Below are 57,671 nucleotides of genomic sequence, written 5' to 3'. Positions count from 1 at the left end.
CCCTCGTTTTCCGACCTCGATGCGGGAGGGGTCCCCTTCACATTTCGAGGTTGGCATGCAATGCGCATCATCGTCGTCGGCGCGGGACTGCTCGGTCTGACGACCGCCTACTTTCTGCGCCTGCACGGCGCCGACGTGGAAGTCATCGAGCGCCAGTCCGGTCCGGCTCTCGAAACCAGCTTCGCCAACGGCGGCATGCTGCACGCGAGCCAGGCCAATCCCTGGAACGAACCCGGCGTGTTCTGGCAGGCACTACGCATGTTGGGACGCGAGGACGCCGCGCTGCTCATCCGTCCGCGCGCGCTGCCGCGCATGCTGGGCTGGTCGTTGAACTTCCTGCGCAACTCGTCGCTGCCGTGCTATCTCGTCAACGTCGAGAAGAACGCGCGTCTCGCCGACTATTCGTTGACGGTGCTGGCCGAGCATCTCGCGCCGCTGGCCCTGCCATTCGAGCGCGCCGACCACGGCACCTTGAAGATCTACCGCACCGCCGCCGAACTCGACACCGCGACGCGCTTCGCCGAACGCTGTCGCGCCTTCGATGTGCGCTACGAAGTGCTGAACGCGCAGGCGGTGGCGCGGCTCGAGCCCGCGCTCGCGCCGGTCGCCCACGAGCTGTCGGGCGGCATCCATTTTCCCGACGACGTGTCGGGCGACGCGCAGCGTTTCTGTCGCGCGCTGGCCGAACACTGTGCCGGCATCGGCGTCACTTTCGATTACGAGCGTCAGGCCAGCCAGGTGGTGGTGAACGGCGGCGCGGTCGGCGGTGTGATGGTCGATGGCGAAATGCGACGTGCCGACGGCGTGGTGCTCGCCGCCGCCAGCTACACGCCGGCGCTGGCCGCGAGCGCGGGCCTTAAAGTCCCGGTGCAACCGGTGAAGGGCTATTCCCTGACCCTGCCCATGGCCGATTGGCAATGCAAACCCCACGTGCCGGTGATCGACGAGCACTACCACGCGGCGGTGTGTCCGCTCGGCCAGCAGCTGCGCGTGGCGGGCACCGCCGAATTCGCCGGCTTCGATACCCGCCTCACCCCGAGCCGCATCCGCAATCTCTACGATTTGCTGGCCCGCATCTATCCCGATGAGAGCCGCCGCGTCGAGCGGCGCAACTGCGTGGAATGGACGGGCCTGCGGCCCATGAGCCCCGACGGCGTCGGCATCATGGGCCGCACCGCGGTGCGCGGCCTGTATCTCAACACCGGTCACGGTCATCTCGGTTGGACCATGGCGCCCGGCGCCGGTAAATTGGTGGCCGACCACATCATGCGCGAGCGCACCGAATTGCCCAGCGCCGATTACGCGCTGGCGCGTTTCGATGCCTGAGCCTCAATCCAAGCGCGGAGAAAAACTACCTTGGAATTTTCACAACTCGTTCAAGCGCGGCGCAGCGTTCGGCAATACCGGAGCGGCATCGAGATCGACGACGCCGAACTCGCGGCGATTTTTTCGGAAGTGGTGCTGAGCCCGAGCTCGTTCAACATGCAGCATTGGCAGTTCGTGGTGGTGCGCGAGGAGGCGCGCAAGCAGGCGCTGCGCAAACTGTCCTATGGCCAGGCGCAGGTCGAGCAGTGCGCGGCGGCTGTGCTGGTATGCGGACGCCTGGACGCACATCTCGATGCCGAGCGCATCTACGCCGATGGCGGCGCGGCGGCGCGCGACAAGTACGTGCCGATGATCAAGGGCGTGTACCAGGACCAGCCGACGCTGCAGCGCGAGGAAGCGATACGCAGCGGTGCGCTGGCGGCCATGAGTCTCATGTACGCCGCGCGCAATCGCGGCTGGGACAGCGGTCCCATGATCGGCTTCGACGCGGCCAAGGTCGCGACGCTGCTCGAGCTGCCGGCCAATGTCACGCCGGTGATGATGGTGGTGGTGGGCAAGGCGCTTGCCGACAGCCTGCCGCCGCGTGCCTACCGGCGACCGCTGGCGGAGGTCGTGCATCTCGAGACCATGACCGGCGCGAGCCTGGCGGGCTGAGCGGCGATGAGCCGCCCGTCCGCCTATTGCTGCTGGCGCTGCGGCGCAGCCCTGCCGGAAGACAGCCTGCCGCTGCGTCGCGCCGAGCTGTGCCCGGCCTGCAACGCCGACCTGCACGTGTGCAGGATGTGCGGCTTCTACAACCCGTCGGTGGCCGACGCTTGCGAGGAAACCGTCGCCACCGCGGTCGGCAACAAGGAACGCGCCAACTACTGCGATTACTTCAAACCCTCGACGCGCGCCTTCAAGGGCGCGGCCGATGACGCCGCGGCGCGCGCCCGCGCCGAACTCGACGCCCTGTTCGGCGGCGCGCCGAGCTCCGCGCCGAGCACCGACACCGCGCGCAATCAAAGCGAACTCGAACGCCTGTTCGGTCTCGACAAGGACTGACAGCCGCCACGGTGGCGCGCCCGGCGCGGACTTGCTAGCTTTCGTCTTCCACAGCGCGCGCAATCAATGGCAATCACAGACGGGGGAGTCATGGCGAAATACAAACTTGAAATGCTGGCCGACGGGTTCATTTTCCTGGAAGGGCCGCGCTGGCACGGCGGCCAGCTGTGGATGTCGGACATGCGCGGCGAAACCGTCTACACCCTGAGCGAGGCGGGCCGCCGCGCCAAGGTCGCGTCCTTCCCCAAGCACCCCTCGGGTATCAATTTCCTGCCCGACGGTCGCGTGGTGATCGTTTCCATGCAGGACAGGAAGCTCATGCAGGTGGCCAAGGACGGTACGCTGAGCCTGTACTGCGACCTGTCGGACATGGTGTCCCATGACATCAATGACTGCGTGTGCGATGCGAGCGGCAACATCTACGTCGGCAATTTCGGTTATGACCTGTTGGCCGGCGAAGCACCCAAGACCGCGGATCTCATCATGGTCTCGATGGCGGGGCAGCGCACGGTGGTGGCGAGCGGCCTGGAATTTCCCAACGGCGCGGTCATCACGCCCGACGGCGGCACGCTGATCATCGCCGAGACTTTCGGCCACAAGCTGACCGCGTTCGATCGCGCGGCCGACGGTCGCCTGTCCAACCGACGCGTGTGGGCAAGCCTCGGCGAACGCACGCCGGACGGCATCTGCCTCGACGCCGACGGCGCGGTGTGGGTGGCGTCGTTCATGACCGGCGAATTCGTGCGGGTGTGCGCCGATGGCAGCATCGGCGACGTCATCGCCACGCCCGGCAAGCGCGCGGTGGCCTGCAACCTTGGCGGCGCGGATGGTCGCACCTTGTTCGGTCTGACGTTCGCCGGCGAGCTGGCCGATCTCGGTTCAGGCAAGGCGCTGGCGGCGGTGGAAGTGTGCCGCGTGGACGTGGCGGCGGCAGGCTCGCCGTAAGCGCCGACGGGCGTTGAAATGGCGCCTAGGCCGCCTTGTACCAACGATAGCGCGCCACGGCGCGCCGGCCATCGGCGTCGAACTCCAGCGATTCGCACAGCTCGGCCACGGCGTCGAGGTCCGGATGCTTGTCACCGGGCGTCGGCGCCAAGGCGGGTGACTGGCCGCCGCTCATGCTGACCGTGATCTCCAGCACGCCGCCCGCGCTGTCGGGCGTGTGCGCGAAGCCGATTTCAATGCCGCCGCCGCTGAGTCGCGCGAGTTCTTCCTCGAGCTGGTGATAGTAGTTGGCGAAGCCGCTCTGATCGCATTTCAGATTGGCATCGAGACCCAGCAGGCCCTGTTCCAAGGCGCGCGCGAACAGGGTCGAGACCACCATGTGGATCTCGTCATTGCGCGGTCCGAAGCCTTGAATGGCGTCCATCAGCGCGCCCACCACCGGGATGGGGTCGGTGCCGCGCAAGGCGTCATGACCGAGCGCGACGCTGCATTGCCAGTGGGTGGCGGCACGCGACATGTCGAGCGGCGCGTGACTGTCGAGGCGGGCGCGCATCGCGTCCGGATCGAAGCGAACCTGCAGCATCGAGATATCGTCCTGTTGCGGGGTGTCGCCGGTATGCTGCCGCAAGGCCGTGCACAGCGTTTCGACCGCGCGCGGGCCGGCGGCGGTCAGGGCGAGCTTCACGCGCTCGATGCCGAACATCTGGCCGGCGCTATCCAGCGCTTCGATCACGCCATCGGAATAGCACAGCAGCGAGTCGCCTTGGCGCAGCTGGCGACGCGTGGCGGTGGCGTCGAATTCGTCGTTGGGCAGCACACCGAGAGGCAGCTTGGTGGAGCGGAAGCCTTTCTCGAGGCGCCCGTCCTTGTTGCACACCAACAGTTCCGGCATGCCACCATTCCACACCGAGATGGTGCCGCTGTCGGCGTAGATTTCGATCAGGGCGGCGGACAGGAAGCGATCGCGCGGCAGCAGTTGACGCACCTTGCGGTTGAGTTCGGCCGCGATGCGCTCGATGGCGTGGCCGCGCGCGACCATCGCGCAGAACACGCCGTGCACGACCTGCACGCCAATCGCCGCCGGCAGACCGTGGCCGGTGAAATCGCCGAACAGGAAGCACTGCGCGCCGCCCGGGCTGCGACCGCCGATGATGAGATCGCCATTGAGCGTGTCCATCGGCTGCAGGTGGTAGGACACGTTGGGCAGGGCCAAGGTCTTCTCGCTGCCGAGATTGTCGATGATGGTCTTGGCGATCTCCATGTCGCGCTGCATGTTGGTGCGGAAATCGGCGAGCTGATCGCGCTGGCGTTCCAGCTCCCGGTGCAGGTCGCCGGTGCGCAGCGCCGCCGCCACCTTGGCACGCAGTCGCGCCGGCATCACCGGCTTGATCACGACGTCGTCCGCGCCGACCTCGAAGCACTTCAAGACGTGCTGTTCGTCGCTGAGCGCGGTGATGAATATGAAAGGGATGTAGGCCTGCGGATAGCGCCCGCGGATGGCCGAACACAGCACATAGCCGTCGGCGCCCGGCAGGCGCACGTCGCAGCACACGAGGTCAGGTCTGGAACTGGCGGCGAGCTCCAGCGCGTCCTCCGTCGATGATGCCAACTCCACGGTGAAGCCGGCGTCGAGCAGCATGCGCTGCAGGAGGTATTGATCTATCTCGTTGTCTTCGACCACCAGCGCACGCAGCCCGTCCCCAAAGCGGCGCGCGGCGGGCAGTCGTGAATAGGCGGAATTGGCTGCCAGCGTGTTCGTGGGCATGGACTCATCGCGGCGCGAGACGCGCCGACGGCACTCAGTCGATGGTGAACAGCTGGTCGAAATTGGCCACCGCCAGGATGTCGCGAATCACCGGCTGGGCGTTGGTCAGGCGCACCGCCTGGCGCTTGCCACCGGCGTGCTCGCGCAGCTGCAGCAGCATGCCGAGCGCCGCGCTGTCCATGTAGGTGGTGCCACGCAGGTCGAGCACGTAATTGCCGTAGCGCTTGCCGGCCGCTTCATAGGCCTGGCGCAGGTCACGGTGCACGTTGAAATCGAAACGGTCCTGGACGCGGATGGTCAGGGTCTGGCCGTCGCCAGAGGTCTGGGTGCTGATGCTCATTTCATAACTCCAATCTGGGATTGCTTCCTGCATCGCGACGCGAGCCGCGCTCGGCGCCGACGCTCAGAACAATTCGATGTCGCCTTCACTCATGGTGGCCTGGTGGGCCGGCTTGCGCGGCTGCATCTCGCGCAGCGCGGCGGCGGCCAGGCGCAATTGCTCGACGCTCTCTTCGAGGGCGTGGCCGGACCAGTGCACGACGCCGGTCTCCAGCAACGCCTCCAGGCGGCCCAGCTCCTTCTCGCCGTGTTCGGCCACCTGGCGCACGATGTCTTCGAACTGCAGGGCGCGCACCGCGTTGCTCGAGCGCTCGGCGATCTGCGCGGTGAGGCCCGAGGTCTCGCCGATCAAATCGTTGAGCGACGACTCCAGGGACGACAGGTGTTTCATCATGCCGTCGATGCTGGATTTGTGGGTGAGCAGCATGCTCATGTCCATCGAGGCCGAATCGCCCACCAGCTTGCGGGTCGATTGCATGGTGGCCTGCGCGTTCTCGACCTGGGTGCGGATCTGTTCGTTGAAGTGCGCGGAGTTGAGCGACAGTTTGCGCACTTCGTCGGCCACCACCGCGAAGCCACGTCCGGCTTCGCCGGCGCGCGCCGCTTCGATGGCGGCATTCAAGGCCAGCAGGTTGGTCTGGTCGGCGATGCCCTTGACGTCGCCCAGCAGGTCGAAGATCTGGGTCATCTGGGTGTTCATGGTGTCGATCATGTTGACGATGTCCATGCCGCGCTTGCTGGCGGTGATGGCATTGTCGACGAAGCCCTGCAACACGCTGGAGGTGTCGCGCACGAATTTGCCGATGGTGACGCTGTCGTTGGGATCCTTGCCCGGCGCGGCGTCGCCGGAGCCGTTGGCGAGGGTGCGTACCGCCTCGTCCATCAAGGCCTTCTGCACCTGTGCGTCGGCGTGAAAGCCATCGAAGGACTGACCCAGTTCAGCGACGGCGCTGCGGATCAGTTCGCGAATCTGCACCATGTCGCCCTGCAGCTGGCGTATGGTCTGGGTCGAGGCGCCGTGCAGCAGCTCGACGCGCTCGGCATCGTAGGGCGTGACGCCGTTGTCCGCAGGTTCGGCGACCGCGTCGGTCGCGGCTTTCCTGGCGCGCATGCCGTCCCATTTCCATACCGCGGCCACCACCAGCAGGCACACCACGGCAACCGCTGGCTGCGCAATCAATAGCGTGACCAGCGCTGCCGCCAAGGTCACGATTCCTGGAATCACGGAGTAAGTGTCGTTCATGCGTCAAGCTCTCGCGGGCCGTAAACATCCATCGCGGAATACATCGGAATCAGCGACTTTTTTCTTTAGCGTTTCGCGCGCATTTCGCGCGAAATCGTCAATTGCGAATCAATCTCGAAGCGAGTTCGGCGACCTTTTCCAGCGGCACCACGTGGTCCGCGGCGCCCAGCTTGACCGCCTCGCCGGGCATGCCCCACACCACGCTGGTGGCTTCGTCCTGGCAGATGGTCTTGGCGCCGGCGTTCTTCATGTTCAGCATGCCCTTGGCGCCGTCCGCGCCCATGCCGGTCAGCAGCACGCCGAGCGCATTGGCGCCGAGGTTGGTGGCCACCGAGTCGAACAACACGTCGACCGAGGGACGGTGACGGTTGACCGGCGCGGTGTCATGCAAACGGCAGCGATAACGCGCGCCGCTGCGTTCCACGGTCAGGTGCCGGTGACCGGGCGCGATGTAGGCATGGCCTTGCACGATGGGTTGGCCGTCCTCGGCCTGGCACACGCGCATCGGGCTCGACTTGTCCATGCGCGCGGCGAAGGGTGCGCTGAACGCTTCGGGGATGTGCTGGGTGATGACGATGGCCGGGCTGTCGTGGGCCATGTTCTCGAGCACCACGCGTATCGCCTCGGTGCCGCCGGTCGATGCGCCGATGGCAATCAATTTGTGCGTGAGATCCAGGCGCGGCGCGCTGGCATTGACCGTGGTGTTCTTGGCGCCGCCGGCCGGCGGCGTGTAGGGCCGCACGCGGGCACGCGAGGCGGCTTTGACCTTGGCCACGATCTCGCTGGCGTAATCCTCGAGATGATGGGACAGGTCAATCTTGGGCTTGGTGACGAAGTCCACCGCACCTATCTCCAGCGCCTGCAGGGTGATGTCGGCGCCTTTCTCGGTCAGTGACGAGACCATCACCACCGGCATCGGCCGCAGGCGCATGAGATTGGTCAGGAAAGTCACGCCGTCCATGCGCGGCATCTCGACGTCCAGGGTCAGCACGTCGGGGTTGAGCTGCTTGATCATGTCACGCGCCATGAGCGGATCATTGGCGGTGCCGACCACCTCGATGCCCGGGTCGGAGCTCAGCATCTGGGTCATGACCTTGCGCACCAGCGCCGAGTCATCCACCACCAGAACGCGTATCGGTGTAGCACGCATATCCAAGATTCGAATCTCCTAGAACAATTCGACGTCGCCGCTGGCGGGCTTGCGTTCGATGTTGGTGCGGTAGTTGCCTTCCTCGGCGAGCACACCGCGGCTCTCGGTCGAAGCCAGCGGCCGGACCTGGGCGGCGCCGGTCAGGGGATGGAAGCGCACCTGGCGGCCAGAGCGCCCGCCGACGTCCTCGCCGATGATCTGGATCCCTTCGTTGGTCAGATACTCGCGCACGAATTGAATGTTGCGGTCGCCGATGTTGGTGGCGATCTGCAGCACGTGGCCGCCGCCCACGATCTTGGCCCTGAGCCGTTCGCGCCGGCCGCCGGCCTTGAGAATGGCGTTGATCAGGTGCTCCATGGCGAACGAGCCGTAACGCGCCGCGTCGCTGCCGCCGCCAGCCAGGTTGTTGGCCGCCACGCGACCGTCGCCGGCATCGGGCAGCATGAAGTGATTCATGCCACCGAACTTGATCAGCGGGTCCCACAGGCAGGCGGACACGCAGGAGCCGAGCGTGGTGGCGACGTACTCGTTGGCGCCGGTGGCGTAGTACTCGCCGGGCAGGATCTTGGCGACCACCGCGCCGAGCTTGGCGTCGTGCGCCTTGCGGATGTGCGCGAACTCGGCGTCGAGTTGCGCCTGTATGCGCCGCTGGATGGCTTGCGGACTGCTGCTCATGCCATGCCCGCCAGGCGGTAGGTGGTGCGGCCGATGAGATCGAAGCGCGTGCAGGTGCCGAACATGGTCTCGGAATGACCGATGAACAGGTAACCGTGGCGCGCCAGCACGTCGGCATAGCGACCGAACAAACGCCCCTGGGTGTCCTTGTCGAAATAGATGACGACGTTGCGGCAGAAGATCACGTCGAACGGCCCCTTGAACGGCCATTGCTCCATGAGATTGAGCGGCGCGAAACGGATCAGGCTGCGCACTTCATCTTTCAGCCGCAAATTGCCCGGTGCACCGCCGGCCGGCGTGAAAAAGCGCTTGAGACGCGCTTCGCTGAGGCCCTGCTGACGGTTGGCCGGGTAGACGCCGGCGGCGGCGGTCGCGACCACGTTGGAATCGATGTCGGTGGCCAGGATTTTCACATCCCAACCTTGCGCGCCGCCGAGCGCTTCCATGAGTGTCATGGCGATGCTGTAGGGTTCTTCGCCGGTCGAGCACCCGGCCGACCACACGCGGATGCGGCGGCTGGCGGCGTTGTTCTTCAGCAGCATCGGCACCACCTGCTGGGCGAGACATTCGAAATGATGGTTCTCGCGGAAGAACGACGTCAGGTTGGTGGTGATGGCGTTGATGAAATTTTCAATCTCATCGCTGTTCTCGTCGCGCACCAGCTCGCAGTACTCGTCGAAGCCCGACAGGTTCATGGCGCGGATGCGGCGCGCCAGGCGGCCGTAGACCAGCTGGCGCTTGGTGTCGTTGAGGCTGATGCCGGCATACTTGCCGACCAGCTTGCGCAGCAGTTCGAAATGGCCGTCGTTGAACGCGTATTCCTGGGGAGATTCCTGTGCGTGAGCGGTGGCGGGGGAGTTCATGCTGTACATCCTGATCTACGTTTGTTTCGCTTGCGGCAGCGACGGTGCGTCGTGGGCGGCGCGCTCGTGGCGAGACGACTTGCAAGCGTCTGTCCTGGTCTGCGACTGCACGGTCCCACCTGTGATCAATAGCGACCCGGACCGTGCAATCCGGAGCCCCACCGTGTCTTGCTTCACACCCCGGCGGGCAGGCGTGACGATGCGTCATCACACGGCGCCAGGGCCGTGCCTGGCACCGCGGCGACGGGACCACGGCTCAGCGCCGCGAGGCGGCACTGAGCTCGGATCTTCAGGCGGCCTCGAGGCCCAGCGGCCGGGCGTAGCCCGACACCTGCGCCGCGCTGATGAAAGCAGCGGAAGGCGTACCGATCTCGAAAGCGCGTTGGGCATCGGCGCAGTTTCGCGACAAGGCCACCAGGTACTGGAGCGCGGCGGCGTCGATGAACTCGACGGCGCTCGCGTCGCACACCAGTGACGACGGTGCGGACCCGGCGAACAGCGCATCGCACTCATTCTTGAAGTCGCCGACATCTCCGATGCGGAGCGTCGAACGCAGCGTTACGCGCTGCGCGTCGTCGGAAGTCGTTGGCATGTGCTCGGTGGTCATGGGCGTATCCCTGGGTTGCTGCGGCGAAGGATCGGGGCGCCGTGCCATGCGGCGGGCGCCCCGAGGGCGTGACGTCTAGAATTCCTCCCAGACGTTGTCGTCCCGCGAGCCGCCGCTGGCGACACGCGCGGCCGGCGCCGGTGCGGCCGACTTGACGGTCGGCTTGGCGCTGGCGTTGCCGGACCACGGCCGCTCCGCGCCGCGCCTTTCGGTGCGCGGTGCCGCGCCACTCATGACACTGCCGTCGCCGATGTTGAAGAACTGCATCAGTTCGATCAGGGCACGCGATTCCTCGTCCATCGATTCGCTGGCGGCCGCCGCTTCCTCGACCAGCGCCGCGTTCTGCTGCGTCATCTGGTCCATCTGCGTGACGGCGGTATTGACCTGCGAGATGCCGGACGACTGCTCTTCCGAGGCCACCGCGATTTCGGCGATGATGTCGCTGACCTTCTTGACCGAGGTGACGATTTCGCTCAGCGTCGAGCCGGATTCGTCCACCAGCTTCGAGCCTTCCGAGACCTTCTGCACCGAGTCACTGATCAGCGCCTTGATCTCCTTGGCGGCGGTGGCGCTGCGCTGTGCGAGGTTGCGCACTTCCGAGGCCACGACCGCGAAGCCGCGACCCTGTTCGCCGGCACGCGCCGCTTCGACGGCGGCGTTCAAGGCCAACAGGTTGGTCTGGAACGCGATTTCGTCGATCACGCCGATGATGTCGGCGATCTGACGGCTGGACTGGTTGATGGCGGACATCGCATCGACCGCGCGGCTCACCACCTGGCCACCCTGCATCGCCTGGTCGCGCGCGGACGCGGCGAGCTGGTTGGCCTGGCGGGAGTTGTCGGCGTTCTGCTGCACGGTCGAGGTCATCTCTTCCATGCTGGCGGCGGTTTCTTCCAGCGAGGACGCTTGTTCCTCGGTGCGGGCGCTCAGTTCGGTATTGCCCTTGGACACTTCGCTGGCCGCGGTATTGATGCTCAGCGCACCGCCGCGAATCTTGCTGACGATGTCGCGCAATTGCCCGATCGAACCGTTGACGGCGTCCTGCAGCACGGCGAATTCGCCGGTGTAGCTGCCGTCGAGGGTACGGGTCAGGTTGCCGTTCTGCACTTCACCCATCACTTCGGAGGTCTTGCGCAGCACCTCGGCCACTTCGAGCTCGTAGAGCTTCTGCGCGGTCACGTCGGTGGCGACCTTGACGATTTTGAACACGCGGCCCATCTCGTCCTTGACCGGCGCATAGGTGGCCTGGATGAAGATTTCCTTGCCGCTCTTGGCAATGCGCTTGAACAGGTCGGTCTGCGCCTTGCCGTCGTTGAGATCGGCCCAGAACTGGCGGTACTCGTCGGAGCGCGCAAGCTCCGGCTCGACGAACATGCGATGGTGCCGGCCGACGATGTCCTCGGAGCGGTAGCCCATCAAGTCGCAGAAATTGGCGTTCGCCAAGGTGACATTGCCACCGAGGTCGAACTCGATGTAACCGAAGGAGGCGTCGATGGCGCCGAGCACGCCGCGCGCATTCTGGCGTTCGATTTCCGCCTCGGTGATGTCGTAGCGCACGCCGAGATAGCCCTTCGGCTTGCCGTTGTCGCCGAGCAGCGGCGCGATCACCGCGTCGACGTAGTAGGGCGTGCCGTCCTTGGCGCGGTTCTTGACCACGCCGCGGAAGATATTGCCGTGACCGATGGTGTTCCACATCTCCTTGAACACCGCTTTCGGCATGTCCGGATGACGCGTGGTGTTGTGGCCATGGCCGATCAGTTCTTCACGCGGATACTTGGATATCTCGAGGAACTTTTCGTTGACGGAAAGAATGTCGCCCTTCTTGTCGGCGGTCGACACGATGCTGGTGACATTCATGATGTCGGAACGCACCTTGAGCTCGGCCGCGGTTTCCTTCAGCTCGTTGCGCAGCGCCGTCACGTCGGTCGCGATGGCGATGACATGCGGCGACGTGCCGCTGGCGCCGGAAACAACCGTGCTGTTGACCTGCAGCCAGCGCACGCTACCGTCCTTGGCGCGGAACTGGTACTCGCCGCTGCTGTCCTCGCCGCGGCGCAGGGCCGCCTGGTCGTCGGCGAAGGCGCTGCTGGCGGCGCTCGCGCTGTCCAGCAGCGAGACATAGGACTTGCCGTCGAGGTCGCCGGGCGCGTAGCCGAGCACGGTGACGAACTTCGTGCTTGCAGACAGGATCACCCCGTCCGCGCCGCATTCGACCATGGCTTGCGAGCGCTGGATGGCGCTGCGTTCATCCTTGAGCGCCTGCAATTCCTGTTGGGTCTGGGCGGCAAGCGTCGGCTGCGAATTGTCGTTGGACTTCTTTCTGCTAAACATGTGTTTTCTCCGCCTCGTGTTTGCGTTGACGAAAGAGGACTTCTTCGCCAGGTATTAAATAGCGTTCGGTTCTTGCGTTGGTTGGATTTGCCAGTGCCTTAGTGCACGGTTGCGGCGGCGTCCAGTTGCTCGGCGCTGACCAGGCGGTCGATGTCGAGCAGGATCACCATCTTCTCTTCGACCGTGGCCAGGGCACGGATGAAATCGGTGTGCACGTGGGCGCCGAAGTCGGGCGCGGCGCGGAACTGGTCGGCGGAGACGTTGTAGACGTCCGACACCGCGTCGACCACGAAACCGATGGTGCGCTCGACGCCATCGCTGTGTACTTTCAACACGATCACCACGGTGGTGGCGGTGTACTCGATGGCTGGCATGGCGAAACGCAGACGCATGTCGATGATGGGCACGATGGCGCCACGCAGGTTCATCACGCCGCGGATGTAGTCGGGCGTGTTCGGTATGCGCGTGGTCGGAATCCAACCCTTGATTTCCTGCACGCGCAGGATATCGACGCCGTATTCTTCGCCGTTCAACATGAAAGTCAGGTACTGATCGGCATCGGCGCCGGCGCTGCCCAGTCCCATTTCAGTGGTCTGTTTACTGGTGTTGGTTTCCATCCGGGTCTCCTAAGCGGCCTTGGATTGATCGATGTTGTGAGGGCCGGCCGGCTCTTTGCGGGCCAGGCCGATGACGCCGCCGGCGTCGATGATCATGGCGACCGTACCGTCGCCGAGTATGGTGGCGCCGGAAATGCCGTCGACCTTGCGGTAGTTGGTTTCCAGGCTCTTGATCACCACCTGCTGCTGGCCGAGCAGTTCGTCGACGAAGATGCTCGCGCGCCGACCTTCGCCTTCCACCACCACCAGCAGGCCTTGTTCGAGCACCGTCGACTGCGGTTCGACGCCGAACAGCTCGTAAAGACGGATGATGGGGATGTATTCACCGCGCAGGCGGTACAGCTCGGCGCTGCCGGCCACCGATTTCACGCGGTCGGGCGTGGCCTGCAGCGATTCGATGATCGAGACCAGCGGCACGATGTAGGTCTGGTTGCCGACCCGCACCAGCTGGCCATCGAGAATGGCGAGCGTCAGCGGCAGGCGGATACGGATGGTGGTGCCGACGCCGACCGCCGACTCCAGTTCGATGACGCCGCCGAGCTCCTTGATGTTGCGGCGGACCACGTCCATGCCGACACCGCGGCCGGACACGTCGCTCACTTCCTTGGCGGTCGAAAAACCAGGGTGGAAGATGAGGTCGCGAATCGCGTCCTCGGACAGCATCTCCTCGGCGCCGACGATGCCGCGCTCGCGCGCCTTGGCGAGCAGGAACTCGGTGTTGATGCCGGCGCCGTCGTCGACGATTTCAATGACGATGTTGCCGCCTTCATGACGCGCGGCAAGCGTCAGCGTGCCATGGGCCGGTTTGCCCATCGCGGTGCGGCGGTCCGGCGTTTCGATGCCATGGTCCAGCGAATTGCGCACCAGGTGCACCAGCGGGTCGCCGATCTTTTCCAGCACCGTCTTGTCGAGCTCGGTCTGCTCGCCGATGATCTTCAGCTCCACTTCCTTGCCGAGCTTGGACGACAAGTCACGCACCAGGCGCGGAAAGCGGTTGAAGGAAAAGCTGATGGGCAGCATGCGGATGCGCATCACGCTTTCCTGCAGCTCGCGCGTGTTGCGCTCCAGCTGGGCAAGGCCTTCGCGCAGCTTGGCGAAATTGGTCGGCGTCGAATCGTCGTCGAACTGGCCCAGCATGGACTGGGTGATGACCAGCTCACCGACCAGGTTGATCAGCGAATCGACCTTGGCGATATCGACGCGGATCGATGACGCGGGCGGCGCACTTGCCGCTTCGCCCTCGCGCCGATCGCCTTGACGGCGGTCGCCCTGGCGACGGTCGCTCTGACGGCGGTCCTGGGCTTCGGGCACCACCGCGAGTTCGGGCGCGGCGCTGCTGGCGTCGGCCGCGGCCGGTTCCGGCTGTTCGCGGGTCAGGGTGATCTTGGCGTCGTCCTCGACCCATTCGAACACTTCACGGATGGCCGCTTCCTCGACGCCGCCGTCGAGCGTGATGCGCCAGGTCGAATAGCAGGTTTCAGGATCGTAGATGCCGTACTCGGGCATGCGCGACAGGTCGACTTCGGCGCTGAAGGCGCCGAGCCGTTCGAGTTCGCGCAGGATGCGTACCGGGTCGTTGCCGGTCGCGAACAGGTGCAGTTCGGGCACGAACTCGATGCGCCACAGCCCCTGCGCGGCGCCGACGGCCTCGTCTTGTGCTGCTGTCGCGCTGGCGCTTGTCACTATCGGCGCGGCGCCGTGGTGCAACTGCTCTTCGAGCTTGTGGTGCACGTCGGCCACGGCCTGGGCGTCGAAATCGGTGCCGCTGCGCGCCGCGTCGAGCATCGAGCGCAGGCTGTCGACCGCCAGCAGCAGCACGTCGACCGCGTCGCGCGTCACTTCACGCTTGCCGGCGCGCATCTCGTCGAGCAGCGTTTCGAGCACATGGGTGAAATCGCTGATGGCGCTGAAGCCGAAGGTACCGCTGCCGCCCTTGATCGAATGCGCGGCGCGGAAAATGGCGTTGATGGCTTCGATGTCCGGGCTGCCGACTTCGAGGTCGACCAGACCCGACTCCATGACTTCGAGGCCCTCGAAGGATTCCTCGAAAAATACCTGGTGAAATTGTGCGACGTCGATGGCCATGCTGCCTCCCGCTAGGTGCCGTTACGCGAAACGCCCGGTGCCGGCCTCAGCCGAGCACCTTGGCGATGGTGGCCAGGAGCTGTTCGGGGTTGAAGGGCTTGACCAGCCAGCCGGTGGCGCCGGCGGCCTTGCCCTGCGCCTTCTTGTCGGCGCCGGACTCGGTGGTCAGCAGCAGCATCGGGGTGAACTTGTACTTGGGCAGCTGGCGCAATTGGCGCACCAGTTCGATGCCGTCCATGTTGGGCATGTTGACGTCGGTCAGCACCACGTCGGCGCCGCCCGATTTGGCTTTTTCGAGGGCGTCTTTGCCATCGACAGCCTCGATGACGTTATAGCCGGCGCCTTTGAGGGTGAACGCCACCATCTGGCGCATGGAAGCCGAATCGTCGACCGCAAGAATGCTTGCCATTCCGAAATCTCCTGAACTTGAGTCTGCAGCGGTTGCAGCGGTATTGAGTCTGCTGATTTAGCGGCACCGCGTTTGGGGATCTTTAAGCGTTCAGCGCTATTTTTTGGTGTCGCGCGGCGTATGCGAATCGCTCTCAGCGCGAACTCTCACGCGGCCCTGCGTGACAGCTCCAGCGCCAGCGCGTTGCATACCGCCTCGAACTCGAATTCGACGATGCCGAGAGGCGCCAGCGCGCGTGCCACGCCACCGTCGCGGCCGAGATTCTCGAGTTCATCGCACAGCGCGGCGAGGCGCGTCGCGCCGAGGTTGGCGCTGGCCGATTTGAGGCTGTGGGCGGCGTTGCGCAACAGGTCGTTGTTGCCGGTGCTGGCCGCTTCCTGGAGTTTCTCCAGCAGCTTGGGACAATTCTTGAGATACATGCCGACCACGCGCGCCAGCACGTCTTCCTGGCCGTCGCGATGGAGGCCGCGAATGACGCCCAGTACTTTCTGATCGAGCGCCGCGACGTGCAGCTCCGCGCCGTCGGCCGGCTGGCCGTCGCGCGCGGCATTGGCGGCTTCACGCTTGACCGCCTGTTTGACCGCCACATCGAGCGTCATCCAGCGTTTGACGAGTGCGGCGAGCTGTTCCTGGCTGAAGGGCTTGGCGAGGTAGTCGTCCATGCCGGACTTGAGACAGCGCTCGCGATCGCCGGACAGGGCGTTGGCGGTCAAGGCCACGATGGGCAGCGGCTGTTTGCGATTGTTATGCGCTTCCCAGCGACGGATCTGGCGGGTCGCTTCGAAGCCGTCCAGCACCGGCATCTGGCAATCCATGAGCACCAGGTCGTAGGGCCGTTGCATGCGGTCGAGCGGCGCGTCACCGATGGCGTCCAGCGCTTCCTGGCCGTTTTCCACCACCACCACCGTGCAGCCCAATTCTTCGAGCATGCTGCGCGCGAGTTCCTGGTTGACCGGGTTGTCCTCGGCCAGCAACACGTGGGCGCCGAGCTGGCTTGCGGCGACGCTGGCGATGCGCGCGCGGGCCGCGAGCAGATCTTCGCTGTCGCCGCCGACGGCCAGCGCGGTGCCGAGGGCATCGTGCAGTTCCGCCTGGCGCACCGGCTTGTTGATGTAGACCTCGATGCCGGCCTGCAGCCATTGGCCGGTCTGTTCGATCTGGTCGATGGAGCTCAGCATGATGAGACGCGTGGCCGCGATCGCCGGCTCGCTCTTGATGCGCTTGGCCAGTTCGATGCCCTCGATGTCGGGCAGGTGCCGGTCGAGGATCGCGGCGTCGAAGGCCTGGCCGTGGCTGGCAGCCTGGCGCAGAAGCTTCAAGCCCTGGCCGCCGTTCGGAGCGCCGTGGTAGCGCATGCCCCAGCTGGTGAGCTGGTGCTGCAAAATCTCGCGGTTGGTGGCGTGATCGTCCACCACCAGCACGCGGCGGCCGGCGAATTCGACGTTGGGCTTGATCTGCGCGGCGATGCTCGAGGCCGGCATGCGCGTCAGCTCGACGCTGAACCAGAAGGTGGAGCCACGTCCCGGCGCGCTGTCCAGCCCGATGCGGCCCTGCATGAGTTCGACCAGGCGCGCACAGATGGCAAGTCCGAGGCCGGTGCCGCCGAACTTGCGCGTGGTCGAGCCATCGGCCTGCTGAAAGGATTCGAAGATGTGCGCCTGGTGTTCGGGCTTGATGCCGATGCCGCTGTCCCTGACTTCGAAGCGCAGCGTGTCGCGCGCGCTGCCGCTGGCCTCGGTTTCGACCTTGAGCAGCACTTCACCGGCCTCGGTGAACTTGATGGCATTGCCCATGAGGTTCGTGAGGATCTGGCGCAGGCGATCCGGGTCGCCGCGATAGGCGGCATGACCCTGGGGCGGATAGACGGCCAGCAAGGACAGCCGCTTGCGCTGCGCCTGTTCGGCGAAGAACGCCACGGTGTCTTCGACCAGCTGGCGCAAATCGAACACCGTGTGCTGAATCTCGAGTTTGCCCGCTTCGATTTTCGAGAAGTCGAGAATGTCGTTGATGATGGCGAGCAGGGCCTCGCCGGAGCGCCGTATGGTCGACGCGAAACGATGTTGCTTGCTGCTCAACTCGGTGTTGAGGATGAGCTCGGTCATGCCCAGCACGCCGTTCATGGGCGTGCGGATCTCATGGCTCATGGTGGCGAGGAACTCGCTCTTGGCGCGTGCCGCCTGTTCGGCGCGGTCGCGCGCTTCGATGAGCTTGCTCTCGGTGTCGCGGCGTTGCTCGATCTCGTCTTTCAGCTTGCGATTCGCCTCCTCGCTGCGCTGCTTGGCGCTGGTCAAGGCGCTGATCAACTCGTCGTTCTCGAAGCGTAGCGACAGCGATGCCAGCACCGAGGCATTGACCACGCTGCTGACGCGCGTCATGGCGGCCGTGAAGGCCAGCAGCAGCGCGCCCATGGCGACGTGCGTGGTGTCCTGCGACAAGAGATACACCACTGCCAGCGGTACGACGGCGAAATACAGGAATGCGCGCGCCACGTGCTTGTCGGCCGCGTAGATGTTGACCGCCGCCGCGGTCAGGCCGGCGAGCACGAAGGACAGAAAGCTCTGCTGGAACGGTTCCACGCTGTGCAACAGCACCATGCCGGCAAAAGCGAAGCCGATGCCCAGGCCCAGGCCGCTGGCGGCGGTGCCGAGCAGGAAGCTGTGATTGAACGCGGCAACCTCGTCGATGCTCGCCTCGCCGCGCGCCCGGAAGCGGCGCGCCTGCACCATGCGCACCGCCATGATGCCAACCATGATCGCGAGCCAGCCGAGCAGGAACACGGCGCGGGTATGCGGCCACATGACCGCCACGCTGACCACCAGCAGCAACAGCATGACCGGCCAACTGCCGGTGGCGGCACGCAGCAACAGGTCCACGCGCGCCCGTAGCACGCGCGGGTCGCCGTCGGCGGCGGGTTTGAAAAAAGACAAGCGATGCTCCTCCGTGCCGCCGGGGAATCGGAGTCGGGCGCACGGTCATGGCTGGTATCGGCGCGCGGCGTCAAAGCTTGACGGCCGTCGCGACGGCCCGCTTTCGTGTCATGGGCGCGCGCCCGGTGCGGCGTGTACACTTAGGCGCGCGAGGCGCGGACCACCCGTCGGCGCGCAGGGAAATGATCACCAGGGGAGAAACCAAGCATGCAGCGCAGCGACAAACGCATCCTCACCACCCACGTCGGCAGCCTGCCGCGTCAGCGCGAACTGTCCGATCTGCTGATTGCCCAGGAGGCCGGGCAGAAGGTCGATGAAAAGCTGCTCGACCAGCTGGCCGAGGCCGGCGTCAAGCGCAGCGTGAAGTCGCAGGTCGACTCCCATGTCGACATCATCAACGACGGCGAGCAGCCGCGCGTCGGCTTCCAGACCTATGTCAGCCAGCGCCTCGAAGGTTTCGGCGGTGTCAGCGAGCGTCTGCCCTTCACCGATTTCGCGCAGTACCCGGACTTCGGCCAGGTGTGGGCCAACCGCGGCATGGTGATGTCCAAGGTGTTCGACGCGCCGGCCGCCAACGCCGAGGTGCGCTATACCGATCTCGCGCCGGCCAAGCGCGAGTTCGACATGTTCGACGGCGCGCTGGCCGAGGTCAAAGGCAAGTACACCGAGGCCTTCATGACCGCCGCCTGCCCCGGCATCGTGTGCACCACGCTTGGCAACAAGTTCTACGACAGCCACGAAGCCTATGTACGCGCGGTCGCGCGCGAGATGCAGAAGGAATACGAGCTCATCCACCAGCGCGGCTACGTGCTGCAGCTCGACTGCCCGGATCTCGCCATGGAGCGCCACGGCCAGTGGCAGCACGCGTCGCTGAAGGAATTCCAGGACGCCATCACCATCCACATCGACGCCATCAACCAGGCCTGCGTCAACATTCCCGCCGACCGCATCCGGCTGCACGTGTGCTGGGGCAATTACGACGGCCCCCACGATTGCGACGTGCCGCTGGCCGACATCTTCCCCATCATCAGCCAAGCCAAGGTCGGCGCCTTGTCGATCGAATTCGCCAATCCGCGCCACCAGCACGAATATGCCGCGCTCAAGAAGTGCGGCATGCCCAAGGACAAGATCCTGATCCCGGGCGTCATCGATTCCACCGTCAACTACATCGAGCACCCGCAGGTGATCTGCAACCGCATCCTCGAAGCGGTGGATGCGGTCGGTGACAAGGAACGCGTGATCGCCGGCGCCGACTGCGGCTTCGGCACGTTCGCCGGCTGGGAGATGGTCGCGCAATCGGTGGTGTGGGCGAAATTCGCCGCGCTGGCCGAGGGCGCGCGCCTGGCCAGCCAGAAACTCTGGTAGTCGCCGTTCGACGGCGCGGATGCACGCCGCGCCGTCGGTTCCCCCTTCAGCCTGTCCATCACCGGCACGCACGCGATGCGCACGGGCCGCGGAGACTCCATGGATCATCTCTACGCGCGGATTTTCGCCGACGCGGAATTCCAGGCCTTGCAACGCCGTCGTCAGCGCTTCGCGTGGCTGTTGTCGGCGCTGGTGTTCGCCGGCTTCCTGGTTTTCATCCTGCTCGTGGCGTTCGCGCCGCACTGGCTGGCCTTGCCGATGGCGGACGGCAGCGTGATTTCGCGTGGCGTGCCGCTGGGCTCGGCCACCATCGTGTTCGGCTTCATCCTGACCGGCCTGTTCGTGCGACGCGCCAACGGTGAATTCGACCGCGACATGGCGCGCATCATCGCGCGCTGCCACGAACAGGCGTGACGCGATGGCCATCCTGCGCGCCGTCACCGCTGTTCTTACCCTGACGCTGGCCGAGGGCGCGCTGGCGGTCGGTGGCGCGGGCGCCGCGGCCGAGCGCGGTCCGCTCAACGTGCCGGCCATCGCCATGTTCCTGGTGTTCGTGGCCGTGACCCTCGGCATCACCTGGTGGGCGGCGCGCCGCACGCGCACCGCCGCCGATTACTACGCGGCCGGCGCCAGCATCAGCGGCACCCAGAACGGCTTCGCCATCGCCGGCGATTTCATGTCGGCGGCGTCGTTTCTTGGCGTGTCGGGCCTCATCTACAGCGGCGGCTTCGACGGCCTCATCTGGGGCATCGGCGGTCTCGCGGGTTGGCCCTTGCTGTTGTTCCTCTTGTCGGAGCGGCTGCGCAATCTCGGCCGCTACACCTTCGCCGACGCGGTCAGCTTTCGCCTGCAGCCAGGACCCATGCGCACCCTGTCGGCGTGCTCGACGCTGGTCGTGATCAGCATGTACCTCATTGGCCAGATGGTCGGCGCCGGCACGCTCATCCAGGTGCTGTTCGGTCTGCCTTACACCGGCGCGGTGTTGACGGTCGGTGCGCTGATGATTTTCTACGTGACCTTCGGCGGCATGATCGCCACCACCTGGGTGCAGATCACCAAGGCGGTGCTGCTGTTGTTCGGCTCGACGGTGTTGTCATTGCTGGTGATGGCCGAATTCGATTTCTCCTTTGAAGCGCTGTTTCATGCCGCCGTCGATGTGCACCAGAACGGCAGCGCGATCATGGCGCCGGGCGGGCTGGTGTCCGACCCGGTGTCGGCGCTGTCGCTGGGCACGGCGCTGGTGTTCGGTACCGCCGGACTGCCGCATATCCTCATGCGTTTCTTCACCGTGCCTGATGCGCGCGCGGCGCGGCATTCGGTGTTTGTTGCCACCGGCCTCATCGGCTACTTCTATCTCCTGATCGTGATCCTCGGCTTCGGCGCCATCGCGCTGGTGGCGCGCGACCCGCAGTTCCTAAACCCGGCCGGCGGCCTGCGCGGCGGTGACAACATGGCGGCCATCCACCTGTCCCACGTGGTGGCGGGTGACCTGTTCCTGGGCTTCATTTCGGCGGTGGCCTTCGCCACCATCCTGGCGGTGGTGTCGGGTCTGACCTTGTCCGGCGCCTCGGCCATCGCCCACGATCTGTACGCCAGCGTGCTGCGCAGTGGCCGCGCCACCGAGAGCGAAGTGGTCGGTATCTCGCGCCTGTCGGCCATCGTGCTGGGCGTGGTGGCGGTGGTGCTGGGTATCGCCTTCGAAGGACAGAACGTCGCCTACATGGTGCTGCTGGCGTTCGCGGTCGCAGCCAGCGTCAATTTCCCGATCCTGTTCCTGTCGCTCTACTGGCGCGGACTCACCACGCGCGGCGCGGTGGTGGGCGGCGGTTTCGGCCTGGTGACGGCCTCGGCCTGCGTGGTGTTCGGGCCGACGGTGTGGGTCGACATCCTGCATCACGCGGCGCCGCTGTTCCCGTATAAATACCCGGCGCTGTTCGCGCTCGTCGCCTGTGTGACCATGACCGTGCTGGTGTCGCTGACCGATAGAAGCGCGCGCGCGGCGGCCGAGGCGCGGCGCTTCGATCATCAATACGTGCGCGCGGTGACCGGGCTCGGCGCGAGTGGCGCCAGCGAACATTGATGGCTCGTCGCGCCCGAGGTGTCAGACGGTGCCGGATTCATTCGGCACATTGCAGGCCCGGCGTTAGGCCGGTATGAATGCGCAAATGAATTCGCACCTACAGAACTTCATCAACCCAAGGAGAACATCATGGCCCTTGTGCTTACCAGTGAAAGTTTCAAAGAAGGCGATCTGCTCGGCCCCTTGCACGTGCTGTCGGAGGACTATGGTTTCGGTTGCGCCGGCAACAACCAGTCGCCGCAGCTGTCGTGGAGCGGCGCGCCGGCCGGCACCGAGAGTTTCGCGCTGACCTGCTTCGATCCTGATGCGCCGACCGGCAGCGGTTTCTGGCATTGGGTGGTGGCGAACATCCCGGCCAATGTCAGCAGCCTGGCGCTCGGCGCCGGCGACCCGTCCAAGGGCCTGATGCCGGCCGGCGCGCTGGAAGTGCGCACCGATTTCGGCAAGCCCGGATACGGCGGCCCGTGCGCGCCGCAGGGCGACAACTTCCATCGCTACATCTTCACCGTGCACGCGGTCGATCTGAAGGCCTTGCCGGTGACCGCCGACACCTCGGCGGCGATCGTCGGCTTCTATCTCAACTTCCACACGCTGGCCAAGAGCAGCCTGGTCGGTATCTTCCGCCGCTGATGGCTGCGCGCCGAGGGACGACCCGCCGTCGTCCCTCGCGCCAAGGCGCGGCGATGGCGGCATACTGACGCCATGAGCATTCGCAATCTCGACAGCCTGTTCAAACCGTCGTCCATCGCCATCATCGGCGCCAGCGAACGCGGCGGCGCCATCGGCCAGGTGGTGACGCGCAACATCCTCGATGCGGGTTTCGCCGGACCGGTGATGCTGGTCAACCCGGCACGCCGCGAATTGTTCGGACGGCCGGTGCATGCCGATGTCGCGAGCCTGCCGCAGACCCCGGAGCTCGCCGTCATCTGCACGCCGGCCGAGGCCGCCGTCAAGGTGCTGGCCGAACTCGCGGCGCGCGGCACGCGCGCGGCGGTGGTGATCGCGGCGGGCTTTTCCGGCGCGGCGGATGCGCCCGGCGGGCGCTTGCGCCAGGCCTTGCTGGCGGCGGCGCGGCCGGCCCTGCTGCGCGTGATCGGACCCAACTGCCTCGGCATCCTCGCGCCCGGCCACGGTTTGAACGCGAGCTTCGCGCAATTGCAGCCGCGCGCGGGCCGCCTCGCCTTCGTCGCGCAGTCGGGCGCGATACTGACCTCGGTGCTGGACTGGGCGGCGCCGCGCAACATCGGCTTCTCGCTGCTCGCGTCGCTCGGCGACATGGCCGATGTCGACTTCGGTGACATGCTCGACTATCTCGCCAACGACGCCGACACGCGCGCCATCCTCCTGTACATCGAAGGCGTGACGCATGCGCGCAAGTTCATGTCGGCCGCGCGCGCGGCGGCGCGCACCAAGCCCGTGATCGTGGTCAAGGCCGGCCGTCATGCCGCCGCCGCCCAGGCCGCGGCTTCGCACACCGGCGCGCTGGCCGGCGTCGACGCGGTCTACGACGCGGCCTTCCGGCGCGCCGGCATGCTGCGCGTGCTGACGCTGGAAGAACTGTTCGACGCGGTCGAGACCCTGGCGCTGGCGCGGGCGCCGCGCGGCGAACGTCTCGCCATCCTCACCAACGGCGGCGGCGTGGGCGTGATGGCGACCGATGCCTTGATGGATGCGGGCGGCACGCTCGCCAGCCTGTCGGCCGAGACCCTGGCCAGGCTCGACGCCGTGCTGCCGGCCACCTGGTCGCGCGCCAATCCCATCGACATCATCGGTGACGCCAGCGCCGAGCGTTACACCGCCGCGGTCAAGGCGGTGCTGGGCGCGCCCGAGATCGACGCGCTCCTGATCCTCAATTGCCCGACCGCCGTGACCTCGCCCGACGCCGCCGCGGCGGCGGTGCTCGCGGCGCTCGACACCCCGAACCGCCACGCACTATTCACCAGCTGGGTGGGCGGCATCGGCGCGGCGGTGGCACGTGAACGCTTTCGCGGCGCCGGCGTGCCAACCTACGACGCGCCCGAGGACGCGGTGCGCGGTTTCATGCAGATGGTCGACTACCGGCGCAACCAGGCGGCGCTGCTGGAAACGCCGCCGTCCATGCCCGCCGATTTCACGCCCGAGCTCGGCAGCGCGCGCGCCATCATTGCCACCGCGCTGGCCGAAGGGCGTGAATGGCTGTCGGAATTCGAAGCGAAAGCGATACTCGCCTGCTTCGGCATCGCCACGGTTGCAACCCGCGTGGCGGCCACGCCGCGCGAGGCCGCCGACTACGCGGCGACGCTGGTCGCCGCCGGCGGCGGCCGCGTGGCGGTAAAGATAGTCAGCCGTGACATCACCCATAAGTCCGACGTCGGCGGCGTGTTGCTCGACCTCGCGGCCGACGAGGTGCTGGCGGCCACCGAGGCCATGACCGCGCGCGTGCGCGGTGCGCGTCCGGACGCGCACATCGAGGGCTACGCGGTGCAGGCCATGATCAAGCGGCCGCTCGCGCGCGAACTGATCGCGGGCGTGCTCGACGATCGCGAATTCGGGCCGGTGATCCTGTTCGGCGCCGGCGGCGTGGCGGTGGAAGTGGTGAACGATCGCGCGCTCAGCCTGCCGCCGCTCAATCTGAAACTCGCGCACGATGTCATCGCACGCACACGCGTGGCGAAACTGCTGGCCGGTTATCGACAGGTGCCGGCCGCCGACCTCGAGGCGATCGCCGTGACCCTGGTGCGGTTGTCGCAACTCGTCATCGACCTGCCGCAGGTCGCGGAGCTCGACATCAATCCGCTGCTGGCCGACGCCGATGGCGTGCTGGCGCTCGACGCGCGCATTCGCCTGCGGCGCGACGTCAAGCCCGGCAGCAGCCGTCTCGCCATCCGGCCTTACCCCAAGGACCTCGAAGAGATCATCAGCAGCGATGATGGCCAGCTGTTGCTGTTGCGTCCCATCCTGCCCGAGGACGAAGTGGCGCTCACCGCGACCTTTGCGCGCTTGAGTCCCGAGGAAGTGCGTTTCCGTTTCTTCGTGCCGATGAAACTCATGGACCACGTCACCGCCGCGCGTTTCAGTCAAATTGACTATGACCGCCAGATGGCGCTGGTGCTGACGGTGCCGGGCATTGCCGGCGCCACCGAGATCTTCGGCGTGGTGCGCTCGATCGAAGATCCCGATCGCGAGCACGCTGAGTTTGCCATCATCGTCGAGCAGCGCATGGCGGGGCGTGGCCTCGGCAAGCACCTCATGCATCGCATCATCGATTACGCGCGCAAGCGCGGCGTGCGCGAACTATATGGCGAGGTGCTGGCGGACAATCACCGCATGCTGAACCTGTGCCGTGAATGCGGATTCAAGGAAGCGAAGGACGGCCACGAGCCGGGCGTGGTGCGGGTGACGATGACGCTCCGCGACACCGAGGCCTGAAGCTCGGCGCCGCGACGCGGGGCAGGATTATTTACGCAGGGTCGTCAGTGCGACGACGACTGCGGCGATCACCAGCGCGGAGATCGCAATCCACTTGCCCATGCCGCCGCTGGCCGCGGCCGGCGCGGGCGTGGGTGCGGTGACGGCGGGCTTGGCCGCGCTTTCCGGCGCGGGCGCCGCGGCGGCGCTGCCCACTTCCGGCAGCGACACGGCGCCGCTGCCGAGGTCGATGTCGAGCGCGCCATGCACGTCGTTGCCCGCCGTTTCCTCACCGCCGGTGAGATCGAAATCCAGCGTGCCGGCCGCGCTCGGCGCGTCGTCGGCGCCGCCGCTGAGATCGAAATCCAGCGGCGCGCGAGCCAATGCCGCGGCGTCCAGTGCCTGGGCCCGCGCCGCCGCGCTCATCACGGCGGTACGGTCGTCGTCCTCGTCGCCGGAGGCAACGTCGCGATTGACGGGAATGGTATTGGGCGAAACCACGCGGGTGCGGTCTTCTTCGTCGGTCACGGTCGGCCTCAATAATCTTGGTATTGAAAAAGCCCGGCCAACATACAGAGGCGGCCCGGGAAAAACCACTGCGGCCGATGCTTTTCATTCTTGAATCGAGACCTGTTCGAGGCCGGCCGCCGGCATTTCAGCCGCGGGCCGGCGCCGCTCCCTACCACCTAAGGGGGAGGACGCGCTTACCTTGCGGTGCCGCGTGGCGCTGCTTAGAGTACGTCGGCACTGGCACACTCCCTGCAACGGGTTTACCTACCATGTCAGCCGCTGACGCCCGCCGGACTTTCGAAACGCCATGCGCGAAGGCGCGCGCGCGCGCGGCGCGCCATCGCATCGTGAGAGTTCTGCTACCGCGCCTGTTGGCGGCCATCGTGCTCGCGTGGGCGGTGGCGTGCATGGCCGAAACCCCCGCCGCCGGTGCGGCGGCCGACGCACCGGCCGCGGCTACCCTCGCCACCCTCTACGATGAATATTTCGAAGCGCGCCAGCGGCGCTATCCCAGCACCGCGACCTTCAACGGCGATCATCGCTACGACGACCGACTGGAGAATCCCGCCACGCCCGCCTTTGCGGACAGTGCGCGCCGCGAGCAGCAGGATTTTCTCGCGCGCGCGCGGGCCGTCGATACGCGCGGGCTCACCGCCAGCCAGCGCTTGAGCTACGCGGTGTTCGTCAGCGATCGCGAGCTGGCCTTGCAACGCCTGTCGTTTCCCGATCGCCTGCTGCCCATCGACCAGATGGGCAGCCTGGCCAGCACCTTCGCCCAGCTCGGTTCGGGCACCAGCGCCCAGCCCTTCGACACCGTGGCCGACTACGAGGCTTTCCTGCGCCGCGCCGACGGCTTTGCCGCGTGGGTGGACGACGCCATCCTCGCCATGCGCGAGGGCATGGCACGCGGCATCGTCAATCCGCGCATCTTGATGGAGCGGGTGGTGCCACAACTGCGCGACATCGCGCGCCCGTCGGCCGAGCACAGCCTGTTCTGGCAGCCGGTCGCGAACATGCCGGCGAGTTTCTCCGCGGCCGAGCGCCACCGGCTCAGCGTCGCCTATCGCGATGCCATCACGCACGTGATCCGGCCGGCCTATCGCCGGCTCGCGAGTTTCATCGAGCGCGATTACCTGCCCATGACGCGCGACAGCGTTGGGCTGTGGGCTTTGCCCGATGGCGAGGCCTGGTATCGCCACCAGATCCGCAAGCACACCAGCACTGACATGACGGCCGATGAGATCCATGCGCTGGGGCGGGCCGAGATGGCGCGCATCCGCGGCGAAATCATCGGTGTGATGGACGAACTCGATTTCAAGGGCGACCTCGCCGACTTCCAGCGCCACGTTCAGCACGACCCGCGCTTCCAGGCGCGCCGCGGCGAAGATCTCATCGCCGGTTTCACCGCGCTCAAGGCGCGCATCAACGCCGCGCTGCCGCGGCTGTTCCACGCCATGCCGCGCGCCGACTATGAGATCCGCCCGGTGGAAGCGTTCCGCGCCGCCAGCGCGGCGGGCGCTTCCTACCAACCGCCGTCGGCGGATGGCACGCGGCCCGGCATCTTCTACGTCAATACCCATCACGCGCGCGGCCAGCCGCTGTATGGCATGGCGACCCTGGCCCTGCACGAGGCGGCGCCCGGCCATCACTACCAGTTCGCCCTGCAGCAGGAGCAGGACGCGCTGCCGCGCTTCCAGCGCTTCTCGAATTCCAAGGCCTTTGTCGAAGGCTGGGCCTTGTACGCCGAGTCGCTGGGCCACGAGCTCGGCCTGTACGGCGATCCCATGCAGCACTACGGGCATCTCAATGACGAGATGCTGCGCGCCATGCGCCTGGTGGTGGATACCGGCCTGCATGCGCGGCATTGGAGTCGCGAGGAGGCGATGAGCTTCATGCGCGGCAACTCGTCACTGTCCGACAGCGAGATTGAGGCCGAGGTCGAGCGCTACATCGCGTGGCCCGGCCAGGCGCTCAGTTACAAGATCGGACAGCTCCGCATTTCGGCGCTGCGCGCGCGCGCCGAACGCGCCCTGGGTGCCGCCTTCGATGTGCGCGACTTCCATGCCGAGGTGTTGCGCGACGGGCCGCTGCCCATGCCGATCCTGGAAAGCAAGCTTTCGCACTGGATCAATCAGCAGCGTCAGCTGGCGTCCGGCGAGTGAGTCGCGACAAGCGCGCCGCCTCGACCTTCGCGCAGCCGCTACGCGCCCGCGCGGCATTGCCGTATCCTGCCATCCCTTGACGACAAACCGGCGCCGTCCCGCGCGCCTGCTGGCCACGGATCCGATGAACGATGGGAAATAGTGCCTTGCTGCTGGCGCTGGCGCTCGTGCTGGTGCTGCTGAACGGCTTTTTTGTCGCCGCCGAATTCGGCCTGGTCAAGCTGCGCCAGACGCGCGTCAAGGCGATTGCCAAGACCTACGGCTGGCGCGGGCGCATGCTGGCGCGCGTGCATCGCAACCTCGATGCCTACCTGTCGGCCTGCCAGCTCGGCATCACCCTGGCGTCCCTGGGACTCGGCTGGATCGGCGAGCCGGCGGTGGCGCGCCTGCTCGAGCCGGCGCTGGCCTCCATCGGCATTCTCAGCCACAAGATGGTCAGTGCCATTTCTTTTTTCGTCGCGTTCTTCGTGATCTCCTACCTGCACATCGTGGTCGGCGAACTGGCGCCGAAGTCGATGGCCATCCGCCAGAGCGACGCGGTCGGCATCTGGACCGCGACACCGCTATACGGCTTCTACTGGCTCATGTATCCGATCATCTGGCTGTTGAACCACAGCTCGAACTGGATCCTCAAGGCCATGGGTCTCGACAGCGCCGACGGCCACGACAGTCATTACTCGGCCGAGGAGCTCAAGCTCATCCTGCGTTCCTCGCGCGCCGACGACAAGTCGACCAGCGACGAATGGCGGGTGCTGGCCCATGCGCTCGACTTTCGCGACCTGGAGGTGGCCGACCTGATGCGGCCGTTCCAGGATGCCGCCACTCTCTCGCGCAAGGAAACGGTGGCCGAGAACCTCGAGCGCGTGGCGAACTTCCGCTACACGCGCTATCCCTATCTCGATGCCGATGGCCGGGTGCTGGGCGTCATCCACCTCAAGGATGTCTTCATCGCCATGCGCAGCGGCGAGCCGCTGGCCAATCTCGATGCACTGGTGCGCCCGGTGCTGAACGTGACGCCGACGCTGTCGGCCACCGAGCTGTTTCGTCGCTTTCGCGAAGGCAACCCGCATTTCGCCGTGGTCGCCTACGAGGGGCAGCCGCCGCTGGGCTTCGTCACGCTCGACAACCTGCTGGGCGCGCTGGTCGGCGAGATCCGCGACGAGTTCCGCCGCACGCGCAATGAATGGAGCAAGCTCGACGATGGTTCGCTGATAGGCAAGGGCAGCCTGCCGATAGTGACCGTCGAACGTGCGCTGGGCATCGATATCGACGAGGACGAGTTCGATTCGATCGGCGGACTCATCCTGCAGACCCTCGGCGACCTGCCGAGCGAAGGGCAGCGCGTCGAGTTTCCGCACTTCGACGTGGTGGTGCGCAAGATGAGCGGCCCACGCATCGTGCTGGTTCACATCTTCCCGAAAGGGGAGGCCGAGATCGAACTGTAGGTGCGATTTCAATCGCACATTCGCGCCTACACGATATGCCGCGGGCCAATCATGGGCGCGCCGTCATGTCACGCAAGGCGCGACGATAATATTCGCGCAGCCGCGCACTGACCCGTGCACGCGCGGCCAGCGCTTCGGCTTCGCTCGCCGTCGCGGCGCTGTCGGTGTCATTGCCCAACTGTCGATACAGCAGCGCCAGTTCGTAGAGCGCGCTGACCTGCATGGCATCGTCGTAGGCCGGTGTGCGCCGCGCGCGCTCGAAATACTCGCGCGCCGCTTCGAGTTCACCTTCATCGCGACTCGCGCGCGCCAACAGCAGCCAGCCTTGAAAGCTGCGCGCGGCCGGCGCGATGCGACGCTCGGTGGCGACCGCTTCGCGATTCATCCCCGCCGCGTGCTGGGCCAGCGCCAGGTTTTCGAGCGCGAAGCGCGATTCGGGACGCATGGACACCACCCATGAGAACAGCGCCACGCCGTCCCGCCACAGGCGCACGATGCTGAGATTGGTGGCCGCCAACGCCACCAGCCACATGGCCAGCAGCGCATGCACGAGGCGCCGGCCGCGCAGCGGCGCGGGCCGCGCGGCGGGCAGGTGCAGCGCGCACAACGTGGCAGCGAACAGCGGAAAGTACAGGTAGCGGCATTGCACGAGGTCGAGCCGGAACGGCACCAGGTTGGCGGCCGGCAGCAGCGCCAGCGTCCACACCGTGAACGGCAGGCAGGCCGGCCAGCGCAGCCCGCCCAGCGCCAGCAACAGGACCCCGGCGCCGGCCGCGGCATAGCCGGAAAAGGCATTCGGCTCGTCGCCGAGCGCGTGCAGGGGGGCGAGATTCCATAGCGGCAGCACACTCATCTGCAGGTAGGTGCCGAAGGTGCGCAGCACCAACAGCGCGTGGGCGCCCGGCTGCGGCGTGCCCTGTACCTGGAACGCCGTGTCCCTGACCAGCGGCAGTTCGAGCACCGCGATGCGCAGCGCCAGGTAGATGGCCAGTGCCGTGGCCAGCGCCAGCCCATGCTCGAGCGCGGCCCGTCCCGCATCGCGCCACGCGCCGCCGAGTCTTGCGCGGCCGATGACGGCCACCAGCACGGGTCCGACCGCGGCATAGGCCAGGGCCGATTCCTTGCAGCACAGCGCGGCGAGGAAACTCAGTGCCACCGCCAGTCCGCGCCGCGTCGTCGAGCGTACCCGCAACGCGGCGAGAAGGCCGAGCAGCACGAAGCTCGTGAACATCAGGTCGAAGCGCCCCGACACCCACACCACCGGTTCCACCAGCACCGGGTGCACGGCCAGCACCGTGACCGCGAGCGGCTGGCGCAGCCCGCCGCGCGCCATGGCGGGGCTCGCGATGAGGATCAGCAGGCAGAGGTTGAGCGCATGCAGCGCAAGGTTGAACGCATGCAGGAACACCGGGCTGTGGCTCAGCGCGAGCTGCAGGTTCAGGCTCGCGGCGACCAGCGGCCGGTAGTAGGACACCAGCGTGTTGGCGGTGAAGTTGTCTTTCAGCAGGCTCGCCAGCGTGTGGCGATGAAAGTCGTTGATCCACGCGAGGTCGTCCCACACGAGCTCGAAGCCCAGCGCCGCGCCATGGAACAGCGCCACCAGCGTCACCGCCAGCAGCATGCAGAGGGCGACGTCGTGGCGCCCCGCGAAGACCGCGCGCATCGAGGTGGGCAATCTGGCGCGCGCTAGGCGACGCCTAGACCACGCGCACCGGCAGTGACTTCAGCCCCACCAATCGATTGTTGGGCATCCACTCCGGTTCACCGTCCAGCTCGAAATCGAGCGTCGAGGCCAGCAGCTCTTCGAACACCACGCGCAGTTCCAGGCGCGCCAGCGACGAGCCGAGACAGAAATGCACGCCGGCGCCGAAGCCGAGATGGCGGTTGGGATTGCGCGCGATGTCGAACTCGAAGGGGCGCTCGAACACGCGCTCGTCGCGATTGGCCGACATTTCCCAGAACGTCACCTTGTCGCCCTCGCGGATGCGCTTGCCGGCGAACATGAGGTCGCGCGTGGCGGTGCGGCGCTTGTAGCAGGACGGCGTGGTCCAGCGCACGATCTCCTCGACCGCGCTGCGCATCAGCGCCGGCTCGGCGCGCAGGCGCGCCCACTGCTCGCGGTGTTCGATGAAAGTCAGCAGCGCACCGCTGATGGCGCGCGTGGTGGTTTCGGCGCCGGCCGGAAACAACAGGCCGAAGAACGAACGCAGCTCGTGATCCGACAGCGTCGAGCCATCGGCCGCGAAGCGCGCATGCACGATGGTGGAGAAGATGTCCGGCTGCGGCGCGGCGCGTTTCGCCTCGATCAAACCCTGCGCATAGCGCCGCACCTTGCGCACGTACTCCTCGGCGATGACTTCATCGGACGGCGCGGCGATGCCGTGATCTATCCAGTCGGCGAGCGTCAGGCGATCCTCCTCCGGCACGCCGAGCACGATGCAGATCGCCTGGGTCGGGATCTCGCGCGACACGCGCAGCGCGAAATCGATGTGTTGGCCGCGCTCGAGGCCGGCCAGCAGTTCGCGCGTGCGGCGCCGCAGTTCGCCTTCCAGCGCCGACACCGCGCGCACGCTGAAGCCTTCGTTGACGATCGCGCGCAGGCGTTTGTGCAGCGGATCGTCGGTCTGGTTCATGACCTTGCCGGCCGACAGTTCGTCCTTGATGGTGGTGCCGCCGGCGGTGCGCGTGCCGCCCTTGTCGGACGAGAAGGCCTGCGGGTCCATGATCACGCTGTCGACGTCGGCATAGCGGCTCACCACCCAGAAGCCTTCGCCATCGGGCGTGACGGCGGTCGGCTCGTGCCAGTACAAGCGATCGTTATCCCGCAGCCAGGTGAAGAACGGGTGGGGAAAACCGTGTGCGAAAGTCTGACCATCGGAAAGATCGAGACGCGCAATATCCATGGGCATGACTCTCACTAGAGTTGCGATGACCGGCGCGCGCGGCTGCCGGGGCCTTCGAATTAGAGCATCGCCCACCGGCCAATTCCAGCCTGGCCACGGGCCGTTATACTCAGTGGCGCGCTCGCTTCACAGGGTGCGCGGTGGCGAGAAAATTTTGTTGATTGGGCGCAAGTGCGGGGGAGTACGACATGGCGGCGACGGGTTTCATAGGCACGGGCACCATCGGCGCGCCGATGGCGATGCGACTGGTGGAGGCCGGCCATGGCTTGACGGTGTTCGATCTCGATGCCGAGGCCACGCGGGCGCTGGAGACAAGGGCGCGCGCCGCGCGGCCTCGGTCGCGACCTTGGCCGCCGACTGTACGACCATCTTCCTGTCCCTGCCGGGGCCGCGGCATATCGAGCAGGTGATGCTCGGCGCCGACGGCGTACTCGCCCATGCACGGGCCGGCACCATCGTCGTCGACCTCTCGACCAATGCCATTGCGCTCAATCGCCGCATTGCCGAGGCGGCGCGCGCGCGCGACATGCAGTATCTCGATGCGCCGGTTTCCGGCGGGCGCGCCGGCGCCATGGCCGGCAAGCTGGCGGTGATGGTGGGCGGCGATCGCGCCGCCTTCGAGGCGGTGCGCGAATTCATCGCCTGCTTCGGCGAGAACATCTTCCATCTCGGCGAGGCCGGCGCCGGCACGCTCACCAAGCTCATCAACAACCAGATCTTCCTGGCCGCGAGCGTGCTGGTGCAGGAAGGCTTCGTGATGGGCGCCAAGGCCGGCATGGACCCGGCCACGCTGCTCGAGGTGTTGAAAGTGAGCTCCGCCGGCTCGGTGGTCGGCCGCGCCGGCCTGTTCCTGTCGCGCAAGTTCGATGCCGGCCTGTTCGCGCTGGCCATCGCCGGCAAGGACATCGACGTGGCGCTGGCCTCGGCCGAGGATCTCGGTGTCGAGATGCCGATGACCGCGGCGGCATCGGGTGTGTATCACGATGCCCTGACGCAAGGTTTCGGCGGCGAAGATTTCTACGCGACCTTGAAGGTGCTGGAAGGACGGGCGGGTGTCAGTGTGCCGGCGCTTGGAAAACCGCAGCCGGCGACCTGAAGCGCACAAGCCGTAGGTGCGAATTCATTCGCACACATGGCGCGCCGCGGCGGTTTATTCCTTGCCGTATACCTCGGCGACCTTGCGCAAGCCCGCCACGCCGGTCGGCCAGCCGCCGTAATGGGCGAGATGCAGCATCATCTCCTCGACCTTTTCGCGCGGTATGCCGATATTCCGCGCGCCGTGCAGATGGGTTTTCAATTCGTTCTCGCGACCGAGCACGGTCAGGGCGGCGATGGTGATCATCGAGCGTTCGGCGAGTTCGAGGCCAGGGCGGCTCCAGATATCACCGAACAGGTTGCCGACCGTGACCTGCATGAAATCGCTGGCGAGGGCCGCGTCGTCCGGCGCGCGGCCGAACAGGCGTTGCATGGCGGCCTTGCCTTTCTCGATACGGGCGGTGTCAGACATGGAAAGCTCCTTGTGATACGGGGGGCGGGTCAGGCCAGCGCCGACTCGGTGTCGGGATTGCCGCGGATGCGGGTATGCATCATCACGCGCGGCTCGCGGTAGTCGTAGGGACGCGCGCGATGCAGCAGGCAGCGGTTGTCCCACACCACGATGTCGCCGGCCTGCCAGCGATGGCGATAGACGCGCGGCGCGCGACAGGCGAAATCCATCAGGGCGTCGAGAAACGCCTCTGATTCGGCGGTTTCCATGCCGGGGATGTTGCACGCATGACGGCCGATGAACAGCGCGCGCCGGCCGGTCTCGGGATGGACTTTCACCAGCGGCCGGCGCGGCGCGTCACCGGCATTGAAACCGTAGTAGTCGCCGACCTTGGCCACCGCGCCGATGCGCGACTGTGAATAGAACAGCGAGTGGAAGGCCGACAGGCGCTCGAGTCGCGCCTGCATGTCGACATCCAGCGCATCGTAGGCGGCGCGCATGTCGGCCCATTCGGTTTCGCCGCCCGCCTCCGGCACCACGCGTGCCGACAGCACCGAGGCCTTGGCCGCCAGCGGCATGTAGGAGCTGTCGGTATGCCAGCCCTCGTTGCCGCGCAACAGCTGCATGAACACCGAATCATCGCGCAGCGGCTGACCCTGTTCGCCGCGGTTGGAGATCGCGATGGTGGTCTTGCCCTCGACCAGCACTTCGATTTCGCCGAAGCGCCGCGCGAAGGCGAGCTGCGCGTCGTCGTCGAGATGCTGGGCCGGAAAGACCAGCAGGGCGTGCTCGGCGAAAGCCTGGGCGATGACCGGCCACTCGGCATTGGTCAGCGTGCGCAGGTCGACCCCGGTGACGGACGCGCCCAGCGTGCAGGCGTGCCGGTCGGCCAAGGCCGTGATGGTGATCCCCATGGACATGCTCCCCGCATGGCGAGCACGCAGTATTCCACGGAACGCAAAGCGGACGACAGATCCGCCAATCGGGGAGGTGCGCACGCCGTCCCGCCCCCTGCCGCGCTTGCGTGACGGCAGTGACTGTTTCACCATCGCCGCTCCCATCCATTCCCACACAAGGGCTGAGCGATGAGCAAGAAAGTCGATTGGTATTACTTCCGCAAGGGCTGAACGAGCTGCGACAGAGCGGCCAAGTTTCTGGGCGCCCGCGGTTTGATTCCCAAGGAAAGCGTGCCGGCTTCGCGCAAGCTCGGCGCCGACGACGCGCGCGCGCTGGCCAATGGCGCCGTCACCGTGATGGTGGCCAAGGGCAAGAAGGTCGAGACCTTCAAACCGGCCGGCAAGGCCAGCGCCGAGATGATCCAGGCCATGCTCGGCCCCACCGGCAACCTGCGTGCACCGACCCTGGTGTGCGGCAAGACGGTGCTGGTCGGCTTCAACGAAGAGTGTTACGCCGCGCAGTTGGGTTGAGTGGAAATGAAGCCGCCGCAGACCTGCGGCGGCTGTTCGGATCGCCCTGCAGCGCAGAAAACTGAAGGATGCGCAAGCCGCCGAGCACCGCTACCAGCGCTGCCTGGCGTGGCCGCGCGAGGTTGATAAGTGAACTCGATCATTTCACATGGATTCAACCCGGCCCTGGTCGGCCCGTACCACGCGCGCACGGACGCTTGGCCGTGCACGGCACCCGCGCCGAGCTCAGCAGCAACTTCATACGTGCCGCATGCGTCGTGACTGCGACTGACGCCCGCGTCTCACCCGTGCTGCTGTGGTCGCTGACCATCGCGCTGACGCTGGCCGTCATCGAAGCGGCAAGCTACGGCATGGTTCATGTATTGGCGAGCAAGGCCGCTGTCTACAGCCCGCCGCAATTGCGTGATGTCGAGCGCTACCTGCGTGCGCGCGACCCCGTGCTGGGTTGGCCCTCGCCGCAAAGTCATGGCGGAAAACCCTTCGACCGCTCGGGCGCGCGCGTGCTGCCCGCGTTTCCCGAGCCCGCTAACGCCTGCGTGGCGGCCTACGGCGATTCCTTCGTGTTTGCCGATGAAGTCGACGACGCCGCGGCGTGGACCAATCAACTGGCGCTTTCGCTCGGCTGCCGGGTCGCGAATTTCGGCGTCAACGGCTACGGCACCGACCAGGCATACCTGCGCATGTCGGCAACAACGAGCGACGAATCGCGTCACATGGTGCTCGGCGTGTTCACCCATGACATCGTGCGCAACGTCAACCAGCTGCGCAACCTGCTCGCGCCCACGGACGAGATTGGTCTCAAGCCCCGCTATGTCATCGATGAGCATGGCGACATGCAGTTGCTGGCACTTCCGGATTTCGCGGGTACGCAGCTCGCCGACGTCATGCGCTTTCCCGAAAAGTACCTGCCCCATGACTACTTCGTGCCGGGCGGCCCGGCGGGCGTGGTGCGCGCGGAATTTCCCTTCACGCTTGCGGTGGCGCGTTCATTGACGTCGTACAAGCTCGCCGCATTATTGCGTGGCCGCTCGCCCTATGAAGCGTTCTACGAGCCACGGCATCCGTCCATGGCGCTCGATATCACCGCGCGGCTGTGTGGCAAGTTCGCGAGCGACGCGGCGGCGCGCGGCAAGACGGCGCTGGTGGTGATGTTCCCGTCGCGGCAGGATCTCGAACAATTCGCCGCGACGGGACGCTGGATCTATCAACCTCTCATGGATCGCCTGGGCGCCGATGGGCATCCCACACTCAACCTGGGGCCGGCGCTGCTGGCGGCACTCGGCGAACGGGAACCGGCGGCACTGTTCAAAATCCTGCATTACAACGAGGAAGGCAACCGCGTGGTGGCCGCCGCCGTCGAGCGCGCCCTCGGCGCGACATCCACGACCGCCAGCCACCCGCATACGAGCGCACGACCCTGAGCAACGGCTGCTTCGCGAAGGCTGGGCGGACCGCCGCGGCAGCGCCAGGGTACGCGACGCCGGCTTGCTGAGGTCCGTGCCGGCCCCTTAATCTGCATCCATCGGCAATCGGCGAGCGCTGGGTATGAGTCGTTACTTGGTGGGTGTGGATGTCGGCGGCACGTTCACGGATTTTGTCGCCTATGACCGGCAGACCCGCGAACTGGCGGTGTGGAAGAACCTCACCACGCCGGACGATCCGACCACCGGCATCCTGACCGGTCTCGCGCGTTTCAGCGACGGTGCGGCGGTCGCCAACCTGCGCCTCGGCACCACGGTCGCCACCAACGCCATCCTCGAACGCAAGGGTGCGCGCGTCGCCTATGTCGCCACGCGCGGTTTTCGCGACATTCCTTTCCTGCAGCGCGGCCATCGCAAGCACCATTACGACAGCGGCTGGGTGCGTTCGCGGGCGCTGGTCCTGCGCCGCGACTGTTTCGAAGTCGACGAGCGCCTCACCGCCAACGGTGAGGTGCTGCGCGCGCTCGATGATGACAGTGTGGCGGCCGTCGCCAGCGCCATCGAGGCCGCCGGCGGCATCGAGGCGGTGGCGGTGAACCTGCTGTTCTCCTACATCAATCCCGCCCACGAGCAGGCGGTGCGCGCCGGGCTCGCCGCACGCCTGCCGGGCGTGCCGATTTCGATTTCCTACGACGTGCTGCCGAAGTGGAAGGAGTACGAGCGTGCTTCCACCACGCTCGCCGATGCCTACATCAAGCCGGCGCTCGAGCGCTACCTGCGCACCCTGCGCACGCGGCTCGACGCGCGCGGCGTGCGGGCGCCGCTGGCTTTGATCAAATCCAACGGCGGCGAGATGAGCCTCGACGCCGCGCGCGAGCAGCCGGTGCAGTTGACGCTGTCGGGACCGACAGGCGGCGTGGTGGCGGCGCGCGCGGTGGCGGAGGACCTCGGTATCGCGCGCGCGGTGACGCTGGACATGGGCGGCACCTCCACCGATTGCTCGACGGTGGTCAATGGCCAGATCAGTTTCACCACCGATTTCGAAATTGAATTCGGCCTGCCCATCCAGATCCCCATGATCGACATCCGCACCATTGGCGCCGGCGGCGGCTCGGTGGCGTGGATAGACACGGGCGGCATGCTGCGCGTCGGGCCGGAAAGCGCCGGCGCGCGGCCGGGGCCGGCCTGCTACGGCTTCGGTGGCGAACGCGCGACGGTGACCGATGCCAACCTCGTGCTCGGGCGCATCAACGCCGCCAACTTTCTCGGCGGCGGCATGGCGCTGGCCGGCGAGCGCGCCACCCAGGCCTTGCAGGCGCTGGCCACGCCCTTGGCGATGTCCGTGCAGGAGGTGGCGCTCGCCATCCTGCGCATCGTCAACAACAACATGGTCGGTGCGCTGCGCACGGTGCTGGTGGAGCGCGGCCTCGACCCGCGCGAATTCGCGCTGTTCGCGTTCGGCGGCGCCGGACCCTTGCATGTCTCGGAACTGCTCGACGAAGCGGGCGTGGCCGAGGCGGTGGTGCCCTTGCATCCCGGCCAGTTCTCGGCGCTCGGTTTCGTGCTGACCGATGCGCGGGTCGATCTCGAGCGCACCATCCAGATGACGTCCACGCGTTTCGACGCCGAGCGCGCGGCCGCGCATCTCGGCGATCTCATCCGCACCGCGCGCGCCGATCTCGCGCGCCAGGGCTACCAGGGCGAGATGCGCATCGAACGCACCATCGACCTGCGCTACCTCGGCCAGAACTACGAACTGGAAGTGGCGTTCGATTTCGATGACTTCAGCGCCGCCAACGTCGCGCGCCTGTGGGCCGACTTCCACGCCCTGCACGAGCAGCGCTTCGGTTTCCAGATCCCCAAGGAAGCCATAGAAGCCATTACCCTGCGCTGCACCGTGCATTGCGCGACCGCCAAGCCGGACTTCATGCCCCTGCCGCCGCGTGGCGAACCGCTGGTGCCGCGCACGCGACGCGCGGTGACCTTCATGGATGGCATCGTCGAGACGCCGGTTTACGCGCGCGAGGACCTGCGCATCGGCGACCGACTGCCAGGTCCCGCGCTGGTCGAGGAAGCGGCATCGGTCACGGTGCTGGCGCCCGGACACGTGCTCCGCGTGTCGCCGCGCGGGCATTTGCGCATTGCGCGACTTTGAACCCTGGAGGACCTGGCCATGGAATCGAGCAACGCAGCAGCAAGTGGATCGCGCAGCATGGACTTCGTCACCATGAACATACTCGACAGCACCATGCTGTCGCTGTGTCGCGAGATGGGCATCACGCTCATGAAGACCAGCTACTCGACGATCTTCAACGAGGCGCTGGACTTCACCTGCGGCATCGCCTCGCCGCGGGGCGAGATGCTGGCGGCGGCGGAGTTCTGTCCGGCGCAGATCGGCGGCATGCCGCTGCTCATCCGCTCCTGTCTGAAGGAGATCCCGCTGTCGGACATCGAGCCCGGCGACATCCTGGTGCACAACGACCCCTACCGCGGCGGTCTGCACACGCCCGAGCACACGCTGTTCTGCCCGGTGTTCGTCGACGGCGAGCTGGTGGCCTTCACGGTCGCCATCGGCCATGTCGCCGAAGTGGGCGGCATGGTGCCGGGTGGCTTTCCGGCCGAAGCGACCGAGATCTTCCACGAGGGCATACGCGTGCCGCCGGTCAAGATCAAAAAGCGCGGCGAGGACGTGGTCGAGGTGTGGAAGCTGTGGCTCGCCAACGTGCGCACGCCGCGTTACAACTACGGCGACATGCGCGCCATGATCTCGGGCGTGGAACTCGGCGCCGAGCGCCTGGCCGGCATCGTGCGCAAGTATGGCCGTGACGTGTTCGCGCAGACCTGCGAAGACCTGATGGACTATGCCGAGAAGCGCATGCGCGCCGAAATCGCCGCCATCCCCGACGGCCGCTACAGCTTCGTCGACTACATGGACAATGACGGCGTGTCCGATGCCGAGATCCGCATCGAAGCCCATTGCCACGTGATGGGCGAGCAACTGGTGGTCGACTACAGCGGCTCCAGCAAGCAGGTGCGTGGGCCGATCAACGCCACGCTGGGCGTGGCCTGGTCGGCGGCCTACAACGCGGTGCTGCATCTCACCGACCCCAGCATTCCCAAGAACTCCGGCTGTTTCCGCCCCATCAAGATCATCGCGCCGCGCGGCACGGTGGTGAACGTCGATTACCCGGCGCCGGAAGTGGGCGGCAACACCGAGACCCATCCACGCATCGCCGGCGCCGTGATCGGCGCGTTGGCGCAGGCCGCGCCGGCACGCGCCATGGCCGGCGAGGGCGGCACGCATTTGAATTTCGTGTTCGGCGGTCATGATCCCAAGCACGATGAATACTTCGCGTGCTATGACCTGGAAGCCGTCGGCTGGGGCGCGCGCGCCCATGTCGACGGCAATGACGCCACCGATTCGATCAACGGCAACTGCCGCGTGATGCCGGTCGAGGTGTTCGAAACCCGCTACCCGTGGCTGACCGAGGAATACAGCCTGCGCACCGATTCCGGCGGTGCCGGTCGCCAACGCGGCGGCCTCGGCACGTGCAAGACCTACCGCTGTCTGGACACCGAGATCACCGCCTCGCAGTTGACCGATCGCCATCAGCACCAGGCCTATGGCCTGGACGGTGGCCTGGCCGGCGCCGCCGGCATGACCTGGTACCAGGCCGACGACGGCCAGCCGTGGCAGACCATGGTCGAGGCCTTTGCCAAGCGTTCCACCAGCAAGTGGGCCAACGTCACGTTCACGCCCGGTAGCCGCGTGCGCATCCTGACGCCGGGCGGCGGTGGCTATGGTCCGCCGGCGGCGCGCGACGCCGTCGCGCTCGCGGCCGACATCGCCGATGGCTACGTGTCGCGCGATGCCGCGCGTCGCGACTACGGCTGGCCGGGAGACGCGTCATGAGATTCAGTCCCAACGGCTACTACATCGACCGCTACGTGAAATGCGACTGCTGCGGTGTGCTGATCTACGACGAAGGGATCGCCGTCAGCCACCCACAGGCCGGCGAACTGCTGTTCTGCTCGCCGTGGTGCCGTGAATGGCAGCGGCAGAAGCTCGAAGGCATCGAATCGCCGCGCGTGGACCTGCCATTCCGATGAGCGCCGCGCGTGGCAAGCAGGTGATCATCGCCGTCATCATGGCGATGACCTTCATCTTCGGCGGCATCGACGTGTTGCTCGAGGACGCACCGCGCCAGTGGAACGAAGTGTTCCTGTGGACTTCGATCGTGGTGGTGTCGGCGCTGATCTTCGCCTGGGTGCATATCGATGCGCGGCAGCGTCAATACCGCAAAGCCAAGTGGCTGAACGTCGGTGTGCTGGCGCTGGCCATCGTGTTCGTGCCGGTCTACCTCACGCTGACGCGCCGCGCCGCCGCCAAGTGGCGCGCGCTGGCCGGCTTCGTGCTGGCGCTGGTCGCGTATTTCGGCGTCGGTTACGCCGGCTCGCTGCTCGCCTTCGAATGGCTGAGCTGATTGTTCTTCCTTCTGCCTGGCAAGGTGACCATGACTTCCTCAACTTCCGCTTTCGATGACGAACTCGCGCGCCGCACCGATGAAGTGCTGCATTACGTGTGGGACCCGGCCGGGGTGTCCAACAGCCCGGTGGCGCGCAATGATTACGACGCTTTCCTGCCCGCCGTCCTCACGCTGTTGCGCGACGGCAAATCGGCCGATGCCATTGCCGAGCATCTCGATGCGCTGGAGGAAAACGAGTTCGGCCTCGAAGCCGACATGGAGATGACCGGGCACGTCGCCGACATCCTGGTCGAATGGCGCGAGCTGTTGCGCGCGAAGCATGCCGTGTAGGTGCGAATTCATTTGCGTGTTTCCAACCGGCCTTGGCGCTTTGGCGCGGCCTCCCTTGTCAGACTGAAGTCCGACCCACAATGAAATCGTTGCCCGCCTTGTGGGTCAGACTTCAGTCTGACATTCAGGCGCCGGGTAAATGCAGAGGACCCCACCATGAGCAAATCGCTACTCACCATCGGCGCGCTGTGCGTATCGCTGTCGGCCGCCGCCGCCGACGCGCCGCCGCCGCCCGCCTACGGCGCGGCTATCACGCTCGCCGAGGCACGCCGCTGCGTGGCCGCCGCGCAGGCCTACGCGGTCAAGCATCAATGGCTGATGGTCATGACGGTGGTCGACAGCGGCGGCCACGTGGTGCTGACCGAACGCATGGACAATGCCCAGTTCGGCTCGCTGGGGCCGGCGTTCAAGAAGGCCCATACCGCGGTCGCGTTCCGGCGTCCGACCAAGGTGTTCGAAGACATCGTGGCGCAGGGTGGCGCCGGCCTGCGCATCATGCGCCTCGACGAGGCCATGCCCATCGACGGCGGCCTGCCCCTGCTCAGCAACGGGCAGATCGTCGGCGCGATAGGCGTATCGGGCGGTACCTCGGCGCAGGACGGTGAGGCCGCGGCGGCCTGCGTGACGGCGCTGACGCCCTGAGCGCCGCGCCTGCCGATGAGCGCGGCCGTGGGCCGCGTCGGCAAATGTAAACAAGCGTGGAGCAGGCGCGGCATTTACTCGTGCTGGCGCGGCGTTTATGGTGGCGCAAGTTCCCCGCTACGTGACCCGCCATGGCGCCACCGCGCGGTGGAGCGCATTTTTCCGTCCCGCGTCTATCGAAGAAGAGCATGGAAGGCAGCAGTCCCCAACGCCAACGCATCGCCCACGAAACCCTGGTCAATTCGGAGTTCGACATCGGCGTCTTCGCCGGTATCGCGCGCGTGGTCGCCGAGGGCCTCGGCTTTCGCGGCGCCGGCATCACACGCCTCAGCGACGACGCCTTGCAGTTCGAATCGCTGGGCGTGTGGGTGGACGGCGCGGTAGGGCCGGCGTTCAAGGTGGCGGTGGCCGGCACACCGTGCGAGGCCGCGCTGGCGCAACAGGGCTCCATCGCCCTGCTCGAAGGCGATCTCGGCGCGCGCTTTGCGCTGGCCGGGTTGTTCGCGCGCATGAACATCCAGACCTACTACGGCATCGCCCTGCGCGACGACGAAGGCCGCACGGTCGGCATGTTGTACGCGGTCGACGATCACCCGCGGCTCGCCGATGCCAGTGACGAGGCGCTGCTCAGGGTGGCGGCCGCGCGCGCCAGCGCCGAACTGCGCCGCGAAGCCGCGGCGGAGCAGACGCGCGAGAACGAGGAGCGCATGCGCTTCGCGCTGGCGGCCGGTGCGCTCGGCATGTGGGAATGGGACGTGGTCGCCGACAGTTTCGTCGTCAACGACCGCTGGGCCGAGATGCGCGGTTATACGCCGGATGAAGCCGCGCCCTATTTTTACGACGGTCTGCCGGAAGACGTCGAGCGCGTGCGCCCATTGGTCGACCGCCTGCTGGCGGGTGAAATCGACACCTATGAAATCGAATTTCGTACCCCGCACAAGGACGGCAGCTGGCGCTGGATCAACTCGCGCGCGCGCATCATGAAGCGCGGCGCCGACGGGCGTGCGGTACGCATCGTCGGCGTGCAGACCGATATCCACGAACGGCACCTGGCGCAAGAGCGGGAGCGCGCCAACCAGCAGTGGCTGTCCCTCACCCTCGATGCCACCGAGATCGGCATGTGGGACTGGGACGCCACCACCGACAAGCTGGTGTGGAGCGAACGCTGCGCGAGCATCCTCGGCTATCGCCTCGACGAAATGCCGGGCGATGCGGCGGGCTGGATGCGCATGCAGCACCCCGACGATCACGCCGCGGGCTGGAAGCAGTTCAAGGCGCATCTCAAGGGCGAAGTGGAGCGCTTGAGGCTCGAGATCCGCTGCCGCGCCAAGGACGGTCACTGGGTGTGGCTGCTGGTTCACGGCCGCGTCACCGAGCGCGACGCCACCGGCCGCGCGCTGCGCGCGGTCGGCACCCACCAGGACATCAGTCAGCTCAAGAATGCCGAATTCGCGCTGCGCGAAAGCGAAGCACGGCTGCGCACCGTGGTCGAGAATTCGCCCATCGGCATTTTCCTGGTGGCCGCCGACGGCGCCGTGGTGTATTGCAACCCCGTGATCCTGGCGCTGCGCGACATCGCCAATGTCAGCACCGCGCGCGACAATTTCGAATGGGAGCACCTCGTGCATCCCGATGATCACGATTTCGTGGTTGCGCGCTGGCGGGCGTTTCTCGCGCAACCCGACGGCGTTTACGATCTCGAGTGGCGTGCCTGCCTGCCGCTGGAACGCGTGATGCGCATCCGCGTACGCGCCGCGCCGATCCGCGAGGGTGAGCGCGTGCTGGGGTTCGCCGGCACCATGGAAGACGTGTCCGAGCAGCGCGCCGCCGAACAGCGCGAGCGCATGCTGGAGGCGCAACTGCAGCAGACGCAGAAGCTCGAAGCCATCGGCCGACTCACCGGCGGTGTCGCCCACGACTTCAACAACAGTCTCGCCACCATCCTCGGCTTTGCGAGCCTGGCGCTGACACGCCCGAGCCAGGATGCCAAGCTCGGCGGATATCTCGAAACCATCGTGCAGGCCGCCGAGCATTCGCGCGACCTGGTGCGCAAGCTGCTCGACTTCAGTCGCAGCACACCGGCGGGCGAGGTCGAAGCGCTCGACGCGGTGCCGCGCGTGGTCGACGCGGCGCGCATGCTGCAATCGGTGATCCCGGCCACGGTGCGCGTCGTCACCTGTTTCGATCCGGACCTGCCGCCGGTGCGCATCGACGGCACGGATCTCAACCAAATGCTGTTCAACCTGGTGTTGAACGCGCGCGACGCCATCGGCGAGCAGGGCGAGCACGGCCAGATCGGCATCTCGCTGGTCGCGCCACGCGCCATGACCGGCACCTGCGCCGCCTGTCACCACATGCTCGACGGTGAATATGTCGAACTGGCCGTCAGCGATACCGGCAGCGGCATCGCCGCCGACAGCCTGCCGCGCATCTTCGACCCGTTCTATTCCACCAAGGCGGTGGGCAAGGGCACCGGCATGGGCCTGTCGGTGTTGCACGGCATCGTGCACCGCGCCGGTGGCCACGTGCTGGTCGAGGCGCAACGCGGCGGCGGCACCGTCATGCGCGTGCTGTTGCGCGCCGGTACGCTGGGCGCCGATACCGCGGTCGCGCGGCCGGTGAGCAGCGGCACGGCGATCGACGCGACGCGCCAGACGCGCGTGCTGGTGGTGGATGACGAACCGTCGATCGTGCAGTTCCTGCGCGAATGGCTGCAAGTCGAAGGCTTCGAAGTGGAGGCCTTCACCGATCCGCTGGCGGCGCGCGCCTGGGCGCGGGGCGCGGATGCGCGCTTCGATGCCTTGATCACCGATCAGACCATGCCCGGCATGACCGGCCTCGAACTCGCGCGCGAGCTGCGCGAGCGACATGCGAGCCTGCCGGTCTTCGTTTGCACCGGTCTCGCCGATCGCGTCAGCGCCGCCGAGGCCACCGCGCTCGGCGTCACGCAGCTGTTCATGAAGCCGGTGCCCATGCCGGAACTGCTGGCGAGCCTGCGCCGCGCACTGCGCGCCGACATGAAAATGTCATCTTGACGCCGCGCTAACGTCACCGGCGCGTCAAGCCCTCGCAACACGCGCCCACCACACTCGCTCCACGCCAGCGGCCTCACGCGGCTGCCGTACACCGACGACTCGTGCCCGAGAGCACGGCGCGCTGTGCGGCGCCACGCTCCGCCGCTGAGTTGCACACACGTTTTGCAAATCCAGTGGAGGATAGTTTCGATGTTCAAACCCACGTCCATGGCGCTCGCCATCGCGGCCGCTCTGGCCTCGTCGCAGGCCTTCGCGGTCAACACGGAGTTCGATAATTTCACGCCGCTGACCGCCTCGGCCGGGCCGCTGCCGGTCGCCGGAGAGTCGACGCCCATCACCTTGTCCAGCGCCCAGTTCGCGCAGAAGACCGTCGCCGAGCGCAACGTGCGCCTGGGTCTCGGTCAGTTCGACAGCGGCGCCTGGGACATGATTACCACCAACGAGAGTGGTCCCGACGCCGGCCGCTACCTGTTCGCACCGTTCGAGAGCGGGCAGGCCGGCATCATGCGCGTCGACCTTCAGACCAACACCACCAGCACCATCTGGCGCAGCCCGGCGGTGGGTGGCCATGTCGCGTTCGACGCGTCCTACTGGACGCCGTGGGGCACCTATGTCACGGCCGAAGAGTCGTGGTCCGGCAATGCCGACACCGGCGTGACCGGCAACACCAGTGGCTACGGCCGCCTGTTCGAAGTGACCAATCCCTTGAAGCCGACCGGCACGGTCGACATCGTGCACCGCAACGCGGTGGCACGCGTCTCCCACGAGGGCCTGCAGTTCGACTCGCTGGGCCGCATGTACTACATCGACGAAACCAACGGTGGTGCGCTGTATCGCTTCGAATCGGCGGCCGGCGTTGGCGACGACTATTTCGCCGGTGGTGTGAACTCGGTCCTGCGCGTGGGTGACGGCTCGCTTGCCAATGCGACGGGCGCCGGCCAGTTCGTCGCCTTCACCGACAACACCGGTGCGGCGCTGGCGGGCGCGGCCACCTTGGTCGACATCAACGGTGTGGAATCCGTCGACGGTCGCGCGTCGGCCAACGTCGCGGCCTTCAAGGGCACGAGCTACCAGCGGCCGGAAGACCTGCAGATTGCCCATGCCGCCAACGGTGATGAACTGCTGTACATGACCACCACCACCACCAACGAGATCTACGCGTACAACATCACCACCAACAGCATGAGCCTGTTCGCCGATGTGAACACCATCGATCTCGGCACCGGCCAGGCGGTGGGCGCGGGCTTGCGCAGTCCCGACAACCTCGCCGTCGACGCCGAAGGCAACATCTACATCATCGAAGACCGCAACGGCGGCGTCGACGACGATATCTGGTTCGCCAAGGACATCAACCACGATGGCGATCTCGCCGACGCCGGTGAAGGCCTGGCGCGTTGGGCGTCGAACGGCGTGCAGGGTTCGGAGTTCACGGGCCTTTATTTCGACCCGCAGAACCCCAACCGCGCCTGGGTCAACATCCAGCACCCGTCCAGCGGCAATGACCGCCTGATGGAACTGACCGCTGCGCCGGTGCCGGTGCCGGCGGCGGTATGGATGTTCGGTTCGGCGCTGTGCGGGATGGTGGGGCTCAAGCGCCGCAAGGTGGCCTGAGCATAGCGTGTGGGTCAGACTCCAGTCTGACCTTCGTGGCCGGAGCACCAGTCAATTCAAAGCACGACTGAGTCTGACCCGCATGCGGCTGGTGCCCGGCTCTCTCGCTCTACGCCGCCTTGCGTTGCCCGCCCAATTTGCGCAACTGCGGCGCGACCTTGGCGCCGATCAGGCGCAGGCTGTCCTTGACCATGTCGAACGGCATGCCGGCATAGGACACCGCCATGGCGGGCCTGAGCTCGCCGGTCATTTCGACACGCTTGGCCCACTTCTCGACGATCTGCTCGGGCGTGCCCCAGGCCTGGCTCTGCACGAACGCTTCGCAGGCTGCGTCCAGGCCCACTTCCTTGATGGCGGCGGCGCCGGCCTGGTAGGCGCCATAGCCCTTGGTCTCGCCCCAGTGCGAGCCATCGAAGTCGTAATGGCGAATGACGCTCGCGTAGTACTTCGACAGGTACTGGCGCGCGACCTGTTCGGCGACCTTGGGATCTTCGTGGCAATAGGTGAAGTCGGAGAACGCCGGCGCGCCCAGCGGCTTGTTCGGATGCACGTCGCGAAAGCGCGCGCGCCAGGCTTCCACCGCGGCGTGATGCTGCGCCCACGGCAGCTGCACGAAGGACATCATGGTGGCGCCGAGGTTGGCCGCCGCCACGCCCGATTCCGGCGTCATCGCCACCGACAGGAATTCACGATCGCGATAGCCATGTTCGGGCTTGGGCGTGACGTGAGTGCGTGACTGCTTGAAGAACGGCGTGTCGTATTCGGCGACGCCGGTATCGAGGATGTCGAGAATGATTTCGGCGGCCTGGTCGAAGCGCTCGCGCGAGGTGCCCATGTCGATACCGAAGGCGCGGTACTCCTCCTTGGCGAGGCCGCGACCGAAACCGAGGATGAAGCGATCGCCGAGCAGGATCTGCAACAGCGTGATCTTCTCGGCGACACGCGTCGGGTTCTCGTGCCAGGGCAGGATGATGGCGCCGGTACCGATCTTCATGCGTTGAGTGCGGCCGGCGATGTAGGCCAGCCATTGCATGTTGTCAGGCATCATCGAGTAAGCCGGGTCGAAGTGATGCTCGGGCAGCAGCACGAAATCCATGCCCACTTCCTCGGCCAGCAGCGCGACCTCGGTTTCCTTGCGCATCATGTCGGCATCGGACAAGCCGGCGTGGGTGTTCTGAAAGATGAATTGCAAACCTACTTCCATCGTCGTTTCCTCGGCGCCTGGGCGGTTGTGAATGGAGATGAAGAGCAAAGATAAGAGCGGGCCCCGCGCGCCGCAAGCGGCGCAGCCCGGGCGTCCTGGCAGCAGGGCCCTGTAGGTGCGAATTCATTCGCACATCGAATCGCGCGGCCATGCGCTTGCCTGGCAACCGAATGTGCGAATGAATTCGCACCTACAGGGGGCGTGGCGGCTTGGGCCAGACGAAGGGCCGCGCTGATTCCGTTTCATCCTGACCCGCGTGCGCCGCCGCTTCGCGCAGCTTGTCCTTCTTGCTGCGCCGCTTGCCCTTGATGCCGCCGCTGCCCGGCGTTGCCGGCGGCGGGCTGTCGGTCGGTTCGAAGCCGGCGATGATTTCGCGCGGCAGCTGCAAGGCGTGGCGCTTTTCTATCAGGGCGAAATGCGCGGCGTTGTCGGCCGACACCAGGCTCACCGCCACGCCGCTGGCGCCGGCGCGGCCGGTGCGGCCGATGCGATGCAGGTAATCGTCGGTGGAGCGCGGCAGATCGTAATTGACCACCGCCGGCAGCTCGACGATGTCGATGCCGCGCGCCGCGAGATCGGTCGCGACCAGCACGTTCACGCGTCCGCGCTTGAAATCTTCCAGCGCCTGCGCGCGCGCGCCCTGGCCGAGTTCGCCATGCAGGGCGGCGGCGTTGAGACCGGCGCGTCGCAGCTTGTCGGCCACGTGCTCGGTACTGTAACGGGTGGCGGTGAACACCAGCGTGCGCTGCCAGCCTTCGCTGGCGATGAGATGGCGCAGCAGCGCGGTGCGCCGTGCGCGATCGACGGCGATGGCGCGCTGCGTGATGCGCGGCGTGGTGTCGCCGCTGTCCGGCACGTCGATGCGCAGCGGCGCATGCAGCAGCCGCGCGGCCAGCGCGTGCACCGCCTCGGGGAAGGTCGCCGAGAACAACAGGTTCTGGCGCCGCGCCGGCAGGTGTTCGAGCACGCGCGTCAATTCCTCGGCAAACCCGAGGTCGAACAGGCGATCGGCTTCGTCCAGCACCAGGGTGTGCACGTCATGCAGACGCACGGCATTGTGGTCGACGAGATCGAGCAGTCGTCCTGGGGTTGCCACCAGCAGGTCGGCGCCGCCGCGCAGCGCCATCATCTGCGGATTGATGGACACGCCGCCGAAGGCCGCGACCACTTTCAAGTCACGCGTCGCGTGGCGGGCGAAGTCCGCGCACACCGTCGCCACCTGCTGCGCGAGTTCGCGGGTGGGCACCAGCACCAGTGCCTGCAGGGCGGCGCCGGGGGGCAACTGCGCGCAGCGCTGCAGGATGGGCAGGGCGAAGGCCGCGGTCTTGCCCGAGCCGGTCTGGGCCTGGGCCCACACGTCGCGACCGGCCAGCACCGCCGGAATGGCCGCGCACTGCACCGCGGTCGGCCTCGCGTAGCCACGCGCGGCAAGCGCGCGCAGTGCGGCGGCGTGGAGACCGAGTTGCTCGAAGGCGGCGCTCACAAGGCGAGTTCACGCACGCGGAAATTGCGGCCCTTGATCTTGCCGGCGCGCAGTCCGCGCCGCGCGCGCTCCACCGCATCGCGCGCGATCGCCACGTAGCTGCGCGTGGCGAACACGTCTATCTTGCCGACCTCGTCGGCCGACAGGCCGGCGCCGCCGGTCAAGGCGCCGAGCACATCGCCGGGCCGCAGCTTGTCCTGGCGGCCGGCATCGACCACCAGCGTCACGAACGGCGCGGGCGACGCCTGGCCGCTGGCGCGCGGCAGTTCGGCCCAGTGCAGGGGCTCGTCGCCAGCCTCGGCGATGGCGCGCAGACGTCCCTGCTCGCGGCTCGCACACAGGTTGAGCGCGAGACCGCGGCGTCCGGCGCGGCCGGTACGACCGATGCGATGCAGGTGCGTGTCGGCATCGGCAGCCAGTTCGTAATTGACCACCAGCGCGAGTTCGGCGATGTCGAGTCCGCGCGCGGCGACGTCGGACGCCACCAGCACCGTGCAGCTGCGATTGGCGAAGCGCACCAGCATTTCTTCACGCTCACGTTGCTCGAGCTCACCGTGCAGGGCCAGCGCCGCAAAGCCGTGCTCGACGAGATGGCGTTCGACACTGCGCACTTCGTGGCGCGTATTGCAGAACACCACCGCCGATTCGGGCCTGAGCTCCAGCAACAGCGCGCGCAGTGCGGCCGGCTTGTGGTCGGCTTCGACCTTGAAGAAGCGCTGTTCGATTTCCGGACGCGCGGCGTCGTCTTCGATGCGCACATCCAGTGGCTCGCGCTGCAGGCGCCGGCTCACGGCGCGAATGTCATCGCCGATGGTGGCGGAGAACAACAAGGTCTGGCGCGCGCGCGGCACCGAGCCCACGACCCATTCCATGGCGTCGGCAAAGCCCATGTCGAGCATGCGATCGGCTTCATCGAGCACCAGCACCTTGACGCCGTCGAGCGGCAGCACCTGCTTTTCGATCAGCTCCTGGATGCGGCCCGGCGTGCCCACCACGATGTGCGGCAGATGCGTCAAGGACGCCAGCTGCGGGCGCAGCGGCACACCGCCGCACAGGGTCAGCACCTTGACATTGGGGATGGCGCGCGCGAGACGGCGGATCTCGCGGCTGACCTGGTCGGCGAGCTCGCGGGTCGGGCACAGCACCAGGCCCTGCACGGTGCTGATGGACGTTTCGAGCGCGGCCAGCAAGCCCAGCGCAAACGCCGCGGTCTTGCCACTGCCGGTATGGGCCTCGGCGATCACGTCGCCGGCGGCGAGGATGGTCGGCAGGCAGGCGGCCTGCACCGGCGTCATGTCGATGTAACCGACATCGCGCACACCCTGGGCCAGGGCAGCGGGCAGTTTCAACTCGGAAAACAGCATGCAGGGACGGGACCTCGCGCGGGAAACGAGCCATGCGCGCGGCGGGGCGCAGGCGCCGGGCGACAGTCAGGGCGGCGATCATCGCACGCCCGCGCGCCGAGTTCCCGCCGGCCGTGCGCTCCACGTTTTTTTGCGATCGCGGCCGGCCTGCCCCGCACCGTGTTGAGAATTGTTACCGAGGTCTCAGTGTGTGGAGCAAGTCTGGTTGCCCGCGCGCCGAACGGATAGATTCCGGGGCCTGGGAAGTACAGCAGGCTGAGGGCGAGCGTCATGGCAACGAAAAAAGGCACCACCAAGAACGACACGCTGGTCGGCAGCGCAAGCGCCGACACCCTGTTGGGCCTGGCCGGCAATGATCGCCTGAGCGGTGGCCTCGGCAACGACAGGCTCGACGGCGGTGTCGGCAACGACAAGCTCGATGGTGGCGCCGGCAACGACCTGCTGTTGGGCGCGCCGGCATCGATGTCCTGCTCGGCGGCCTCGACAACGACAAGCTCGACGGTGGCCTCGACAACGACAAGCTCGACGGTGGCGCCGGCAACGACGTGCTGTTGGGCGGCGCCGGCAATGACGTCCTGCTCGGCGGCCTCGGCAACGACAAGCTCGACGGCGGTGTCGGCAATGACAAGTTCGATGGTGGCGCCGGCAACGACGTGCTGCTGGGTGGCCTCGGCAATGACACGACCATGCTCGGCGGCCTCGGCAACGACAAGCTCGACGGCGGCGCTGGCGATGACCGGCTCGATGGCGGCGCTGGCGACGACGTGCTGCTGGGTGGCACCGGCACCGGTGCGGACAGGCTCATCGGTGGCCTCGGCAACGATCGCATCGACGGCGGTGGCGGCGACGATCGCGTGGAGGGCGGCGCCGGCAACGACACCGTGATCGGCGGCGCCGGCAACGACGTGCTGATCGGCGGGCTTGGCACCGACGTACTGATCGGCCTTACCGGCGACGACAGCTATTTCATCGATGTCTCGACCGAGATCGACACCGCGCGCAGCGATGCCGGCACCGATACCGTCAACAGCAGTGTCACCTACACGCTCGGCGCGCAGCAGGAACACCTGACCCTGAGCGGCAGCAGCGCCATCAACGGCACCGGCAACTCATCCGCGAACACGCTCACCGGCAACAGCGCCGCCAATCAACTCGACGGCGGCGCGGGCGCCGACAGCGTGCGTGGCGCGGGCGGCGACGATGTGCTCGTGCATGACGCGAGCGACGTGACCCAGGATGGCGGCACCGGCAACGACACCTTGCTGTTCAACGGCAGCGGCCTGCTGCTGAATACCAGCGACATCGCCAATGCCAGCAATATCGAGGTGCTGGATGCCCGCGGCAGCGGCGTCAGTTCGCTGTTCCTCGACGGCAACCGCGTGGCGACCCTGTCCGACAGCGGTACGCTGCGCATCCGCGGCGATGCCGCCGACACCGTGAGCGTGAGCGGCGCGTGGGTGGCGGGCGCTGATACCACCATCGACAGCGTGACCTATACGCAATACACCCTGGCCGGCGCCACCTTGCAGGTCGAAGCGGCGGCGACCCGTTTCATCGGCGGTGCGATAGCGCTCGAATCCTTGGATGGCAGCACGGGTTTTCGCCTGGACGGCGCGGTGGCCGGCGACCAGATGGGCTATGCCATCAGCGGCATCGGCGACATCAATGGTGACGGGCTCGCCGACGTGCTGGTGGCTTCGACCGTGGCGGACGTGGGCGGTGTCGCGAAAGGCGCGGCCTACGTGGTGTTCGGCGCCGATAGCGGCTTCGCCGCCAGCATCGCGCTCGACACCCTGGACGGCACCGACGGTTTTCGTATCGCCGGCATTGCGGGCAGCGACCAGTTCGCGGTGTCGGCCAGCGGCGCCGGCGATTTCAACGGCGACGGTCTCGCCGATCTCGTGATCGGGGCGTCGGGCTTTACCGGCGGTGGTGCCGCGTCGGGCGCCAGCTACGTGGTGTACGGCAAGAACACCTTCGCGGCGGATGTCGATGTCAGCACCCTGGCCGCTGCCAGCAGCGGCCTGCGCCTCGATGGCGTCGCGGCCGGTGACAACGCCGGCATCAGCGTCAGCGCTGCCGGCGATGTCAATGGCGATGGTTTCGGCGATCTGATCATCGGCGCCAACAGTGCCGACAACGATGGCGCGGACAGCGGCTCGAGCTACGTGGTGTTCGGTGCCGCTTCTGGCTTCACCGATATCGTGAGCCTCGCCGATCTGACGGGCCCCAACGGTTTCCGCATCGATGGCATCGCCGCCTCCCACGGCAGCGGCGCGGTGGTGAGCGGCGCCGGCGATCTGAACGGCGACGGTTTTGACGACGTGGTGGTGCGCGCGCGCTTCGCCGACGCGCTCGGCGACGTCGCGGGCGCGGCCTACGTGGTGTTCGGCAAAGCCTCCGGCTTCACCGACCATCTCGGGCTCGGCAGCCTGACGGGCAGCAATGGCTTCCGTCTCGACGGCGTGGCATCCGGCGATTACGCGGGCATCGCCTTGAGCGCGGCCGGCGACGTCAATGGCGACGGCATCGGCGACCTCATCGTCGGCGCCAACGGCGCCGATCCGAACGGCAATATATCGGGCTCGAGCTACGTGGTGTTCGGCACGACCGAAGGCTTCGGTGCGACGCTCTCGCTCGGCGCGCTGAACGGCACCAACGGGTTTCGTCTCGACGGCGCCGCGGCAGCCGATGCCAGTGGCAGCGCGGTCAGCGCCGCCGGCGACGTCAACGGCGACGGCTTCGACGACCTCTTGGTCAGCTCGCGCGGCGCCGATCCCCACGGCGAGAGCTCGGGTACCACCTATCTCCTGTTCGGCAGCAACGCCGGTTTCGCCAGCACGGTCTCGCTGGCCACGCTCACCGGCCTCAGCGGCTGGCGATTCGAAGGCGCGGCCGAGGCCGACTACAGCGGCACCCGCGTCAGCGCGGCCGGCGACGTCAACGGCGATGGCTACGACGATCTCATGATCAGTGCACCGCGCACCGACTTCCACAGTTCCGCGTCCGGTTCGAGCTACGTGGTGTTCGGTCGCGACTACACCAACCTCACCGATCAGAACGGCGGTGACGGTGACGATACCTTGAGCGGCAGCAGCGCCGCCGAGCGCATCATCGGCGGTACCGGCAACGACACCCTCGACGGCGCCGGTGGCGCCGACGTGGTGCGCGGCGGGGCCGGCAACGACATCATCAGCTGGCGTGACGGCGTGCAGCGCATCGATGGCGGCGGCGGCAGCGACACCTTGCTGTTCGGCAGCAATGGCGGCGCCTTCGTCACCGGCCAGTCGGTACTGCGCAACGTCGACGTCTTCGACCTGCGCGCGGCGGTTGCCAACGGCCTGCTGCTCGATGCGCAAGGCCTGCGCGCGGCGAGCGATGCGCCGCATCACGTGCAGGTGCTGGGCGACAGCGCCGACCTCGTCAACCTCGCCGGCAGCTGGACCAACGATGGCGAAGTGGTGACCGGCTTCACGCGCTACTCAGCGGGCGGTCTGAGTGTCGACATCGACAGTGACGTGCAGGTGTGGACGGCGGGCGGCGTGAACCTGGCGGCGCTCGACGGCGCCGATGGCTTTCGCATCGATGGCGTTGCGAACGTGGACCAGAGTGGCATCGCGGTCAGCTCGGCCGGTGACGTCAACGGTGACGGGTTCGACGACCTGGTGGTGGGCGCCTTCGGTGCCGATCCCCACGGTCTCAGCTCCGGCGCCGCCTACGTGGTGTTCGGTGCCGCCGGTGGCTTCAGTTCAACGCTGGCCTTGAGCTCGCTCAACGGCGACAACGGATTCCGCCTCGACGGCGTCAATGCCGCTGACGCCACCGGCGGCGCGGTCAGTGGCATTGGCGATATCAACCGCGACGGTTTCGATGACGTGCTGGTGGGCAGCCGCGCGGGCGACAGCAGCTACGTGGTATTCGGCAAGGCCAGCGGTTTTGCCGCCAATCTCGACGCCAGCAGTCTCGATGGCAGCAACGGCTTTGCCCTGAGCGGTCCGGCGGACAGCTACGCCGGCTTCGACGTCCGCGCCGCCGGTGACATCAACGGCGACGGCTTCGCGGATCTCGTCATCGGTGCCTATGGCGACGACGCCAACGGCACGGATTCCGGCTCGGCCTTCGTGGTATTCGGCAAGGCCGGCGGTTTCGCGGCTGACTTGAACCTCGCCGGGCTCAATGGCAGCACCGGCTTCAGGATCAACGGCGCGGCTGGCGACGACGCCGGCCTGTCGGTCAGCGGCGCCGGCGACATCAATGGCGATGGTTTCGACGATCTCATGGTCGGCGCCTTGTTCGCCGACCCCAATGGCAACCATTCCGGCTCGACCTTCGTGGTATTCGGCAAGGCCAGCGGCTTTAGCGCCAGCATCGACTCCAGCAGCCTGACCGGCCTCAGCGGTTTCGTCATCGATGGCGCCGCCGTCGACGATCGCGCCGGCCGCTCGGTGAGCAATGCCGGCGACGTGAACGGCGACGGCTTCGACGACATGCTGATTGGCGCGGTCGGCGCTGATCCGAATGGCAGCGATTCCGGCGCCACCCACGTGGTGTTCGGCACCAGCGCCTCGTTCGGCGCGGGCATCGACCTGAGCACCCTGGACCAGGACGTCAGCAAGGGCTTCACGATCGAGGGCGGCGCCGCTTCGGATTTCTCCAGCATCGCCGTGAGCGCCGCCGGCGACGTCAACGGTGACGGCTACGATGACATCCTGGTCGGCGCGCGTGGCGCCGACGTCAACGGCAACGAATCGGGCAGCACCTATCTCCTGTTCGGCAAGGCCAGCGGTTTCGATGCGCACATCAATCTCGACACCCTGACCGGTGCCACCGGCCTGCGTTTGAACGGCGTGGCGGCCTATGACTTCAGCGGTATCGCGGTCGCCGGGGCGGGCGACATCGATGGTGACGGTTATGACGACCTCATCATCGGTGCATCGCAGGCCGACCCGGTCGGCGCCGCGCAGGGCGGTTCCAGTTACGTGCTGTTCGGGCGTGATTTCACCGGCAGCACCGATGTGCAGGGCAGCAGCGCGGTCGACAGTCTGACCGGCACCGGTGCCGACGAAGTCATGGTCGGCGGCCAGGGTGACGACACCTTGGACGGCGCCGGCGGCGAAGACGTGCTGAAGGGCGGCGCGGGCGACGACACCTTGGTGTGGGACGCCGAGTTGCACCAGGTCGACGGTGGCAGCGGGGTCGACACGCTGCGCATCGACGGCAGCGGCATCACGCTCGATCTCACCACCGTTGCCGATTTCCGCGTGGGCGGCATCGAACGCATCGACATGACGGGCAGCGGCAACAACGTCGTCACGCTCAATGTCCACGACGTGCTGGCACTGCCGGACCACGGCGGCGCGTTCGTGGCTGGCCAGACCCTGCAGCTGTTGCTCGACGGCAACGCTGGCGACACCGTGCATGCCAGCGGTCAGGGTTGGGTGCAGGGCAGCAACGTGTTGGTCGATGGGTCGTCCTACGCGTCCTACACGGTGACCGGCAGCGCTGCGCAGCTGCTGGTCGATCTCGAGGTCACGCGCGACATCAGTTGAGCCGTGCGGCAGGCGGTGCGCCGTCCGTGCCGTGACGGCGCCCGGCCGCCTGCGTCCCTCGCCTGGGTCGCGGCGGTCGGCGACAATGCGCCCGTCACAATCGCGGGTTGGCATCCAGCATGAACGCGCCTTCGCTTCTACCCCTCGCCGGTGTGCGCGTGCTCGACATCGCGACCATGCTGGCGGCGCCGTTCTGCGCGGCGCTGCTCGGTGATTTCGGCGCCGACGTGCTGAAAGTCGAGATGCCCGATGGCGGCGATCCGTTTCGTCGTTTCGGCACCATGACCGAGAGCGGCGCCAGCCTCAATTGGCTGAATGACGGGCGCAACAAGCAATCGGTCACGCTCGATCTGCGCAAGGCGCGGGGCGTCGAATTGTTCAAACGCCTGGTCGCCGACTGCGACATCCTGGTCGAGAACTTCCGGCCCGGCACCCTGGAACGCTGGGGGCTCGGGCCCGAGGTGCTCACCGCCATCAAGCCCGATCTGATCCTGGTGCGCATTTCCGCCTATGGCCAGGACGGGCCCTATCGCGATCGGCCGGGCTATGCGCGCATCGCCCATGCCTACTCGGGCCTGGCCTATCTCGCCGGCGAAGCCGACGGCCCGCCGGTGACGCCGGGATCAACTTCGCTGGCCGATTACATTTCCGGCCTGTATGCCGCGTTCGGCGCCCTGCTGGCCTACATCGCGCGCCAACGCCACGGCATCGGCCAGAGCGTCGACGTGGCGCTCTACGAAGGCGTGTTGCGCATGCTCGATGAACTGGCGCCGGCCTACGCGCGTTCGGGCTTCGTGCGCGAACGCATGGGCGCCGACACCGTCAACGCCGTGCCGCACAGCCATTACCAGACCCGCGACGGCCAGTGGGTGGCGTTGGCCTGTTCCAGCGACAAGATGTTCGCGCGCCTCGCCGCCGTCATGCAGCGGCCCGACCTCGTCGCCCCTGATCGCTTCATGTACACCGCGCAGCGCGTGGCGGCACGCGCCGAGGTCAACGGCATCGTCGCCGACTGGATGGCAGGACTCGATCGCGATGAAGTGATGGCGCGCTGCCTGGCCGGCGAGGTGCCGGCCGGTCCGGTCAACAGCATCGCCGACATCTTCGCCGATCCGCACATCGCCGCGCGCGGCAGCCTCTTGCACGTCAGCGACGAGCGCGTCGGCGAGGTGGTGGTGCCGAACGTGGGGCCGCGCCTGTCGGCGACGCCGGGGCGCCTCAAGAGCCTCGGCCCCGATCTCGGTCAGCACAACGACGAGGTCTACCGCCAACGCCTGGGCCTCGATGCCGAGACCCTGGCGCGGCTGCGCGACGAAGGCGTGATCTGAGCCGCGCGGCGCGCCCTCAGCGACGCGCCGGCAACAGGCAGGCGCCCATGCCCTTGACCGCCGCTTCGGTGCTGTCGTCGACATCGGTGCGGAAGGTGGCATGCACGCGGTTGACCATCGCCGACA

At 66.9% G+C, this 57,671-nt stretch carries 44 protein-coding genes and 9 pseudogenes (1 of these 53 cut by a window edge); 32 read left to right on the top strand and 21 right to left on the bottom strand.

Annotated elements, in window-relative coordinates; genetic code table 11:
* Positions 1 to 60: 60 nt before the first annotated feature.
* The 4 genes from IPM80_10525 (at position 61) to IPM80_10510 (ending at position 3,315) form a co-directional block, all read left to right on the top strand.
* On the top strand, positions 61 to 1,326 hold the full coding sequence (locus IPM80_10525; GenBank protein ID MBK8958846.1) for a D-amino acid dehydrogenase: 1,266 nt from the start codon (positions 61 to 63) through the stop codon (positions 1,324 to 1,326).
* Between the two features lie 30 nt (positions 1,327 to 1,356).
* Positions 1,357 to 1,980 carry a nitroreductase family protein gene (locus IPM80_10520; protein MBK8958845.1) on the top strand — a complete coding sequence of 208 codons (624 nt, stop codon included), beginning with the start codon at positions 1,357 to 1,359 and terminating at the stop codon, positions 1,978 to 1,980.
* Positions 1,981 to 1,986: 6 nt separating this feature from the next.
* The gene (locus IPM80_10515; GenBank protein ID MBK8958844.1) at positions 1,987 to 2,370 is read left to right on the top strand and encodes a hypothetical protein; all 384 of its coding nucleotides are present in this window, start codon (positions 1,987 to 1,989) and stop codon (positions 2,368 to 2,370) included.
* 90 nt (positions 2,371 to 2,460) lie between these two features.
* Positions 2,461 to 3,315, top strand: coding sequence for an SMP-30/gluconolactonase/LRE family protein (locus IPM80_10510; protein ID MBK8958843.1), 855 nt, complete (start codon positions 2,461 to 2,463; stop codon positions 3,313 to 3,315).
* A gap of 25 nt (positions 3,316 to 3,340) precedes the next feature.
* Here IPM80_10510 and IPM80_10505 read toward each other — a convergent pair whose 3' ends face one another.
* From IPM80_10505 to IPM80_10450, 12 genes and pseudogenes are all read right to left on the bottom strand, one after another.
* On the bottom strand, positions 3,341 to 5,080 hold the full coding sequence (locus tag IPM80_10505) for a fused response regulator/phosphatase (protein MBK8958842.1): 1,740 nt from the start codon (positions 5,078 to 5,080) through the stop codon (positions 3,341 to 3,343).
* 34 nt (positions 5,081 to 5,114) lie between these two features.
* Positions 5,115 to 5,420 carry an STAS domain-containing protein gene (locus tag IPM80_10500; protein MBK8958841.1) on the bottom strand — a complete coding sequence of 102 codons (306 nt, stop codon included), beginning with the start codon at positions 5,418 to 5,420 and terminating at the stop codon, positions 5,115 to 5,117.
* A 540-nt stretch (positions 5,421 to 5,960) separates the two neighbouring features.
* Positions 5,961 to 6,089 (bottom strand): annotated as a pseudogene (locus tag IPM80_10495) (chemotaxis protein).
* A 670-nt stretch (positions 6,090 to 6,759) separates the two neighbouring features.
* On the bottom strand, positions 6,760 to 7,812 hold the full coding sequence (locus tag IPM80_10490) for a chemotaxis response regulator protein-glutamate methylesterase (GenBank protein ID MBK8958840.1): 1,053 nt from the start codon (positions 7,810 to 7,812) through the stop codon (positions 6,760 to 6,762).
* 18 nt (positions 7,813 to 7,830) lie between these two features.
* A complete protein-coding gene (locus IPM80_10485) occupies positions 7,831 to 8,487 on the bottom strand; it encodes a chemoreceptor glutamine deamidase CheD (GenBank protein ID MBK8958839.1) in 657 nt (218 codons plus the stop codon).
* A complete protein-coding gene (locus IPM80_10480; GenBank protein ID MBK8958838.1) occupies positions 8,484 to 9,350 on the bottom strand; it encodes a protein-glutamate O-methyltransferase CheR in 867 nt (288 codons plus the stop codon). The genes IPM80_10485 and IPM80_10480 overlap by 4 nt, the downstream gene beginning before the upstream one ends.
* 289 nt (positions 9,351 to 9,639) lie before the next feature.
* Positions 9,640 to 9,957, bottom strand: a complete 318-nt coding sequence (locus IPM80_10475; GenBank protein MBK8958837.1) for an STAS domain-containing protein — start codon at positions 9,955 to 9,957, stop codon at positions 9,640 to 9,642.
* A 75-nt stretch (positions 9,958 to 10,032) separates the two neighbouring features.
* Entirely contained in the window at positions 10,033 to 12,288 is a 2,256-nt protein-coding gene (locus tag IPM80_10470; protein ID MBK8958836.1) for a PAS domain S-box protein, read from the bottom strand.
* A 98-nt stretch (positions 12,289 to 12,386) separates the two neighbouring features.
* Complete coding sequence (locus tag IPM80_10465; protein ID MBK8958835.1) at positions 12,387 to 12,872, bottom strand: purine-binding chemotaxis protein CheW; 486 nt, start codon at positions 12,870 to 12,872, stop codon at positions 12,387 to 12,389.
* Positions 12,873 to 12,914: 42 nt separating this feature from the next.
* Positions 12,915 to 14,990, bottom strand: coding sequence for a chemotaxis protein CheA (locus IPM80_10460; GenBank protein ID MBK8958834.1), 2,076 nt, complete (start codon positions 14,988 to 14,990; stop codon positions 12,915 to 12,917).
* A 46-nt stretch (positions 14,991 to 15,036) separates the two neighbouring features.
* Positions 15,037 to 15,399 (bottom strand): response regulator, encoded by a 363-nt coding sequence (locus tag IPM80_10455; GenBank protein MBK8958833.1) that lies wholly within the window; start codon positions 15,397 to 15,399, stop codon positions 15,037 to 15,039.
* Positions 15,400 to 15,545: 146 nt separating this feature from the next.
* A complete protein-coding gene (locus tag IPM80_10450) occupies positions 15,546 to 18,326 on the bottom strand; it encodes a response regulator (protein MBK8958832.1) in 2,781 nt (926 codons plus the stop codon).
* Positions 18,327 to 18,533: 207 nt separating this feature from the next.
* Here IPM80_10450 and IPM80_10445 point away from each other — a divergent pair, with 207 nt between their 5' ends.
* The 5 genes from IPM80_10445 to IPM80_10425 all read left to right on the top strand — a co-directional run bounded on the left by IPM80_10445 (position 18,534) and on the right by IPM80_10425 (position 25,179).
* The gene (locus IPM80_10445) at positions 18,534 to 19,691 is read left to right on the top strand and encodes a cobalamin-independent methionine synthase II family protein (protein ID MBK8958831.1); all 1,158 of its coding nucleotides are present in this window, start codon (positions 18,534 to 18,536) and stop codon (positions 19,689 to 19,691) included.
* Between the two features lie 99 nt (positions 19,692 to 19,790).
* A complete protein-coding gene (locus IPM80_10440) occupies positions 19,791 to 20,105 on the top strand; it encodes a DUF485 domain-containing protein (protein MBK8958830.1) in 315 nt (104 codons plus the stop codon).
* A 4-nt stretch (positions 20,106 to 20,109) separates the two neighbouring features.
* Positions 20,110 to 21,771 (top strand): cation/acetate symporter ActP, encoded by a 1,662-nt coding sequence (actP, locus tag IPM80_10435; GenBank protein ID MBK8958829.1) that lies wholly within the window; start codon positions 20,110 to 20,112, stop codon positions 21,769 to 21,771.
* 129 nt (positions 21,772 to 21,900) lie between these two features.
* Positions 21,901 to 22,401, top strand: coding sequence for a YbhB/YbcL family Raf kinase inhibitor-like protein (locus IPM80_10430; GenBank protein MBK8958828.1), 501 nt, complete (start codon positions 21,901 to 21,903; stop codon positions 22,399 to 22,401).
* Between the two features lie 72 nt (positions 22,402 to 22,473).
* Positions 22,474 to 25,179, top strand: coding sequence for a bifunctional acetate--CoA ligase family protein/GNAT family N-acetyltransferase (locus tag IPM80_10425; GenBank protein ID MBK8958827.1), 2,706 nt, complete (start codon positions 22,474 to 22,476; stop codon positions 25,177 to 25,179).
* Between the two features lie 27 nt (positions 25,180 to 25,206).
* Here IPM80_10425 and IPM80_10420 read toward each other — a convergent pair whose 3' ends face one another.
* On the bottom strand, positions 25,207 to 25,686 hold the full coding sequence (locus IPM80_10420) for a hypothetical protein (protein MBK8958826.1): 480 nt from the start codon (positions 25,684 to 25,686) through the stop codon (positions 25,207 to 25,209).
* Positions 25,687 to 26,015: 329 nt separating this feature from the next.
* On the opposite strand from IPM80_10420, the gene IPM80_10415 reads away from it, so the two are divergent.
* Entirely contained in the window at positions 26,016 to 27,830 is a 1,815-nt protein-coding gene (locus tag IPM80_10415) for a DUF885 domain-containing protein (GenBank protein MBK8958825.1), read from the top strand.
* A gap of 131 nt (positions 27,831 to 27,961) precedes the next feature.
* Positions 27,962 to 29,275: an HlyC/CorC family transporter gene (locus tag IPM80_10410; GenBank protein MBK8958824.1), complete on the top strand. Its 1,314-nt coding sequence runs from the start codon at positions 27,962 to 27,964 to the stop codon at positions 29,273 to 29,275.
* Positions 29,276 to 29,324: 49 nt separating this feature from the next.
* Here the strand turns inward: IPM80_10410 and IPM80_10405 are convergent, their stop codons facing one another.
* Together IPM80_10405 and IPM80_10400 are read right to left on the bottom strand one after the other, a co-directional pair.
* Complete coding sequence (locus IPM80_10405; GenBank protein ID MBK8958823.1) at positions 29,325 to 30,938, bottom strand: hypothetical protein; 1,614 nt, start codon at positions 30,936 to 30,938, stop codon at positions 29,325 to 29,327.
* 34 nt (positions 30,939 to 30,972) lie between these two features.
* Positions 30,973 to 32,178 carry a cytochrome P450 gene (locus IPM80_10400; GenBank protein ID MBK8958822.1) on the bottom strand — a complete coding sequence of 402 codons (1,206 nt, stop codon included), beginning with the start codon at positions 32,176 to 32,178 and terminating at the stop codon, positions 30,973 to 30,975.
* A 346-nt stretch (positions 32,179 to 32,524) separates the two neighbouring features.
* On the opposite strand from IPM80_10400, the gene IPM80_10395 reads away from it, so the two are divergent.
* The gene (locus IPM80_10395; GenBank protein ID MBK8958821.1) at positions 32,525 to 33,274 is read left to right on the top strand and encodes an NAD(P)-dependent oxidoreductase; all 750 of its coding nucleotides are present in this window, start codon (positions 32,525 to 32,527) and stop codon (positions 33,272 to 33,274) included.
* A 54-nt stretch (positions 33,275 to 33,328) separates the two neighbouring features.
* On the opposite strand, the gene IPM80_10390 is transcribed toward IPM80_10395, so the two are convergent.
* Together IPM80_10390 and IPM80_10385 are read right to left on the bottom strand one after the other, a co-directional pair.
* Complete coding sequence (locus tag IPM80_10390; GenBank protein MBK8958820.1) at positions 33,329 to 33,685, bottom strand: carboxymuconolactone decarboxylase family protein; 357 nt, start codon at positions 33,683 to 33,685, stop codon at positions 33,329 to 33,331.
* 29 nt (positions 33,686 to 33,714) lie between these two features.
* Positions 33,715 to 34,578 carry a TauD/TfdA family dioxygenase gene (locus tag IPM80_10385; GenBank protein MBK8958819.1) on the bottom strand — a complete coding sequence of 288 codons (864 nt, stop codon included), beginning with the start codon at positions 34,576 to 34,578 and terminating at the stop codon, positions 33,715 to 33,717.
* A gap of 273 nt (positions 34,579 to 34,851) precedes the next feature.
* Between IPM80_10385 and IPM80_10380 the strand changes: the two genes are divergently transcribed.
* From IPM80_10380 to IPM80_10335, 10 genes are all read left to right on the top strand, one after another.
* Positions 34,852 to 35,091: a hypothetical protein gene (locus IPM80_10380; GenBank protein ID MBK8958818.1), complete on the top strand. Its 240-nt coding sequence runs from the start codon at positions 34,852 to 34,854 to the stop codon at positions 35,089 to 35,091.
* A 257-nt stretch (positions 35,092 to 35,348) separates the two neighbouring features.
* Positions 35,349 to 36,512 carry a hypothetical protein gene (locus IPM80_10375; GenBank protein MBK8958817.1) on the top strand — a complete coding sequence of 388 codons (1,164 nt, stop codon included), beginning with the start codon at positions 35,349 to 35,351 and terminating at the stop codon, positions 36,510 to 36,512.
* Positions 36,513 to 36,636: 124 nt separating this feature from the next.
* Positions 36,637 to 38,667 (top strand): hydantoinase/oxoprolinase family protein, encoded by a 2,031-nt coding sequence (locus tag IPM80_10370; protein MBK8958816.1) that lies wholly within the window; start codon positions 36,637 to 36,639, stop codon positions 38,665 to 38,667.
* 57 nt (positions 38,668 to 38,724) lie between these two features.
* Complete coding sequence (locus tag IPM80_10365) at positions 38,725 to 40,425, top strand: hydantoinase B/oxoprolinase family protein (GenBank protein ID MBK8958815.1); 1,701 nt, start codon at positions 38,725 to 38,727, stop codon at positions 40,423 to 40,425.
* On the top strand, positions 40,422 to 40,622 hold the full coding sequence (locus IPM80_10360) for a hypothetical protein (protein ID MBK8958814.1): 201 nt from the start codon (positions 40,422 to 40,424) through the stop codon (positions 40,620 to 40,622). The genes IPM80_10365 and IPM80_10360 overlap by 4 nt, the downstream gene beginning before the upstream one ends.
* Entirely contained in the window at positions 40,619 to 40,996 is a 378-nt protein-coding gene (locus IPM80_10355; GenBank protein MBK8958813.1) for a hypothetical protein, read from the top strand. The genes IPM80_10360 and IPM80_10355 overlap by 4 nt, the downstream gene beginning before the upstream one ends.
* A 30-nt stretch (positions 40,997 to 41,026) precedes the next feature.
* The gene (locus IPM80_10350; protein ID MBK8958812.1) at positions 41,027 to 41,329 is read left to right on the top strand and encodes a hypothetical protein; all 303 of its coding nucleotides are present in this window, start codon (positions 41,027 to 41,029) and stop codon (positions 41,327 to 41,329) included.
* A 156-nt stretch (positions 41,330 to 41,485) separates the two neighbouring features.
* Positions 41,486 to 41,971: a heme-binding protein gene (locus IPM80_10345; protein MBK8958811.1), complete on the top strand. Its 486-nt coding sequence runs from the start codon at positions 41,486 to 41,488 to the stop codon at positions 41,969 to 41,971.
* Positions 41,972 to 42,159: 188 nt separating this feature from the next.
* On the top strand, positions 42,160 to 45,006 hold the full coding sequence (locus IPM80_10340) for a PAS domain-containing protein (GenBank protein ID MBK8958810.1): 2,847 nt from the start codon (positions 42,160 to 42,162) through the stop codon (positions 45,004 to 45,006).
* Positions 45,007 to 45,195: 189 nt separating this feature from the next.
* Positions 45,196 to 46,617: a DUF839 domain-containing protein gene (locus tag IPM80_10335; protein ID MBK8958809.1), complete on the top strand. Its 1,422-nt coding sequence runs from the start codon at positions 45,196 to 45,198 to the stop codon at positions 46,615 to 46,617.
* A gap of 109 nt (positions 46,618 to 46,726) precedes the next feature.
* Here the strand turns inward: IPM80_10335 and IPM80_10330 are convergent, their stop codons facing one another.
* The 3 genes from IPM80_10330 to dbpA all read right to left on the bottom strand — a co-directional run bounded on the left by IPM80_10330 (position 46,727) and on the right by dbpA (position 50,668).
* Complete coding sequence (locus IPM80_10330) at positions 46,727 to 47,821, bottom strand: LLM class flavin-dependent oxidoreductase (GenBank protein MBK8958808.1); 1,095 nt, start codon at positions 47,819 to 47,821, stop codon at positions 46,727 to 46,729.
* 190 nt (positions 47,822 to 48,011) lie between these two features.
* Complete coding sequence (locus tag IPM80_10325; protein MBK8958807.1) at positions 48,012 to 49,304, bottom strand: DEAD/DEAH box helicase; 1,293 nt, start codon at positions 49,302 to 49,304, stop codon at positions 48,012 to 48,014.
* On the bottom strand, positions 49,301 to 50,668 hold the full coding sequence (gene dbpA, locus IPM80_10320) for an ATP-dependent RNA helicase DbpA (GenBank protein ID MBK8958806.1): 1,368 nt from the start codon (positions 50,666 to 50,668) through the stop codon (positions 49,301 to 49,303). Before dbpA ends, IPM80_10325 begins: the two co-directional genes overlap by 4 nt.
* Positions 50,669 to 50,938: 270 nt before the next feature.
* Between dbpA and IPM80_10315 the strand changes: the two are divergent.
* The 10 genes and pseudogenes from IPM80_10315 (at position 50,939) to IPM80_10270 (ending at position 57,545) form a co-directional block, all read left to right on the top strand.
* Positions 50,939 to 51,162 (top strand): annotated as a pseudogene (locus IPM80_10315) (calcium-binding protein).
* A gap of 360 nt (positions 51,163 to 51,522) precedes the next feature.
* Positions 51,523 to 51,876, top strand: a pseudogene (locus tag IPM80_10310) (hypothetical protein).
* 423 nt (positions 51,877 to 52,299) lie between these two features.
* Positions 52,300 to 52,629, top strand: a pseudogene (locus tag IPM80_10305) (FG-GAP repeat protein).
* 102 nt (positions 52,630 to 52,731) lie between these two features.
* Positions 52,732 to 53,055: pseudogene (locus IPM80_10300) on the top strand (FG-GAP repeat protein).
* Between the two features lie 102 nt (positions 53,056 to 53,157).
* A pseudogene (locus tag IPM80_10295) lies at positions 53,158 to 53,691 on the top strand (FG-GAP repeat protein).
* 60 nt (positions 53,692 to 53,751) lie between these two features.
* Positions 53,752 to 54,390: pseudogene (locus IPM80_10290) on the top strand (FG-GAP repeat protein).
* 318 nt (positions 54,391 to 54,708) lie between these two features.
* Positions 54,709 to 55,002, top strand: a pseudogene (locus tag IPM80_10285) (FG-GAP repeat protein).
* A 324-nt stretch (positions 55,003 to 55,326) separates the two neighbouring features.
* Positions 55,327 to 55,653, top strand: a pseudogene (locus tag IPM80_10280) (FG-GAP repeat protein).
* Between the two features lie 84 nt (positions 55,654 to 55,737).
* Entirely contained in the window at positions 55,738 to 56,217 is a 480-nt protein-coding gene (locus IPM80_10275) for a hypothetical protein (GenBank protein ID MBK8958805.1), read from the top strand.
* Positions 56,218 to 56,336: 119 nt separating this feature from the next.
* Positions 56,337 to 57,545: a CoA transferase gene (locus IPM80_10270; GenBank protein MBK8958804.1), complete on the top strand. Its 1,209-nt coding sequence runs from the start codon at positions 56,337 to 56,339 to the stop codon at positions 57,543 to 57,545.
* 16 nt (positions 57,546 to 57,561) lie between these two features.
* Here IPM80_10270 and IPM80_10265 read toward each other — a convergent pair whose 3' ends face one another.
* Positions 57,562 to 57,671: the end of a hypothetical protein gene (locus IPM80_10265; protein MBK8958803.1), read on the bottom strand. 166 nt of this gene lie beyond the right edge of the window; the window shows 110 of its 276 coding nt (coding positions 167–276); its start codon lies off the right edge, out of view; the stop codon is at positions 57,562 to 57,564.

Source organism: Pseudomonadota bacterium (assembly GCA_016719885.1).
Taxonomy (GTDB): Bacteria; Pseudomonadota; Gammaproteobacteria.
The sequence above is the reverse complement of the archived record's forward strand: the minus strand, read 5'-3'. Positions and strand labels throughout refer to the sequence as shown.

Excerpts from the sequence above, each read along its gene's own strand:
- IPM80_10525 (MBK8958846.1), top strand. The coding sequence starts at position 61 with ATGCGCATCATCGTCGTCGGCGCGGGACTGCTCGGTCTGACGACCGCC.
- IPM80_10515 (MBK8958844.1), top strand. The coding sequence starts at position 1,987 with ATGAGCCGCCCGTCCGCCTATTGCTGCTGGCGCTGCGGCGCAGCCCTG.
- IPM80_10510 (MBK8958843.1), top strand. The coding sequence starts at position 2,461 with ATGGCGAAATACAAACTTGAAATGCTGGCCGACGGGTTCATTTTCCTG.
- IPM80_10505 (MBK8958842.1), bottom strand. The coding sequence starts at position 5,080 with ATGCCCACGAACACGCTGGCAGCCAATTCCGCCTATTCACGACTGCCC.
- IPM80_10500 (MBK8958841.1), bottom strand. The coding sequence starts at position 5,420 with ATGAGCATCAGCACCCAGACCTCTGGCGACGGCCAGACCCTGACCATC.
- IPM80_10490 (MBK8958840.1), bottom strand. The coding sequence starts at position 7,812 with ATGCGTGCTACACCGATACGCGTTCTGGTGGTGGATGACTCGGCGCTG.
- IPM80_10485 (MBK8958839.1), bottom strand. The coding sequence starts at position 8,487 with ATGAGCAGCAGTCCGCAAGCCATCCAGCGGCGCATACAGGCGCAACTC.
- IPM80_10480 (MBK8958838.1), bottom strand. The coding sequence starts at position 9,350 with ATGAACTCCCCCGCCACCGCTCACGCACAGGAATCTCCCCAGGAATAC.
- IPM80_10475 (MBK8958837.1), bottom strand. The coding sequence starts at position 9,957 with ATGACCACCGAGCACATGCCAACGACTTCCGACGACGCGCAGCGCGTA.
- IPM80_10470 (MBK8958836.1), bottom strand. The coding sequence starts at position 12,288 with ATGTTTAGCAGAAAGAAGTCCAACGACAATTCGCAGCCGACGCTTGCC.
- IPM80_10465 (MBK8958835.1), bottom strand. The coding sequence starts at position 12,872 with ATGGGACTGGGCAGCGCCGGCGCCGATGCCGATCAGTACCTGACTTTC.
- IPM80_10460 (MBK8958834.1), bottom strand. The coding sequence starts at position 14,990 with ATGGCCATCGACGTCGCACAATTTCACCAGGTATTTTTCGAGGAATCC.
- IPM80_10455 (MBK8958833.1), bottom strand. The coding sequence starts at position 15,399 with ATGGCAAGCATTCTTGCGGTCGACGATTCGGCTTCCATGCGCCAGATG.
- IPM80_10445 (MBK8958831.1), top strand. The coding sequence starts at position 18,534 with ATGCAGCGCAGCGACAAACGCATCCTCACCACCCACGTCGGCAGCCTG.
- IPM80_10440 (MBK8958830.1), top strand. The coding sequence starts at position 19,791 with ATGGATCATCTCTACGCGCGGATTTTCGCCGACGCGGAATTCCAGGCC.
- actP (MBK8958829.1), top strand. The coding sequence starts at position 20,110 with ATGGCCATCCTGCGCGCCGTCACCGCTGTTCTTACCCTGACGCTGGCC.
- IPM80_10430 (MBK8958828.1), top strand. The coding sequence starts at position 21,901 with ATGGCCCTTGTGCTTACCAGTGAAAGTTTCAAAGAAGGCGATCTGCTC.
- IPM80_10425 (MBK8958827.1), top strand. The coding sequence starts at position 22,474 with ATGAGCATTCGCAATCTCGACAGCCTGTTCAAACCGTCGTCCATCGCC.
- IPM80_10410 (MBK8958824.1), top strand. The coding sequence starts at position 27,962 with ATGGGAAATAGTGCCTTGCTGCTGGCGCTGGCGCTCGTGCTGGTGCTG.
- IPM80_10405 (MBK8958823.1), bottom strand. The coding sequence starts at position 30,938 with ATGCGCGCGGTCTTCGCGGGGCGCCACGACGTCGCCCTCTGCATGCTG.
- IPM80_10400 (MBK8958822.1), bottom strand. The coding sequence starts at position 32,178 with ATGGATATTGCGCGTCTCGATCTTTCCGATGGTCAGACTTTCGCACAC.
- IPM80_10390 (MBK8958820.1), bottom strand. The coding sequence starts at position 33,685 with ATGTCTGACACCGCCCGTATCGAGAAAGGCAAGGCCGCCATGCAACGC.
- IPM80_10385 (MBK8958819.1), bottom strand. The coding sequence starts at position 34,578 with ATGGGGATCACCATCACGGCCTTGGCCGACCGGCACGCCTGCACGCTG.
- IPM80_10370 (MBK8958816.1), top strand. The coding sequence starts at position 36,637 with ATGAGTCGTTACTTGGTGGGTGTGGATGTCGGCGGCACGTTCACGGAT.
- IPM80_10365 (MBK8958815.1), top strand. The coding sequence starts at position 38,725 with ATGGACTTCGTCACCATGAACATACTCGACAGCACCATGCTGTCGCTG.
- IPM80_10360 (MBK8958814.1), top strand. The coding sequence starts at position 40,422 with ATGAGATTCAGTCCCAACGGCTACTACATCGACCGCTACGTGAAATGC.
- IPM80_10355 (MBK8958813.1), top strand. The coding sequence starts at position 40,619 with ATGAGCGCCGCGCGTGGCAAGCAGGTGATCATCGCCGTCATCATGGCG.
- IPM80_10350 (MBK8958812.1), top strand. The coding sequence starts at position 41,027 with ATGACTTCCTCAACTTCCGCTTTCGATGACGAACTCGCGCGCCGCACC.
- IPM80_10345 (MBK8958811.1), top strand. The coding sequence starts at position 41,486 with ATGAGCAAATCGCTACTCACCATCGGCGCGCTGTGCGTATCGCTGTCG.
- IPM80_10340 (MBK8958810.1), top strand. The coding sequence starts at position 42,160 with ATGGAAGGCAGCAGTCCCCAACGCCAACGCATCGCCCACGAAACCCTG.
- IPM80_10335 (MBK8958809.1), top strand. The coding sequence starts at position 45,196 with ATGTTCAAACCCACGTCCATGGCGCTCGCCATCGCGGCCGCTCTGGCC.
- IPM80_10330 (MBK8958808.1), bottom strand. The coding sequence starts at position 47,821 with ATGGAAGTAGGTTTGCAATTCATCTTTCAGAACACCCACGCCGGCTTG.
- dbpA (MBK8958806.1), bottom strand. The coding sequence starts at position 50,668 with ATGCTGTTTTCCGAGTTGAAACTGCCCGCTGCCCTGGCCCAGGGTGTG.
- IPM80_10275 (MBK8958805.1), top strand. The coding sequence starts at position 55,738 with ATGGTCGGCGGCCAGGGTGACGACACCTTGGACGGCGCCGGCGGCGAA.
- IPM80_10270 (MBK8958804.1), top strand. The coding sequence starts at position 56,337 with ATGAACGCGCCTTCGCTTCTACCCCTCGCCGGTGTGCGCGTGCTCGAC.